The organism is Streptomyces coacervatus, from assembly GCF_029223485.1.
GTDB classification, from domain to species: Bacteria; Actinomycetota; Actinomycetes; order Streptomycetales; family Streptomycetaceae; genus Streptomyces; species Streptomyces coacervatus.
Window position 1 is genome coordinate 230,687 of sequence record NZ_JARHTP010000012.1, and the last position, 57,671, is coordinate 288,357.

11 protein-coding genes and 1 pseudogene (2 of these 12 running past the window's edge) are annotated in these 57,671 nt (G+C 72.4%); 3 read left to right on the forward strand and 9 right to left on the reverse strand.

Annotation, left to right across the window (positions count from 1 at the left end):
* The 5 genes from P2Q00_RS29000 to P2Q00_RS29020 all read right to left on the reverse strand — a co-directional run.
* Positions 1 to 377, reverse strand: partial view of a class I adenylate-forming enzyme family protein gene (locus P2Q00_RS29000; protein ID WP_275775987.1) — the start only. Its footprint begins 1,027 nt before the window's first position; 377 of the gene's 1,404 nt are visible here — the first part of the coding sequence; it begins with the start codon at positions 375 to 377; the stop codon falls past the left edge of the window.
* A gap of 15 nt (positions 378 to 392) precedes the next feature.
* Positions 393 to 1,130 (reverse strand): thioesterase II family protein, encoded by a 738-nt coding sequence (locus P2Q00_RS29005; RefSeq protein ID WP_275775990.1) that lies wholly within the window; start codon positions 1,128 to 1,130, stop codon positions 393 to 395.
* A complete protein-coding gene (locus P2Q00_RS29010; RefSeq protein ID WP_275775992.1) occupies positions 1,127 to 1,330 on the reverse strand; it encodes a hypothetical protein in 204 nt (67 codons plus the stop codon). Before P2Q00_RS29010 ends, P2Q00_RS29005 begins: the two co-directional genes overlap by 4 nt.
* Entirely contained in the window at positions 1,327 to 2,394 is a 1,068-nt protein-coding gene (locus P2Q00_RS29015) for a glucose-1-phosphate thymidylyltransferase (protein WP_275775994.1), read from the reverse strand. The genes P2Q00_RS29010 and P2Q00_RS29015 overlap by 4 nt, the downstream gene beginning before the upstream one ends.
* A 105-nt stretch (positions 2,395 to 2,499) precedes the next feature.
* Positions 2,500 to 3,069, reverse strand: a complete 570-nt coding sequence (locus tag P2Q00_RS29020; RefSeq protein WP_275775996.1) for a sugar nucleotide-binding protein — start codon at positions 3,067 to 3,069, stop codon at positions 2,500 to 2,502.
* 249 nt (positions 3,070 to 3,318) lie between these two features.
* On the opposite strand from P2Q00_RS29020, the gene P2Q00_RS29025 reads away from it, so the two are divergent.
* The 3 genes from P2Q00_RS29025 (at position 3,319) to P2Q00_RS29035 (ending at position 6,240) form a co-directional block, all read left to right on the forward strand.
* Positions 3,319 to 4,338, forward strand: coding sequence for an ABC transporter ATP-binding protein (locus tag P2Q00_RS29025; protein ID WP_275775999.1), 1,020 nt, complete (start codon positions 3,319 to 3,321; stop codon positions 4,336 to 4,338).
* On the forward strand, positions 4,335 to 5,228 hold the full coding sequence (locus P2Q00_RS29030) for an ABC transporter permease (RefSeq protein WP_275776001.1): 894 nt from the start codon (positions 4,335 to 4,337) through the stop codon (positions 5,226 to 5,228). Before P2Q00_RS29025 ends, P2Q00_RS29030 begins: the two co-directional genes overlap by 4 nt.
* Positions 5,229 to 5,298: 70 nt before the next feature.
* Positions 5,299 to 6,240 carry an ACP S-malonyltransferase gene (locus P2Q00_RS29035; protein ID WP_275776003.1) on the forward strand — a complete coding sequence of 314 codons (942 nt, stop codon included), beginning with the start codon at positions 5,299 to 5,301 and terminating at the stop codon, positions 6,238 to 6,240.
* Positions 6,241 to 6,384: 144 nt separating this feature from the next.
* Here P2Q00_RS29035 and P2Q00_RS29040 read toward each other — a convergent pair.
* The 4 genes and pseudogenes from P2Q00_RS29040 to P2Q00_RS29055 form a co-directional block, all read right to left on the reverse strand.
* Positions 6,385 to 17,796 (reverse strand): annotated as a pseudogene (locus P2Q00_RS29040) (SDR family NAD(P)-dependent oxidoreductase); the annotation flags it as partial.
* A 45-nt stretch (positions 17,797 to 17,841) separates the two neighbouring features.
* Positions 17,842 to 40,128, reverse strand: coding sequence for an SDR family NAD(P)-dependent oxidoreductase (locus P2Q00_RS29045; protein WP_439145905.1), 22,287 nt, complete (start codon positions 40,126 to 40,128; stop codon positions 17,842 to 17,844).
* A gap of 35 nt (positions 40,129 to 40,163) precedes the next feature.
* A complete protein-coding gene (locus P2Q00_RS29050; RefSeq protein WP_275776008.1) occupies positions 40,164 to 49,730 on the reverse strand; it encodes a type I polyketide synthase in 9,567 nt (3,188 codons plus the stop codon).
* Positions 49,731 to 49,746: 16 nt separating this feature from the next.
* Positions 49,747 to 57,671: the final stretch of a type I polyketide synthase gene (locus P2Q00_RS29055; RefSeq protein WP_275776010.1), read on the reverse strand. Its footprint extends 8,176 nt past the window's final position; only the last 7,925 of its 16,101 coding nucleotides appear in the window; the start codon falls outside the window, past its right edge; it ends in the stop codon at positions 49,747 to 49,749.

Here is a 57,671-nt window from a genome sequence, read left to right on the forward strand (position 1 = left end):
CAGGTCTCGAAGTCGAGGCTGTCCTCCGTGCCGGCGAGGCCGGCGGAGGGCACCAGCAGCTCGTAGAGATGCACCGGATCGGCCTCGCGGTCGACCGGCGCGTCGTCGTCCACGAAGACGACCTTCGCACCGGTCCGCAGGGCGATGCGGCGGGTTTCCTCGGCGCGCTCCTGCTGGTCGACCAGCACGATGGAGGCGCCGATGTGCATCAGGGCGAACAGCACCGACAGATAGGCGGCGGAGTTGCCCGCCTTGAGCATGACACGGTCTCCGGGACCGACTCCGCGGTCCCGGATCACGCTGGCGACGCGCAGGGCGTCCTGCTCGAAGGCGTCGAAGGTCTGCACCGAGTCGGCGCCAAATATTTTCGCTGTCATCGTAGGTTCCCTGTCCTACTCGGCGTCCATGGTCCTTGGGTTGCGCGGGTGGTGGGTCGGGGCGAACAGTCGCAGCTCTCCCCCGGGTCCCGGCGGATCCGGCGGGTCGAAGGGCGAGAGGGACATGAGCTGGTCGTGCACGATGTTGACGACCTCGCGTTTGTGCGATTCCAGGCAGCCGCGGGCCCCGGAGAGCGTCTCCAGGTCGAAGCGGCCGCTGGTGCAGCGCCGCCAGGCGCGGACCCCCGCCGGAGTGAGGCCCGGATCGCGGTCGGCGGCCAGTGCCACGATGCGGCAGCAGAGCGTCGGGGGGCCCAGCGGTGCATGCACGCACGGCGCGTTGCTGCCGGAGACGAACAGGGTCTGCAGCAGTGCGGCGCCCTCCCGCTCCAGCCGTTCGGCCACCCGGTAGGCGAGCCGGGCACCCGCGCGGTGCCCGAAGAACACGAGCCGGGAGCCGGTGAAGCCGGCGAGTGCCTCGAATATCTTGGAGGCCAGTTCCTCGGAGTCGCCGACGGGTTCGGGCCGGTAGGCGCCCAGGTCGCCCGAGTCGCCGGGGTACTGGATCAGCAGCACCTCGACGGTGGGCAGCAGCAGTTCCGCCAGTCCGAGGTAGCGCCCGGTGGCATGCATGTGGCCCGGAAAGCAGATGAGTCGGAAACTGCTCGGGGTCTCCGGTTGCAGAATCCTGATGAGCCCGATGTCGTCGGGTGTTTTGTCGTGGCTCATGGAGTGGGTCATGAAGTGGGTCATGAAGTCGGCCGCCCCTGCCGGAGCGGGGTCCACACCTTGTGGTTGTTGCGGTACCAGTCGACCGTCTCGGTGATCCCGAGGGCGAAGTCGACCATCGGCCGGTGGTACGTCAGTTGCGTGCCGCGCACGCCGTTCGCCCGGCGACCCGCGTAGGTGAGTCCGTCGAGGGCGGTGACGGCGCCGGTGATCAGAAGTCTCATGAACGGATCTGCACTTTGCTGTGGTCGCCGAGGATCAGGCGGTGGGCTTGGGGAACGCGCGGCGCGGGGGTGACCTGGACGTGCCGTCCGACCATGGACGCCTCGATACGGCGTACGCCGTCGATGGCGGCGCCGGTCAGCACGATGGAGTACTCGATCTCGCTGTCCGCGATGGTGCAGTGGTCGGCGATCGAGGTGAACGGGCCGATGTAGGAGTCCTCGACGCGGCTGCCCCGTCCGATGATCGCCGGTCCCACGATCCGGGACCGGGCCACTGTGGCACCGGCTTCCACGACCACCCTGCCAACGAGCTCACTGGCCTCGTCGACCGTGCCGTCGCAACGCGGGTCCAGTCGGTCCAGGACCGAGCGGTTGACCTCCAGCATGTCGGCCGCGTTGCCGGTGTCCTTCCAGTAGCCGGTGACCACCGAGGAGCGGACGTCGGTGCCGTGGTCGATCAGCCACTGGATGGCGTCGGTGATCTCCAGTTCGCCGCGCCCCGAGGGCCGGATCGCGGCGGCCGCGTCGTGGATGGCGGGGGTGAAGAAGTACACCCCGACCAGAGCCAGGTCGCTCTTGGGGAACCGCGGCTTCTCCTCGAGCCGGATGACGCGGCCGGCGTCGTCCAGTTCGGCCACGCCGAAGGCCGACGGGTCATCGACCCGGGTGAGCATGATCTGCGCGCCCGGTCCCGCCTGCCGGAAGTCGGCCAGTTGCGCGCGGATACCGCCGACCAGGAAGTTGTCTCCCAGGTACATCACGAAGTCGTCGTCGCCGAGCCAGTCGCGGGCGGTGCGCACGGCGTGCGCCAGGCCCAGCGGGCGGTCCTGCGGGAGGTAGGTGACGCGGATGCCGAAGGCCGTGCCGTCGCCGACCGCTGTGCGGATCTCCTGCGCGGTGTCGCCGACGATGATGCCGACGTCCTTGATGCCGGCCTCGGCAATGTCCTCCAGCACGTAGAAGAGGATCGGTTTGTTGGCGACCGGGACGAGTTGCTTCGCCGAGGTGTGGGTCAGGGGCCGCAGGCGGGTGCCGGACCCCCCGGCCAGGACGAGCGCCTTCACTCAGGCCTCCAGGACGGTCGTGGGCGCCGCGGGGCGCGGCGGGAGGGAGCGCGGGTGACGTATGTGGCCTGGCCGGGCGACTTCGATGGACAGGGGTTCCATGGTTCAGCCGACCCCCGTCGCCGCGGCGCCGGTGTGCTGTGCCGGGGTTCCGCCCCGTGTGATCGCCCCATGGAGCGCCACCCGCCAGGGGCGCGGGGCGGGCAGGCCGGCCGCCGTACAGCGCGCACCAGTTGGTCGTCGCCGATCGGCCGTATCCGCAGCGGGTCGGCGCCCGGCAGCCGGCTCGGTGCGCCCGTGGGCGGTACGGGGCTTCGATAGTGCGTCCTGGCCGTTCGGCGTGCCCCGGTGCTCGGGGTCGCCGCCGAACACATGGTCGGTGGAGACGTGCAGCAGCCGGGCGGCGGTACTCACGTCGCGCTCCGCGGCGTCGACGTCCGTCCACGCGGGGCAGTTGACGACCGTGCGCGGACGATGTGTGGCTACGGCTTGCGAGACGGCGCGCCGGTCCGTGATGTCCAGGTGACGGTGTCCCGGCGTCACCGTCTCGGCGCCCGCCGTCTCCAGCAGCGCCCGCACCACGCGTCCCGGCGTGCCGCCCGCGCCCACCAACAGCCACCCGAATCCGGCCGGCGACCGCACTGATATGTGCGAAGAATCCTTCGAGGCGATCACACGCCGATGCTACGGGTTATTCGGGTATTTCCATCCCCTCCTTTTCCCCCTACGCACCCCTAACCCAGCACGCCCACCCCTGACTTGGGACCCGTGCGGGCCACGGGAAAAGAAACCGTGCTACATATGGCGGGCACCTTTGTCACGTTCCTTTCCGTCGGCGCACACATCGCGCAGCCAGGCCGCACGCGACCCTCGCGGCAGAACGCCGGTGCGGCGGTGTCGCGTCCAGCTTGATTCACAGGTTTCATGAATACAACACGTGCCGCGGATTCCGCCGTCGTCGTCGACGGACTGGTCAAAAAATATCCCGACCGAGAACAATTCGCCGTCCAAGACCTCAGCTTCAGTGTGAACCACGGAGAGGTCTTCGGATTTCTCGGTCCGAACGGAGCGGGGAAGACCACCACGATCGGCATTCTCACCACCCGGGTGGCTCCCACCGCGGGGCGCGCCTTCGTGATGGGCGTCGACGTGGTGGCCAAGCCGGCGGTGGCGCGCCAGTCGTTCGCCGTCGTACCGCAACGCAACAACCTCGACCGCTCACTGACCATCCGGCAGAATCTCGTCTTCCACGCCGGATACCACGGGCTGCCCCGGTCCGAACGCAACCGGCTGGCGGACGAGAGCCTGGAGTTCGTCGGGCTGACCGACCACGGCCAGGCGCGCGCCGACGAAGTGTCCGGCGGCCAGGCCCAGCGCGTGATGATCGCCCGGGCGCTGATGCACCGGCCACGGGTGCTCTTCCTCGACGAGCCCGCCACCGGCCTGGACCCCCAGTCGCAGCTGTTCGTGCACGACCGGGTGGCCGAACTCAGCAGCCGGGGCGTCACCGTGGTCATCACCACCCACAACATGGACGAGGCCGAGAAGCTGTGCGACCGGGTGGGCATCGTCGACCACGGCAAGCTCCTCGCCCTCGACACCCCGCAGGCCCTGATGGAGTCGCTCAGCAACACCTCGGTCTCCGTCACGGTGGCACCGCCGCCGAACGGGGTCGCGGAGGTCCTGGCGCGTCTGAAGCGGATCGAGTCCGTGGCGGGCGTCGAGGTACTGCACCAGGACGGTGAGGACGAGCTCGAACTCGACCTCGACTTCCGTCCGAAGGACGTACGGCTGAAGGTCTACAGCGACGCCGCCTCCTCGACGATCCTCCCGACCGTGATCCGCGCCCTCGCCGAAGCCGGCTGCGAGGTCAAGGACATGAGCGTCGGAAACTCCACCCTCGAAGACGTCTTCGTCGAGCTGACCGGCAGGGAGCTGCGATGACCACCGCCGCCACATCCGCGCCCACCGACGACACCGCCCCCGAGGCGGACGACACACCGGCCGTCGCCCAGCAGCAGCCGTCCGCCCGCAGCGGCGGCCGTCACCGGCGCCGGGCCACCCGCTGGCGGACCTTCTGGTTCATCCTGTGGCGGGACATCTTCGTCACCGGCCGCGAGATCGCGCCGTTCCTGGGCCAGGTCCTCGTGGAGCCGTTCTTCATCCTCTTCGTCTTCGGCAAGGTGCTCGGCACCCTCGGCTACACCACACCGGGCTTCGAACAGGTGCTGCTGCCGGGCGTCGTCGCGCTCAACAGCTTCCTGGTGAGCCTGCAGAACACCGCCCTGCCGCTGGCCATCGACTTCTCCTACACCAAGGAGATCGAGGACCGGCTGCTGGCGCCGATCCCCGTGGTGCTGGTCGCGATCGAGAAGGTGATATTCGGTGCCATGCGTGGGCTGATCGGCTCGCTGGTGATGATTCCGATCGGCCTGCTCCTCCTCGACCACGTCTCCTGGCCGCTGCACACCCTGCCGGCCACCCTGGGCATCCTGACGCTGGGCGGTCTCGTCGGCGGCACGGTGGGCCTGACGCTGGGCACACTGGCCCCGGCGCGGCACATCAGCATCGTCTTCGCCATGACGCTCACGCCGATCATGTTCACCGGCGCCACCCAGTTCCCCTGGGGGAGCCTGTCCCACATCCGCTGGTTCCAGATCCTGTGCACCCTCAACCCGCTGACCTACGTCAGCGAGGCGATGCGCGGCCTGCTGCTGCCGCCCGGCGGACCGCACTCGATTCCGCTGCCCATCTGTATAGGCGCCATCGCCGCCGGATGCCTGGTCTACGGATTCATCGGAATCCGCGGTTTCCACAAGCGCGCACAGGACTAGGCCCCGTGCACCCGGCGGGAATCGACGTAATTCAGCACCACCCCGAGCAGCAAAGGGCGTTCACACGACCATGACGACGACATCCACGGCGTCCCGTACCGCGATCGTGTTTCCCGGAATGGGACCTTCCGCGTTCGCCGAAGTGGGGAAATTCCTGCTCCTGGACCCCTTCGCACGGGCCCGTCTCGCCGAGGCCGACCAGGCTCTGGGCACCTCGGTCTTCGACAACTTCAGGGAACAGACGGAGGACTACTCCGAATTCAGCCAGGTGGCCTTTCTGGTCAACTCCATGGCTCTGGCCGACCGCGCCGAGGAGACCCTCGGCGTCGTACCGGACATATGCGTGGGCCCGAGTTTCGGGCAGAAGGCGGCGGCGGCCTACGTCGGCTCGCTGCCGTTCGCGGAGGCGGTCCGGCTCACGGCGGAACTCGCCCGGCTCGAGGAGGACTTCTTCGGCCGGGAGTACACCGACGTGGTCACCCACTCCTTCGTCCGCACCCCCGAGGAGCGCCTCGCCGAGATCCTCGCCGACTTCGACGAGCGCGGCGTGTGGTACGAGTTCTCCGGCCACCTCGACCGCGGCTTCACGATGCTCTCGCTGCGGGAGAACGCGCTGGAGGAGTTGAAGGAGCGGATCAGCAAGGCGGGCGGCTACTCGATGTACAGCATGCGCCCGCCGGTGCACGCCCCGGCCTTCGCCGCCCTGCGCCGCCGGGCCGAGGAGGAGGTCTTCTCCCGTTACGCGTTCACCGATCCGAAGCTGCCCGTGGTGACCGACCAGGACGGCACGGTGATCAACTCGGCGGACGAGCTGCGCACCATGATGCTGGACACCTTCGACCGGCCCATCAACTGGCCGGCCGTCGTCACCGCGTTGAAGGACGCGGGTGTGTCCAGGGTGTGCGTGACCGGTCCGGACAACCTCTTCCACCGCCTGGACTGCACCAAGGACAACTTCGAGGTCGAGGCCGTGGGCCTGCCGAAGCGCTCGCGGCCCCGCAGGTCCGCCTGATCCGGCGGATCCATCTGATCCGCCTGATCCGACGCCCGGAACACCCCGGACCGAAACCAAAGGGCCGGCCCCGCCTCTCGGCGGGGCCGGCCCTTTGCCGTGCGGGGCGCGCCGCTACCGCAGTCGCGCGACCCAGTCGTCCACCGCTCCTGCCGTGGCGTCGGCGTGCTGCTCCATCATCGTGAAGTGGTTGCCCGGTGCGTCCACCGCGGTGTGCTCCAGCTCCCAGTAGGACCGCCAGTCCCCGTCCCTGGTCCAGTCGAAGAGCCGTTCCCCGGCCCGGACGAGCAGCGTGGGGGCGCCGATGGGCCGTGGCTTCCAGCCGCCGAACAGCCGGAAGTAGGCGCCCATGGCCAGCAGCCTGGTGTCGTCGACCGGCACATAACTCTCCTGCCGCTCGTTCATGCCCGAGGACAGCCCGGGCTGGATGCCGACGATGGCGTCGTCGTCGTGCGAGTAGATGTCGATCAGCACCACCGCATTCGGTGCGGTCCCGGCGCTCTCCAGCCGCTCGGCGACCGCGTGTGCGAGCATGCCGCCGGAGGAGTGGCCGAGCAGCACGAACGGCCTGCCGTCGGCCTGCCGCAACACCGCCTCGGCCTGCGCCTCGATCACCGCCTCGGGACCGGCCGGTACCTGCTCCCCGGTGAGGAAGCCGGGCGCGGCCAGCGCCCACACGTCGCGCCGGCCCCGGAAGGCGGCGGCGAACCGGGCGTACTGGTGCGGTCCGGAGATCGACAGGATGGAGGAGAAACACACCAGCGCGGGCTGCCGGTCGCCGGTGGCGAGCCGCACCAGCCGCGGCGGGGTGCGCAGTTCGGCGGCGGAGGCGAACGACGGCCGGAACCGCGAGGCCTCCATCAGCAGACCCATGAACTCGCCGGACGCGTCGAGTTCGGCTGCGCGCTGCAGCATCTGCCCGAACATTCCGCCGCTCGTGCCGCCGTCCGCACCGGTCGGCCCGCCTTCGCGGGGTGCCTCCGCACCGGCCGCCCCGGCGCCGGATGTCCGGGCGGCCAGTTCGGCACACAGATACCGGGCGACGAGTTGCGGTGTGGGGTGGTCGAACAGCAGGGTGGGCGCCAGCCGCAGCCCTGTCGCCGTGACCAGGTGATTGCGCAGTTCCACGGCGGTCAACGAATCGACGCCCAGTTCGAGGAACTCGCGTGTCTCGCCCACCTCCTCGGGATCGGCGAATCCCAGCACGGCGGCCGCCTGTGCGCGCACCACGTCGAGCAGCGTCCGCTCCTGCTCCCCCGCCGTCAGTGCGGCCAGCCGCCGGACGAGGTCCGCCGCACCCGCCCCCGCGGCCTGGGCAGTTTGCGCGGTGCGGCGTGGCACCGCCCGCACCAGGCCACGCAGCAGCGCGGGCAGCACTCCGGCCGCCGCCTGGGACCGGAGGGGCTCGGTGTCCAGTCGTACGGCCACCAGGGCGGCGGGTGCGGAGTCGGCGCCGACCCGGCAGGCGGTGTCGAACAGGGCCAGGCCCTGCGCGGAGGACAGCGGCAGCAGGCCGGACCTGGCCATCCGCCGCAGGTCCGCCTCTGCGAGCTCTCCGGTCATGGCACTGCGCTGCTCCCACAGCCCCCAGGCGATCGACACCGCCGGCAGGCCCTCGGCCCGGCGGTGCTCGGCGAGTGCGTCCAGGAAGGCGTTGGCGGCCGCGTAGTTGGCCTGGCCCGGCGTGCCGAAGGTACCGGCCGCCGAGGAGAACAGGACGAACGCGGACAGGCCGAGGTCCCGGGTCGCCTCGTGGAGGTTCAGTGCCGCGTCGGTCTTCGGCCGGAACACGGCGTCGATCCGGTCCGGGGTGAGCGACGGTACGAGCCCGTCGTCCAGCACGCCCGCGGTGTGGACGACGGCGGTCAGCGGATGGTCCTGGGGCACCTCGGCGAGCAGGGCCCGCAGCGCGTCCGGGTCGGCCACGTCGCAGGCGGCGACCCGCACACTCGCTCCGAGCCCGGTCAGCTCCGCGACCAGCTCGGCCGCGCCGTCGGCACGCATCCCGCGCCGGCTGGTCAGCAGCAACTGCCGGACGCCCCGCTCCGCCACCAGATGCCGGGCGACGAGGCCGCCGAGCGCCCCCGTTCCACCGGTGACGAGCACGGTCTTGTCCGGGTCGAGTGCGGCCGTGGCCTCACCCTCGGCCTCGGCCTCGGTCACCGGGACCCTGGCCAGCCGGGGGGCGTACAGGGTTCCTTCCCGGACGGCCAGTTGGTTCTCGCCGCCGGCCACCGCGCCGGGCAGCACCCGGTACGAGAGATCGTGCTCGTCGACGTCCAGCAGCAGGAAGCGGTCCGGGTTCTCCGTCTGGGCCGAACGCAGCAGGCCCCACAGCGACGCCTGCGTCAGGTCGCCGACCGTATCGCCCGCCGACGCGGCGACGGCGCCACGGGTGACGAACGCGAGCCGCGCACCGTCGAACGCCTCCTCGGAGAGCCAGTACTGCACCAGATCCAGGGCCTCGTGGGCCGCCTGCCGCACCGCGCCGGCGAGGTCGTCGGCGGCCTGCGGAGCCCGGGGCACCAGGACCAGGTCGGGCAGGGGCTTGCCGGCAGCCACGACACCCGCGAGCGCCGCGAGGTCGGCGTACGCGTCTACGGACACCCCCGCCGCCTCCAGCGCGGCACCCAGCTTGAGGTGGTCGGCGCCGACGACGGCCCACTGCCCGGCCGGAACCCGCTTGCCGTCGGATGCCGGTACCCGCGCCCATTCCACCTGGTAGAGGGAGTCGTGGAATCCGCCCCTGGCCGTGCCCAGCCGGGCCGGGTCGACCGGCCGCAGCGTCAGGGCGTCCACCGAGGCAACCGCGCCACCCGTCTCGTCGACCGCTCGCAGGGCGACCGAACCGTCACCGGCGGGGCTGATCCGCACCCGCAGCGCCGTGGCACCGGCCGCCTGCAGCCCGACCCCGCTCCACGAGAAGGGCAGGCGGAGCGCGCCCGGTGCGGCGCTCGCGGAACCGGTGAACTCGCCCAGCGCCAACCCGTGCAGTGCCGAGTCGAGCAGCGCGGGATGGAGCGCGAACCGCGCTGCCTCGTCGTGCTGGTCCCGTGGCAGCGCCAGCTCGGCGAAGATGTCGTCCCCGCGTCGCCAGGCGGCCTGCAGCCCTTGGAAGGCCGGGCCGTACCCGAAACCGCCCTCGGCGAACCGCTCGTAGAGTCCGGACACGTCCAGCGGCGTGGCGTCGGCGGGCGGCCAGACGGCGAAGCCGGGATCGGTCTGCGCCTCGTTTCCGCGCGCAGCCGGGTCATCCGCGTCCCCGGTGGCGAGCACACCGCCGGCGTGCCGCAGCCAGGTCCCGTCCTCGGCGTCCTCGGGCCGCGAGTACAGGGTCACCTCCCGGCGACCGGAACCGTCCGGCTCCCCCACCGACATGCGCAGCACCACACCACCCCGCGCGGGCAGCACCAGCGGCGCCTCGAGGGTCAGCTCCTCCAGCCGGTCGCAGCCGACCTGGTCCCCGGCCCGGATCGCCAGCTCGACGAACGCCGTACCCGGCAGGATCACGGTGCCGGCCACCGCATGGTCGGCCAGCCAGCGGTGGCTGTCCAGGGAGAGCCGCCCGGTGAACACGTAACCGCCCTGGCCCGGCAGTTCCACGGCCGCACCCAGCAGCGGATGGTCCGCCGAGCCGAGTCCGGCGGAGGTCACGTCGCCGACGGTCGCCGGTACGTCGATCCAGTAGCGCTGATGTTGGAAGGCGTAGGTGGGCAGGTCGACGCGTCGGGCGCCGGTGCCGGCGTAGTAGGCCTGCCAGTCCACGGCGATGCCCCGGGTGTGGGCGTGTGCGAGTGCCGTGGTGAGGGTCTCCGGCTCCGGGCGGCCGGTACGGAGGACCGGTACGAAGGCGTGGTCCTCGCCGGTGACGCAGTCCTGCGCCATCGCCGAGAGCACACCGTCCGGGCCGAGTTCGACGAACGTGGTCACGTTCTGCGCTTCGAGGGTGCGGATGCCGTCGTGGAAACGGACCGCCTCACGGGCATGACGGACCCAGAAGCCCGGGTCGGTGATCTCGTCCGCGGCCGCGAGAGCGCCGGAGAGGTTGGAGACCACCGGGATGCGCGGGGCCTCGTACGACAGACCCTCCACGACCTCCCGGAAGGCATCCAGCATCGGGGCCATGTGCGGGGAGTGGAAGGCGTGACTGACCGTCAGACGCTTCGACTTGCGGCCCTGCTCCTCGAAACGCGCCGCGATCTCCAGTACGGCGTCCTCGTCACCGGCGATGACGACGGAGGCCGGACCGTTGACGGCCGCGATGCTCACCGCGTCGGTCAGGTACGGGGCGACCTCGTCCTCGGTCGCCTGCACCGCCACCATCGCACCACCGGACGGCAGCTCCTGCATCAACCGACCACGCGCCGCCACCAGCGTGCACGCATCCTCCAGCGACAGCACACCCGCACAGTGCGCGGCCGCGATCTCACCGATGGAATGACCGGAGACGAAGTCCGGCCGCACGCCCCACGATTCGAGGAGACGGAACAGCGCCACCTCGACCGCGAACAACGCGGGCTGCGTGTACGCCGTCTGGTCCAGGATTTCCGGCTCGTCGCCGAACAGCGCGTCCCGCAGCGGCAGTTCGAACCGCGCAAGGACCTCGTCCAGCGCCTGGGCGAACACGGGGTAGGCGTCGTAGAGTTCCCGGCCCATCCCCAGCCGCTGACTGCCCTGACCGGTAAACAGGAAGGCGAGTCTGCCACCGGCTGGACCGCCCTCGGCCAGGCCGGCCGAGGGTTCGCCTGCGGCCAGCGCGTCGAGTGAGCGGAGGAATGCGTCCCTGTCTCCCGCCACCACGACCGCGCGATGGTCGAAGGTGCCACGATGGACGGCCAGCGAATAGCCGACGTCGGCCGGGCTGAGCCCGGGGTGGTCCGACACATGGGCGCGCAGGCGCGCGGCCTGCACACGCAGGGCCTCGACAGTCCTGCCCGACACCGGCCAAGGCAGCATCCTGGGCAGCTGCGGGGAGCTGTCGTCGGTCTCTGTTTCGAGCGCGGGGGCCTCTTCGACGATGGTGTGGGCGTTGGTGCCGCTGATGCCGAAGGAGGAGACCGCCGCCCGGCGGGGGCGGTCCGTCTCGGGCCACTGACGGGCCTCGGTCAGCAGTTCCACGGCGCCCGCGGACCAGTCCACGTGCGGGGACGGCTCGTCGACGTGCAGGGTCTGCGGCAGCACACCGTGCCGCATCGCCATCACCATCTTGATGATCCCGGCGACACCGGCCGCGGCCTGCGTGTGGCCGAAGTTGGACTTGATGGAGCCGAGCCACAGCGGTGTGTCCTCGGTTCGGCCCTTGCCGTAGGTGGCCAGTAGGGCCTGCGCCTCGATCGGGTCACCCAGCGTCGTACCCGTACCGTGCGCCTCCACCACGTCCACATCGGACGCCGAGAGCCCGGCGTTGGCCAGTGCCTGCCGGATCACCCGCTGCTGCGAGGGACCGTTCGGCGCGGTCAGGCCGTTGCTCGCGCCGTCCTGATTGACCGCCGAGCCGCGGACCACCGCCAGCACCGGGTGACCGTTCTTACGGGCGTCGGAGAGCCGCTCCACCAGGAGCATGCCCACACCCTCACCCCACGCCGTGCCGTCCGCCGCGGCGGCGAAGGGCTTGCAGCGGCCGTCGGCCGCGAGGCCGCGCTGACGGCTGAACGCCACGAATGTTCCCGGCGTGGCCATCACCGTCACACCGCCGGCGAGCGCCATCGAGCACTCGCCGCTGCGCAGCGCCTGGACGGCCAGGTGCAGCGTGACGAGGGACGACGAGCAGGCGGTGTCGACGGTGACCGCCGGGCCTTCCAGACCGAAGGTGTAGGCCACCCGGCCGGAAACGACGCTCCCGGAACTGGCCGTGCCCATGTAGCCCTCAAGGCCGTCGGGCGCGCGGTGCAGCAGCGTGCCGTAGTCGTTGTACATCACGCCGGCGAACACACCGGTACGGCTGCCACGGAGCGCCGCCGGGTCGATGCCCGCGCGTTCGAACGCTTCCCAGGTGGTCTCCAGGAGCAGCCGCTGTTGCGGGTCGGTGGCCAGTGCCTCGCGCGGGCTCATCCCGAAGAAGACCGGGTCGAAGTGGTGGGCGTCGTGCAGGAAGCCGCCCTCGCGCGTGTAGCTCGTACCGGGCCGGTCGGGGTCCGGGTCGAAGAGCCCTTCCACGTCCCAGCCCCGGTCCGTGGGCAGGTCCGAGATGGCGTCGCGGCCCTCGGTCACCAGCGTCCACAGGTCCTCGGGAGAACGGACGTCTCCGGGGTACCGGCAGGCCATGCCGATGATGGCGATCGGATCGTCGTCGGCCGCCACTCCAGCCGCGACGACCGGGTCGGCCGCCTCGGCCGAGGTGCCCAGGATTTCCGTCGTCAGGTATTCGGCCAGGGCGGTGGGCGTTGGGTAGTCGAAGATCAGGGTCGCGGGGAGGCGGACCTCGGTGGCCGCGGTCAGCCGGTTGCGCAGCTCCACCGCGGTCAGCGAGTCGAAGCCGACCTGGTTGAAGGCGCGCAGCGGATCGACCGCCTCGGGTCCGATGAGGCCCAGTACGGCGGCCACTTGCGTGCGGACCGATTCCAGGACGACCTTGACCCGTTCCGCCGGGGGGAGGGTGGCCAGGCGTTGGGCCAGGGCCCCGGCGGCCGCGGCATCGGCCGCCGCAGCACGCCGTACCGGCACCCGGACCAGGGACCGCAGCAGCGGCGGCAGCATGCCACTGCCCGCTGCCTGAGCCCGCAGACCCGCCAGATCCAGCCGCATCGGCACCAGCAACGCCCCATTGGAACGCTCCGCCGCATCGAACAGCGTCAGCCCCTCCACCGACGACAGGGCCGCAACCCCGCCCCGCTGCAGACGCCCCGCATCGGCCGCCGCACCCATACCCGCCTCACCGGCCGGGCCCGCCTCCCACAGACCCCACGCCAGCGACACCGCCGCCAGCCCCTCGGCCCTGCGCTGCTCCGCCAACGCGTCCAGGAACGTGTTCGCCGCCGCATAACTGCCCTGACCCGCCGCACCGAACACACCGGCAGCCGACGAGAACAACACAAACGCCGACAGATCCGCACCCCGGGTCAGCTCGTGCAGATTCCACGCCGCATCCACCTTCGGACGCAGCACCGCCTCCACACGCTCACCACTCAGCGAACCGATCACACCGTCATCCAGCACACCCGCCGCATGCACCACACCGGTCAGCGGACGCTCCGCCGGCACCGACGCCAGCACCCGCTCCAGCCCATCACGGTCGGACACATCACACGCCGCCCACCGGACATCGGCGCCCAACGCCTCCAACTCCGCCGTCAGTTCAGCGGACCCGGGTGCCTCAGCACCCCGGCGCCCGACCAGCAGCAGATGACGCACCCCCCGCTCGGCCACCAGATGCCGCGCGAACACCCCACCCAACTGACCACCGGCACCCGTCACCAACACCGTGCCCGCCGAAGACCAGGACAGGGCCGTGTCCTCATCCGTGACGGGCGACCGGACCAGCCGCGGCGCACACACACCCCGCGCACCGACCGACAGCTCGGCCTCCTCCACACACAGCCACGCCGGATCGAACCCGGACACCGACTCATCCACATCCACCAGAACAAACCGGCCCGGATGCTCCGACTGCGCCGACCGCACCAGACCACGCACCGCCGCACCCGCAAGACCACGCGTCACAACCACCAGACGCGACCCCGCAAACCGCTCACCGGCCAGCCAGCCCTGCACCAGACCCAGCGCCCGCCGCACCGCCGCACGCACCACCCCGGCAGACACCACACCACCCGACGGCGTCAACCCATCCACCACCACCGTCCCCGGCACCACATCAAGCACATCGAGGTTTTCGGATTCGAGGACGACCCAGTCCGCGGCAGACATCGAAACTGTCGTCGGCACCTCCACGGGAGTCCACTCCACGCGGAACAGCGAATCGGCCGCACCGTCACCGGAGACGCGCAGTTGCTCCGGCGACACCGGCCGGAGCACCAGGGAGTCCACTGACGCGACGGGCCGACCGGTGGTGTCGGCGAGTTGCAGTGACACGGCGTCCTGGCCGACACGGCTCAGCCGCACCCGCACAGTCGTGGCGCCGACGGCGTGCAGCGTCACCCCCGACCACGAGAACGGCAACCGCCCCTGACCGGTGTCCGCCACCAGACCACCCAGCCCGATCGCATGCAACACCGCATCCAGCACAGCAGGATGCACACCAAAACCATCGGACGCACCCCCACCGCCCTCCGGCAAACTCACCTCCGCAAACAGCTCATCACCACGCCGCCACACCGCCCGCAGCCCCCGGAACACCGGACCGTAGACAAACCCCGAAGCCGCCAGCGACTCATACAGACCCGCCACCTCAACCGACTCCGCACCCCGAGGCGGCCACACCCCCAGATCAACCGCAGACACACCAACCGCACTCTCAGCGAGCGCACCCGTGGCATGCCGCACCCACACCTCCTCCGCCGGCGCCTGGTCGGAACGCGAGTGGAAGGCGAGCGATCGGCGGCCCGAGCGGTCGGGCGCCCCGACGACGAGTTGCAGCTCGACGCCACCCTCTTCGGGCAGGACGAGCGGCGCCTCAAGGGTCAGCTCCTCCACCAGTTCGCAGCCGACCTGCTCACCGGCGCGCAGCGCCAGTTCGACGAACGCCGTGCCGGGCAGCAGCACCGCACCCATGACCGCGTGATCGGCCAGCCACGGCTGCGTCTCCACCGACAACCGGCCGGTGAACAGGAAGCCTTCGGCATCGGCGAGGGAGACGGCCGCACCCAGCAGCGGGTGATCGGCGGACCGCAACCCCATGGAGGTGATGTCACCGACCGCGGTGCCGGCGTCCAGCCAGTAGTGCTCGTGCTGGAAGGCGTAGGTGGGCAGGTCGACGCGTTCGGCTCCGGTCCCGGAGAAGTACGCGGTCCAGTCGACGGCGACCCCACGCACGTGCGCCTGGGCGAGGGCCGCGGTCAGGGTCCCGGGTTCGGGGCGGCCCGCGCGGAGGACCGGTACGAAGGCGTGGTCCTCGCCGGTGACGCAGTCCTGTGCCATCGCCGAGAGCACACCGTCCGGGCCCAGCTCGATGAACGTGGTTACGTTCTGCGCTTCGAGCGTGCGGATGCCGTCGCGGAAGCGGACCGCCTCGCGGGCATGACGCACCCAGAAGCCGGGGCTGGTGATCTCCTCGGCGGTCGCTAGAGCGCCGGTGAGGTTGGAGACCACCGGGATGCGCGGGGCCTCGTACGACAGACCCTCCACGACCTCCCGGAAGGCATCCAGCATCGGGTCCATGTGCGGGGAGTGGAAGGCGTGACTGACCGTCAGACGCTTCGACTTGCGGCCCTGCTCCTCGAAACGCGCCGCGATCTCCAGCACGGCGTCCTCGTCACCGGCGATGACGACGGAGGCCGGACCGTTGACGGCCGCGATGCTCACCGTGTCCGTCAGGTACGGGGTGACCTCGTCCTCCGTCGCCTGGACGGCCACCATCGCGCCGCCGGACGGCAGCTCCTGCATCAACCGGCCGCGCGCAGCCACCAAAGTGCAGGCGTCCTCCAGGGACAGCACACCCGCACAGTGCGCGGCCGCGATCTCACCGATGGAGTGACCGGAGACGAAGTCCGGCCGCACGCCCCACGATTCGAGGAGACGGAACAGCGCCACCTCGACCGCGAACAACGCGGGCTGCGTGTACGCCGTCTGGTCCAGGACCCCCGCCTCATCGCCGAACACCGCCTCCCGCAGCGGCAGTTCGAAGTGAGCGAAGATCTCATCCAGTGCCTGAGCGAACACGCGGTAGGCGTCGTACAGTTCACGGCCCATACCTGCACGCTGACTGCCCTGACCGGTGAACAAGAACGCCGTCTTGCCCCGGCCGTCCGCGTTTCCGCGCGCTACGTCGGCAGGGGTCTTGCCGGCGGCCACCTCGGCCAGACGGTCGAGGAAGGTGCGGCGGTCGCCCGCGATCACCACGGCGCGGGTCTCCAGAGCGGACCGCGTCGTCGCCAGGGAGTGAGCGATGTCGGTCGGGTGGAGGTCGGGTCGTTCCTGTACGTGGGTCAGCAACTGCTCTGCCTGGGCGCACAGCGCCTGCTCGCCTCGGGCCGACAGCAGCCAGGGCAGTACGGGCAGCGAGATTTTGGTGGGCGCGGCCGCCGCGCCGTCCTCGGGTGTGAGCTGTCCGTCGTCGGCCAGTGGCGGCTGTTCGACGATGACATGGGCGTTGGTGCCGCTGATGCCGAAGGAGGAGACCGCCGCCCGGCGGGGGCGGTCCGTCTCGGGCCACTGACGGGCCTCGGTCAGCAGCTCCACCGCACCCGCGGACCAGTCCACGTGCGGGGACGGCTCGTCGACGTGCAGCGTCTGCGGCAGCACACCGTGCCGCATCGCCATCACCATCTTGATGATCCCGGCGACACCGGCCGCGGCCTGCGTGTGGCCAAGGTTCGACTTGATGGAGCCGAGCCACAGTGGTGTGTCCTCGGCCCGGCCCTTGCCGTATGTGGCCAGCAGGGCCTGCGCCTCGATCGGGTCACCCAGCGTCGTACCGGTACCGTGCGCCTCCACCACGTCGACGTCCGTCGTGGTCAGCCGGGCGTCGGCCAGTGCCTGGCGGATGACGCGCTGCTGCGAGGGGCCGTTCGGCGCGGTCAGGCCGTTGCTCGCGCCGTCCTGATTGACCGCGGAGCCGCGGACGACCGCCAGCACGGTGTGGCCGTTGCGGCGGGCGTCGGAGAGCCGCTCGACCAGGAGCATGCCCACGCCCTCGCCCCAGCCCGTGCCGTCCGCCGCGGCGGCGAACGACTTGCAGCGGCCGTCGAAGGACAGACCGCGCTGGCGGCTGAACTCCGTGAAGGTGCCCGGTGTCGGCATGACGGTGACACCGCCGGCCAGCGCCATCGAGCACTCGCCGTTGCGCAGTGCCTGGACGGCCAGGTGCAGGGTGACCAACGAGGACGAGCAGGCCGTGTCGACGGTGACCGCCGGGCCTTCCAGGCCGAACGAATAGGCCACGCGGCCGGAGGCGATGCTGCTGGATCCGCCGGTGCCGAGGTAGCCCTCGACGCCTTCGGGTACGGCGCGCAGGCGGGAGGTGTAGTCGTGGTACATCACGCCGGCGAAGACACCCGTCCGGCTGCCGCGCACCGACGCCGGGTCGATCCCCGCGCGTTCGAACACCTCCCAGGTGGTCTCCAGCAGCAGCCGCTGCTGCGGGTCCATCGCCAGCGCCTCACGCGGGCTGATCCCGAAGAACGCCGGGTCGAAGTAGTTGGCGTCGTGCAGGAACCCGCCTTCGCTGACGTAACTCGTGCCCTGTTGTTCGGGATCGGCGTCGAAGAGACGCTCAATGTCCCAGCCACGGTCGGTGGGGAAGCCGGAGACCGCGTCCCGGCCGTCCAGGACCAGCTGCCACAGGTCCTCGGGCGATCCGACGCCACCGGGGTAGCGGCAGCTCATCCCGACGATCGCGATCGGCTCCTGCTCCCCGGACTCGACTTCCTGCAGGCGGCGGCGGGTTTCATGAAGGTCCGCCGTCACCCGCTTGAGAAAGTAGCGGAGCTTTTCCTCGTTCATACGTGCATCCCTCTCGCGGCAGCCAGAAAGGCCGAGCCGTTCACGTCAGGAGATCCCGAACTCTTTACCGATGAAGTCGAACAGGTCGTCGTCCGTCGCCGATTCGAGTTCCTCGGCGACCTCGGCCGCAGCCGCGTCGTCCTCCGGCCCCTTCCGGCCGTCACCCCACTTGGCCAGCAGGTCCTGGAGGCGTGCGGTGATCTGCGCATGCCCGTCGTCATCAGGGAGGACCACCGACAGAGATGCCTCCAGCTTGTCGAGCTCCGCAAGGAGCGGGGGCACCGCCGCCGGCCCGTCCGGGGCGGTCTCCTCCCGAAGGAAGGCCGCCAGGGCGGTGGGCGTGGGGTAGTCGAAGATCAGGGTCGCGGGGAGGCGGACCTCGGTGGCCGCGGTCAGCCGGTTGCGCAGCTCCACCGCGGTCAGCGAGTCGAAGCCGACCTCGTTGAAGGACCGCTCCGGGTCCACCGCCGCCGGTCCCGCATACCCGAGTACGGCCGCCACGTGCGTGCAGACCAGGTCGAGCAGCACCTTCTCCTGCTCGGCCGGGGGGAGGGTGGCCAGGCGTTGGGCCAGGGCCCCGGCGGCCGCGGCATCGGCCGCCGCAGCACGCCGTACCGGCACCCGGACCAGGGACCGCAGCAGCGGCGGCAGCATGCCACTGCCCGCTGCCTGAGCCCGCAGACCCGCCAGATCCAGCCGCATCGGCACCAGCAACGCCCCATTGGAACGCTCCGCCGCATCGAACAGCGTCAGCCCCTCCACCGACGACAGGGCCGCAACCCCGCCCCGCTGCAGACGCCCCGCATCGGCCGCCGCACCCATACCCGCCTCACCGGCCGGGCCCGCCTCCCACAGACCCCACGCCAGCGACACCGCCGCCAGCCCCTCGGCCCTGCGCTGCTCCGCCAACGCGTCCAGGAACGTGTTCGCCGCCGCATAACTGCCCTGACCCGCCGCACCGAACACACCGGCAGCCGACGAGAACAACACAAACGCCGACAGATCCGCACCCCGGGTCAGCTCGTGCAGATTCCACGCCGCATCCACCTTCGGACGCAGCACCGCCTCCACACGCTCACCACTCAGCGAACCGATCACACCGTCATCCAGCACACCCGCCGCATGCACCACACCGGTCAGCGGACGCTCCGCCGGCACCGACGCCAGCACCCGCTCCAGCCCATCACGGTCGGACACATCACACGCCGCCCAGACGACCTCGGCGCCCAACGCCTCCAGCTCCGCCGTCAGTTCGGCGGACCCGGGTGCCTCAGCACCCCGGCGCCCGACCAGCAGCAGATGACGCACACCCCGCTCGGCCACCAGATGCCGCGCGAACACCCCACCCAACTGACCACCGGCACCCGTCACCAACACCGTGCCCGTCGAAGACCACTCGGCAGCAGACGCCTCGGCCGGCGCCTCCGCCCGCACCAGCCGCGGCGCGCGCAGACCCTGCGCACCGACCGACAGCTCGGCCTCCTCCACACACAGCCACGCCGGATCGAACCCGGACACCGACTCATCCACATCCACCAGCACCAACCGGCCCGGATGCTCCGACTGCGCCGACCGCACCAGACCACGCACCGCCGCACCCGCAAGACCACGCGTCACAACCACCAGACGCGACCCCGCAAACCGCTCACCGGCCAGCCAGCCCTGCACCAGACCCAGCGCCCGCCGCACCGCCGCACGCACCACCCCGGCAGACACCACCCCACCCGACGGCGTCAACCCATCCACCACCACCGTCCCCGGCACCACATCAAGCACATCCAGGTCCTGGTGGTCGATCAGGGTCCAACCGCCGTCCGGCTCGGCACCCGAGGGCACCGTGACGGGCGTCCACTCGACGCGGAAGAGGGACTCTGCCGCGCCACCTCCGGAGGCACGCAGTTGTTCCGGGGACACCGCGCGGAGGGCGAGGGAGTCGACCGAGGCCACCGGTGTCCCGGTGGTGTCGGCGAGTTGCAGGGACACGGCGTCCTGGCCGGCACGGCCGAGCCGCACCCGCACAGTCGTGGCGCCGACGGCGTGCAGCGTCACCCCCGACCACGAGAACGGCAACCGCCCCTGACCGGTGTCCGCCACCAGACCACCCAGCCCGATCGCATGCAACACCGCATCCAGCACAGCAGGATGCACACCAAAACCATCGGACGCACCCCCACCGCCCTCCGGCAAACTCACCTCCGCAAACAGCTCATCACCACGCCGCCACACCGCCCGCAGCCCCCGGAACACCGGACCGTAGACAAACCCCGAAGCCGCCAGCGACTCATACAGACCCGCCACCTCAACCGACTCCGCACCCCGAGGCGGCCACACCCCCAGATCAACCGCAGACACACCAACCGCACTCTCAGCGAGCGCACCCGTGGCATGCCGCACCCACACCTCCTCCGCCGCGGTGTTCTCCGCTCGTGAATGGAGCGTCAGCGGGCGGCGGCCGTCGCCGTCGTCGGCACCGACGGAGAGACGCAGTTGCACTCCGCCCTGTTCGGGCAGGACGAGCGGCGCCTCCAGGGTCAGCTCCTCCACGTGCCCGCAGCCGACCTGCTCGCCGGCGTGCAGCGCCATTTCGACGAACGCCGTGCCGGGCAGCAGCACCGCACCCATGACCGCGTGATCGGCCAGCCACGGCTGCGTCTCCACCGACAACCGGCCGGTGAACAGGAAGCCGTCCGTGTCGGGCAGTTCCACAGCGGCACCCAGCAGCGGGTGATCGGCGGTCTTGAGGCCCAGCCCGGCCGCGTCGGCGGGACCGCCCGTCGGGGCGGCCGAGTCCAGCCAGTACCACTGCCGCTGGAACGGATAGGTGGGCAGTTCCACACGGCGGGCGTCAGTGGCGGCGAAGAAGGCCCGCCAGTCCAGTGGCACACCGCGTACGAACGCCGTGGCCAGCGCGGACACCGGCGTCTCCGTCTCGGGACGTCCCTTGCGCAGCACGGGTGCGAACGCGCGGTCCTCGCCCGTGACGGACTCCTGGGCCATCGCCGACAGCACCCCGTCGGGCCCGAGTTCGAGGAACGTGGTGACGCCCTCGGCCTCCAGGACCCGTACGCCGTCGTGGAAGCGGACCGCCTCACGCACGTGCCGTACCCAGAACTCCGGCTCGGTGATGTCCTCGGCGGTCTCCACGGCGCCGGTCAGGTTCGACACGACCGCGATGCGCGCAGGGGCGTAGGACAGTCCCTCGGCGACCTTCCTGAAGTCGGCCAGCATGCCGTCCATATGCGGGGAGTGGAACGCGTGACTCACCGTCAGGCGCTTGGTCTTGCGGCCCTGCTCCTCGAAGCGGGCCGCAATCTCCAGTACGACGTCCTCGTCACCCGAGACCACCACCGAGGTGGGACCGTTGACGGCCGCGATGCTCACCGCGTCCGTCAGGTACGGGGTGACCTCGTCCTCGGTCGCCTGGACTGCCACCATCGCGCCACCGGACGGCAGTTCCTGCATCAGCCGGGCGCGCGCGGCGACCAGCGTGCACGCATCCTCCAGGGACAGCACACCCGCACAATGGGCGGCCGCGATCTCACCGATGGAATGGCCGGAGACGAAGTCCGGCTTGACGCCCCACGATTCGAGGAGCCGGAACAGCGCCACCTCGACCGCGAACAACGCAGGCTGCGTGTACGCCGTCTCGTCCAGCAGTCCGGCCGCCTCGTCCTCGAACAGCGCCTCACGCAGCGGCAGTTCGAACCGTGCAAGAACCTCGTCCAGCGCCTGGGCGAACACGGGATAGGCGTCGTACAGCTCACGGCCCATGCCCGCACGCTGGCTGCCCTGGCCGGTGAAGAGGAAGGCCAGCTTGCCCGTGGTGGCCGTGGCGCGCACCAGGCCCGCGGCCGTGCCGTTCTCGGCGAGAGCCGTCAGGCCCGCGAGGAGGGTGGCCCGGTCGGCGCCGAGGACCGCCGCGCGGTGGTCGAAGGACCCCCGTCCGGTGGCCAGCGAGTAGCCGACGTCGACGGGCGAGAGGTCCGGGTCGGCCGCCATACGGTCCCTCAGGCGCTGAGCCTGGGCGGGCAGCGCCTCGGCGGTCTTGGCGGTGAGCACCAGGGGTGTGGTCCGCGGTGCGGGCTCCGTCCGGACCGCAGGTGCCGGCTCGTCGGAGGGCGCCTGTTCGAGGATGGTGTGGGCGTTGGTGCCGCTGATGCCGAAGGAGGAGACCGCCGCCCGGCGGGGGCGGTCCGTCTCGGGCCACTGACGGGCCTCGGTCAGCAGTTCCACCGCACCCGCGGACCAGTCCACGTGCGAGGTCGGCTCGTCCACGTGCAGGGTCTGCGGCAGCACACCGTGCCGCATCGCCATCACCATCTTGATGATCCCGGCCACGCCCGCGGCGGCCTGCGTGTGACCGATGTTCGACTTGATGGAGCCGAGCCACAGCGGCGTGTCCTCGGCCCGGCCCTTGCCGTAGGCGGCCAGCAGCGCCTGAGCCTCGATCGGGTCACCCAGCGTCGTACCCGTACCGTGCGCCTCCACCACGTCGATCTGGTCGGCGGCCAGGCCCGCGCCCGCCAGGGCCTGGCGGATGACGCGCTGCTGCGAGGGGCCGTTCGGCGCGGTCAGGCCGTTGCTCGCGCCGTCCTGATTGATGGCGCTGCCGCGTACGACGGCGAGGACCGGGTGGCCGTTCCTGCGGGCGTCGGAGAGCCGCTCCACGAGCAGCATGCCTGCGCCTTCCGACCAGCTGGTTCCGTCGGCGGCCGCCGCGAACGACTTGATGCGTCCGTCGGCCGCGAGCCCGCGCTGGCGGCTGAACTCGGTGAAGGTACCGGGAGTGGACATGACCGTCACACCGCCCGCGAGCGCCATGGAGCACTCGCCGCTGCGCAGCGCCTGGATCGCCCAGTGCAGCGCGACGAGCGACGACGAGCAGGCCGTGTCGACGGTGACCGCCGGGCCCTCCAGGCCGAAGGCGTAGGCGACACGGCCGGAGGCGATGCTGCCGGAGTTGCCGGTGCCGAGGTAGCCCTCGACGCCGTCGGGCACGGAGGTGATCCGGGTGGCGTAGTCGTGGTACATGATGCCCGCGAAGACGCCCGTCCGGCTGCCGCGCATCGTGGCCGGATCGATCCCGGCGCGTTCGAACGCCTCCCAGGTGGTCTCCAGGAGCAGCCGCTGCTGCGGGTCCATCGCCACTGCCTCACGCGGGCTGATGCCGAAGAACGCCGGGTCGAACTCGCCCGCGTCGTGCAGGAATCCGCCTTCGCGGGTGTAGCTGGTGCCCTTGCCGTCCGGGTCCGGGTCGTACAGCGCCGCCAGGTCCCAGCCGCGTCCCTGCGGGAACTCGCTGATGGCGTCGACGCCGCCCAGGACCAGGTTCCACAGGTCCTCCGGGGTCTGCACGCCGCCGGGGTATCGGCAGCTCATGCCGACGATGGCTATCGGGTCGTCGTCGGTGAACGGGCCGGTGATGCCGGTCTCGGCCTGCTCGGCGCCGGTTGCGCCGCCCAGGAGCTCGGAGCGCAGGTACTCGGCCAGGGCGAGCGGAGTCGGGTGGTCGAAGACAAGGGTGGCGGGCAGCCGCTGCCCGATGGCCGTGCCGAGCCGGTTGCGCAGCTCGACGGAGGTCAGCGAGTCGAAGCCGAGTTCCTTGAAGGCCCGGCCGGCCTCGATCGTGTCCGGTGAGGGGTGTCCGAGGACCGCCGCCACCTGGCCGCGCACCAGTTCCAGCAGGGCCGCCTGCTGCTCCTCTGCGGGGCGTCCGGTGAGCCGCTGCGCCAGTTCGCCCGCGGCGGCTGTGTCCGCGGCCGCGGCCGTACGGCGGACCGGTACCCGCACCAGGCCGCGCAGCAGCGTCGGCAGCATCCCGGTGCTCGCCTGCGCCCGCAGCGCCGCCGGGTCCAGCGGGACGGGCACCAGCAGGGCGTCGGCGGACGGTTCGGCGGACCGGCCGACCGCGCGGTCGAAGAGGGCGAGGCCCGTGTCGACGGTGAGCGCGGTGACGCCGCCCCGCTGGATGCGTTCGCGGTCGGTGCGGGCGAGTGCGCCGCCCATGCCGTCGGCGGTGTCCCACAGACCCCACGCCAGCGACACCGCCGCCAGCCCCTCGGCCCTGCGCTGCTCGGCAAGAGCGTCCAGGAAGGTGTTGGCCGCCGCATAGCTGCCCTGACCCGCCGCACCGAACACACCGGCAGCCGACGAGAACAACACGAACGCCGACAGATCCGCGTCCCGGGTCAGCTCGTGCAGATTCCACGCCGCATCCACCTTCGGACGCAGCACCGCCTCCACACGCTCACCACTCAGCGAACCGATCACACCGTCATCCAGCACACCCGCCGCATGCACCACACCGGTCAGCGGACGCTCCACCGGCACCGACGCCAGCACCGCCTCCAGCGCACCACGGTCGGACACATCACACGCCGCCCAGACGACCTCCGCGCCCAACGCCTCCAACTCCGCCGCCAGTTCGGCAGACCCAGGTGCCTCGGCACCCCGGCGCCCGACCAGCAGCAGATGACGCACCCCACGCTCAGCCACCAGATGCCGCGCAAACACGCCACCCAACTGACCACCGGCACCCGTCACCAACACCGTGCCCGTCGAAGACCACTCGGCAGCAGACGCCTCGGCCGGCACCTCGGTCCGGGCCAGTCGCGGCACCCGTACCGCACCGTCGCGGATCAGCAGTTGGGGTTCCCCAGTGGCCAGTGCGCCGGTCAGCGCGTGCCAGGAGGTCTCGGTGCCGTCGAGGTCGGCGAGGACGAGTCGGCCGGGGTTCTCGGACTGGGCGGAGCGCACCAGACCCCACAGCGGGGTGTGTGCCAGGTCCCGCAGGCCCGTGTCCGCCACGGGGCCGATCGCTCCGTGGGTGACGAGGACCAGACGCGCGTCGGCGAAGCGGTCGTCGGCGAGCCAGGTCTGGAGGGTGTGCAGCGCGCGGACGGTGGCAGCCCGTGCCGTCGCGGGGAGGTCCCCGGTCAGGCCCGCGGGCAGGTCGAGCAGGACGGTGCGGGGTGTGGGTGCACCCGCTTCCACGGCCCTGATCAGCGCGGACAGATCGGTGTGGCGCTCTGCCCGTTCCGGACCGGCCGGACCGTCGCCGAGTACGGCCCACGGGCCGTCGTCCGGCGTGCCGGCGGCGGCCGGTGTCAGCGGTGCCCAGTCGACGCGGAACAGCACGTCGTGGTGGGGGTCGCGAGCGGTGCCGAGCTGCTCCGGAGAGACCGTGCGCAGGGCGAGGCCCTCCACGACGGCGGCCGGGGCGCCGACCGTGTCGGCGATCTCCAGCATCACCTCGCCGCTGCTCGTGGGCCGCAGCCGTACCCGGAGCGCGTCCGCGCCCGCGGCCGTGGCGGTGACGCCGCGGAAGGAGAACGGCAGCCGTCCGGGCTCGCCGCTGCCGGCGGCGTTCAGCCCGAGGGCGTGCAGCGCGGCGTCGAGCAGGGCGGGGTGGAGGACGAACCGGGCGCCATCGGTGGCGGCATCCTCGGGGAGGCGCACCTCTGCGAAGACGTCCTCACCGCGGCGCCATGCGGCGGTCAGCCCGCGGAAGACGGGGCCGTAGCCGAATCCGGCTGCGGCCAGGCCGTCGTACAGGCCCGTCACCTCGACCGGCCGGGCGCCCTCGGGGGGCCAGACGGAGAGGTCGAACGACGGGGCGGGGCCGCCCTGGGCCAGTACGCCGGTGGCGTGGCGGGACCAGGATTCGCCCGTCGCGTCCTCGGGGCGTGAGTGGAGGGTGAGCGTGCGGTGACCCGAGCCGTCGGGTTCGGCGAGTGTCAGGCGCAGCTGCACTCCGCCGTGTTCCGGTACGACCAGCGGTGCTTCCAGGGTGAGTTCCTCGACGCGGTCGTATCCGACCTGGTCGCCGGCGCGCAGTGCCAGTTCGACGAAGGCGGTGCCGGGCAGCAGGACCGTGCCCTGGACGGCGTGGTCGGCGAGCCAGGGGTGGGTGCGCAGCGACAGCCGGCCGGTGAGCACCACTGCCCCCGATTCGGGCAGTTCCACCGCGGCGCCCAGCAGCGGGTGGTCGGCGGGGCCCAGGCCTGCGGCCGAGACGTCGCCCCGGGCGGAACCGGCGTCCAGCCAGAACAGCTGCCGCTGGAAGGGGTAGGTAGGCAGGTCGGTGCGGTGCGCGCCGCTGCCGTCGAAGAGCGCCGCCCAGTCGGTGTCCGCCCCGCGGGTGAACGCCTGGGCCACGGCCGTGGTCAGCGTCGACGCCTCGGCGCGTCCCTCCCGCAGTGCGGGAACGAACACGGCGTCGTCGTGGGTGAGGCAGTCCTGGGCCAGTGCGCACAGCACACCGTCCGGGCCGAGTTCGAGGTAGGTGGTGACGCCCTGCGCGTCCAGGGTGCGGACGCTGTCGTGGAAGCGGACCGTCTCGCGAGCGTGCCGTACCCAGAAGTCGGGGCCGGCGATTTCCTCGGCGGAGGCGAGGGCGCCGGTGAGGCCGGGGACGAGCGGGATCTGCGGCGCGCGGTACGTCAGCCCCTCGGCAACCTCGCGGAAGGCCTCCAGCATCGGGTCCATGTGCGGGGAGTGGAAGGCGTGGCTGACGGTGAGGCGCTTGGTGCGGCGGCCCTGCCGGGCGAAGTCCGCGGCGATGTCCGTGACGGCGTCCTCGTCACCGGCGATGACGACGGAGGTGGGGCCGTTGACGGCCGCGATGTTCACGGTGTCGGTCAGGTACGGGGTGATCTCGTCCTCGGTGGCCTGGACGGCCACCATCGCACCGCCGGACGGCAGTTCCTGCATCAGCCGGCCGCGCGCGGCGACCAGCGTGCACGCGTCCGTCAGCGACAGCACGCCTGCGCAGTGCGCCGCCGCCAGGTCGCCGATGGAGTGCCCGGCCAGCATGTCGGGCTCCAGGCCCCACGACCGGACCAGCCGGAACAGTGCCACCTCGACCGCGAACAGCGCGGGCTGGGTGTACGCCGTCTCGTCCAGCAGAGCCTGGTCGCCGGCGAACAGGGCGTCCTTCAGCGGCAGTTCGAAGTGGGCGCAGATCTCGTCCAGTGCCTGCCGGAAGACCGGGTGGGCCGCGTAGAGCTCCCGGCCCATGCCGAGTCGCTGGCTGCCCTGGCCGGTGAACAGGAAGGCCATCTTGCCGTCGCCGGCGGCGCCGTGCACCACATGGGTGGTGGTGCCGTCCTCAGCCAGAGCGGTCAGGCCGCGCAGGGCCTCGTCCCGGTCCGCCGCGACGACCACCGCGCGGTGCTCGAAGAGGGCGCGGCCGGTGGCCAGGGAGTAGCCGACGTCGGCGGGTGAGAGGTCCGGGCCGGCCGCCATGCGGTCCCTGAGCAGTTCGGCCTGGGCGCGCAGTGCGGCAGGGGACTTCGCGGACAGTGGCAGGGGCACCGCCGGCAGCGGTTCGGCGTCGTGCGCCGTGCTGTCGTCCGCGGGCTGCGGGGGCTGCTCGACGATGACGTGGGCGTTGGTGCCGCTCATGCCGAACGAGGAGACACCGGCGCGGCGCACCCGCCCGGTCTCCGGCCACGGCCTGGCCTCGGTGAGCAGTTCCACGGCGCCCGCCGACCAGTCGACGTGCGGGGTGGGGGCGTCCACGTGCAGCGTCTGCGGGAGGACACCGTGCCGCATCCCCATCACCATCTTGATGATCCCGGCCACACCCGCGGCGGCCTGCGTGTGGCCGAAGTTGGACTTCACGGAGCCCAGCCACAGCGGCCGGTCCGCGGGGCGCTCCCTGCCGTAGGTGGCCAGCAGCGCCTGGGCCTCGATCGGGTCGCCCAGTGTCGTACCGGTGCCATGGGCCTCGACCGCGTCGACGTCTGCGGCGGACAGCCCGGCGTTGGCCAGGGCCTGCCGGATGACGCGCTGCTGGGACGGGCCGTTGGGGGCGGTCAGACCGTTGCTGGCGCCGTCCTGGTTCACGGCCGTGCCGCGGACGACCGCCAGCACCCGGTGGCCGTTGCGCTCGGCGTCCGAGAGCCGTTCGACGAGGAGCATGCCGACGCCCTCGCCCCAGGCGGTGCCGTCGGCCGCGGCGGCGAAGGGCTTGCAGCGGCCGTCGGCGGCCAGGCCGCGCTGGCGGCTGAACTCGGTGAACACGTCCGGCGTGGTGATGATGGTGACACCGCCCGCCAGGGCCAGGGTGCATTCGCCGTTGCGCAGCGCCTGAACGGCCAGGTGCAGGGCGACCAGCGACGAGGAGCACGCCGTGTCGACGGTGACCGCCGGTCCCTCGAAGCCGAGGGTGTAGGAGACACGGCCGGAGGCGATGCTGCTGGAGCCGCCCGTGCCCAGGTAGCCCTCGACGCCCTCGGGCACCGTGTTCAGCCGGGACACGTAGTCGTTGTGCATCTGGCCGACGAACACGCCGACCTGGCCGCCGCGCAGCGCGGTCGGGTCGATGCCCGCCCGCTCGAACGCCTCCCAGGAGGTTTCGAGCAGCAGCCGCTGCTGCGGGTCCATTGCCAGCGCCTCACGCGGATTGATCCCGAAGAAGGCGGGGTCGAAGTGGTGGGCGTCGTAGAAGAAGCCGCCTTCGCGGGCGTACGACGTCCCGGCACTGTCCGGGTCGGGGTCGTAGAGGCCCTCCAGGTCCCAGCCGCGGTCCACGGGCAGGTGGGAGATGCCGTCCCGGCCCTCGGCGAGCAGGGTCCACAGGTCTTCGGGGCTGCGTACGTCGCCGGGGAACCGGCAGCTCATCGCGACGATGGCGATCGGGTCGTCCTGCGCGACGGCGGTGGCGGCCCGGGTGGGCAGGGCGCTCACGGCCTCGGCACCGAGGAGTTCACCGCGCAGCCAGGCAGCCAGCGCGGTGGGCGTCGGGTAGTCGAAGACCAGCGTGGCCGGCAGCCGCAGCCCGGCGGCCGCGCCGAGGCGGTTGCGGAATTCCACGCCGGTCAGCGAGTCGAACCCGAGGTCCTTGAACGCCCGGGTGGGCTCGACCGCTTCGGGTGAGGCATGGCCGAGCACGGCGGCCACCTGGCTGCGCACCAGGTCGAGCAGAGTCTGCTCCCGCTCCGCCTCGGGCAGCCGCAGCAGCCGGTCCTTGAGCGAGGAACCGGCCGTGGTACCGCCGGCCTCGACCGCCCGGCGTGCCGGACCGCGCACGAGGCCCCGCAGCAGCGCGGGCACGCTGCTCGCGTCGGCGTGCCGCAGCGGCGCGAGATCGAGCCGCATGGGGACCAGCAGGGCGTCACCGGCCCGGTGGGCGGCGTCGAGAAGCGCGAGGCCCTCGTCGTTCGCCAGGCCGAGCACGCCGGAGCGGGTCATACGGGACTTGTCGGTCTCGTCCAGCTCGCCGGTCATGCCGCTCGACTCGGCCCACAGGCCCCAGGCGAGAGAGGTGGCGGGCAGTCCCCGGGCCTGGCGGTGCTGGGCGAGCGCGTCCAGGAAGACGTTGGCGGCCGCGTAGTTGGCCTGCCCGGCCCCGCCGAAGGTGCCGGCGGCCGAGGAGAACAGCACGAAGTCCGCAGGTTCCAGCTCACGGGTGAGCTCGTGCAGGTTGACCGCCGCGTCGACCTTGGGCCGCAGAACGCGGTCGAGCCGCTCGGGGGTCAGCGATCCGACGACGCCGTCGTCGAGCACACCCGCGGTGTGCACCACGGCGGTGAGCGGGTGCGCGGCCGGGATGCCGGCCAGCAGCGCGGCCAGCGCGTCGCGGTCGGCCGCGTCGCAGGCGGCGACGGTGACCTCCGCGCCCAGTTCCGACAGTTCGGCGGCGAGTTCCGCGGCGCCCGGCGCATCCATGCCGCGCCGGCTGGTCAGCAGCAGGTGACGGGCACCGCGTGCGGTGACCGCGTGCCGGGCGACGAGACCGCCCAGGGTCCCGGTGCCTCCGGTGATCAGCACGGTGCCGTCCGGGTCCCACTCGGCGGGAACGGTCAGGACGACCTTGCCGACGTGCCGCGCCTGACTCAGGTGGCGGAAGGCGTCGGGGGCCCGGCGCAGGTCCCAGGCGGTGATCGGCGGCGGGGTGAGCGCGCCGGCGGCGAACAGCTCCAGCAGCTCGGTGAGCATCTCCTGAATGCGGTCGAGGCCCGCCTCGACGAGGTCGAAGGCCTGGTAGGACACCCCGGGATGGGCGGCGGCCACCTCCTCGGGCGTCCGTACGTCGGTCTTGCCCATCTCGACGAAGCGGCCGCCGCGCGGCAGCAGCCGCAGTGACGCGTCGACGAACTCCCGGGCCAGCGAGTCCAGGACGACGTCGACGCCGCGGCCGTCGGTGGCCTCGCGGAACGTCTCCTCGAAGTCCAGGGTGCGGGACGAGGCGATCCGGTCCTCGGTCAGTCCGAGGCCGCGCAGCGTCTCCCACTTGCCCTCGCTCGCCGTCGCGTACACCTCGACACCCCAGTGCCGGGCCAGCTGTACGGCGGCCATGCCGACACCGCCCGCGGCGGCGTGCACCAGCAGCGACTCCCCCGGCTGAAGGCCGGCGAGGTCACGCAGGGCGTAGTAGGCCGTCATGAAGACGATCGGCACGGCCGCCGCCTCCGCGAACGTCCAGCCCTCGGGCATGGGCGCGATCATCCGCCGGTCGGCCACCACGAGAGGACCGAAGCCACCGGGCAGCATGCCCATGACCCGGTCGCCGGGGGCGAGATCGGTGACTCCGGGGCCGGTCTCCACGACGACACCGGAGCCCTCGCTGCCCATCAGGCCTGCGTCGCCCGGGTACATGCCGAGGGCGTTGAGCACATCGCGGAAGTTCAGGCCGGCCGCCCGGACCGCGACCCGGACCTCGCCCGGCCGCAGCGGCTCGGACGCCTCCGGGCACGGGACGAACGTCAGGTTCTCCAGGGTGCCCTTGTCCCGGATGTCCATCCGCCAGGCGGACTCCCCGGCGGGGGGCACCAGGTTTCCGCCGGACGCCACCCGCCCCAGTCGTGGTGCATGGACGGTGCCGCGCCGTACCGCGAACTGCGGCTCGCCGGAGGCGAGGGCGCCGGGCAGCGCCTCGTACGATCCCGCCTCGGTGTCGAGGTCCGCCAGGACGAAGCGGTCGGGATTCTCCGACTGCGCCGAGCGGACCAGACCCCACACCGGGGCGTGCGCCATGTCCCGCACGCCGGCGTCGGACTGCGTCGCGACGGCCCCGTGGGTCACGAACACCAGGCGGGACGAGGCGAACCGCTCGTCGTCGAGCCATGCCTGGACCAGACTCAGCGCCTCATGGGTGGTCCGGCGCGCGGCACGGGCCGTGTCGTCGTCGGCGGACCCGCCCATGGGCACCAGGACGTACTCGGGAACGGCGGTGCCCGCGTCGGCCGCCGCCCGCAGTGCGGTCAGGTCCGGGTAAGCGGCGTACGGCAGTGGCAGCGCGGAGTCGCCCAGCACGGCACAGTGCTCCGTGGCTTCGGGCGCCGTCTCAGGCACCGGCACCGTGGCCCAGTCCAGGCGGAAGAGCGACTCGTGGTGCCCGGAGCGGGCACCCGCGAGCTGGTCGGCGGAGACGGGGCGCAGGGTCAGGCCGGCGACGGAGGCCACCGGCTCGCCGTTCAGGTCCGCCAGTTCCAGGGTCACCGCGTCGGCGCCCGCCGGAGCCAGCCGGACCCGCAGCGCGCCCGCGCCGACCGCATGGAGGGACACATCCCGCCAGGAGAACGGGAGGCGGCCCTGTCCGTCGCCGCCGTCCTGCACGAACGTGGCGTGCAGCGCGGCGTCGAGCAGTGCCGGGTGCAGACCGAACAGTCCGGCGTCGGACTGCCGGTCCTCCGGCAGCCGGACCTCGGCGAAGACCTCGTCCCCGCGCCGCCAGGCCGCCCGCAGCCCCTGGAAGACCGGCCCGTAGCCGAATCCGCCCGCGGCGAGGTGCTCGTACAGGCCGGTGACGTCGACGGCTTCGGCGTCCGCCGGAGGCCATGCGGACAGATCGACGGAGGACCGCCGGACGCCGGAGACGGCCAGCAGGCCGGTGGCATGCCGGGTCCACGGTTGGTCCGCGGGCGCATCCTGCGGCCGCGCGTACAGGTCCACCGACCGCCGTCCGTCGTCGTCCGGCGCGCCGACCACCAACTGCAGCTGTACGCCACCCCGCTCGGGCAGCACCAGCGGCGCCTCCAGCGTCAGCTCGTCCAGCCGGTCACAACCGACCTGGTCACCGGCCCGGATCGCCAGCTCCACAAACGCCGTACCCGGCAGCAGCACCGCACCCATCACCGTGTGATCCGCCAGCCACGGCTGCGTCTCCAACGACAACCGCCCCGTGAACAACAACCCGTCGGAGTCGGCCAGCGCCACCGCCGCACCCAGCAACGGATGCCCGGCCGCCTCCAGCCCCGCCGACACCACATCACCCACCCAACCCACGGGCGCCTCGAGCCAGAAACGCTGGCGCTGGAAGGCGTAGGTGGGCAGGTCGACGCGTTCGGCTCCGGTGCCGGAGAAGTACGCCGTCCAGTCGACGGCGACCCCACGCACCTGGGCCACGCCCAGGGCGGCGGTGAGCGACTCGGCCTCCGCCCGTCCCTGGCGCAGCACGGGAACGAAGGCGTGGTCCTCGCCGGTGAGGCAGTCCTGCGCCATCGCCGAGAGGACACCGTCGGGGCCCAGCTCGATGAACGTGGTCACGTTCTGGGCTTCGAGGGTGCCGATGCCGTCGCGGAAGCGCACCGCTTCTCGGGCATGACGGACCCAGAAGCCGGGGTCGGTGAGCTCCTCGGCGGTCGCGAGAGCGCCGGTGAGGTTGGAGACCACCGGGATACGGGGAGCCTCGTAGGTCAGGCCTTCGGCGACCTCGCGGAAGGCCTCCAGCATCGGGTTCATGTGCGGGGAGTGGAAGGCATGACTGACCGTCAGACGCTTCGACTTGCGGCCCTGCTCCTCGAAGCCCGCGGCGATCCGCAGTACGGCGTCCTCGTCGCCCGCAATGACCACGGAGGTGGGGCCGTTGACCGCGGCGATGCTCACCACGTCGGTCAGATACGGGGCGACCTCGTCCTCGGCCGCCTGCACCGCCACCATCGCCCCACCGGCGGGCAGCTCCTGCATCAGCCGGCCACGCGCCGCGACCAGAGTGCAGGCGTCCGCAAGTGAGAGCACACCCGCACAATGCGCAGCCGCGATCTCACCGATCGAGTGGCCGGAGACGAAGTCCGGCTTGACGCCCCACGATTCGAGGAGTCGGAACAGCGCCACCTCGACCGCGAACAACGCGGGCTGCGTATACGCCGTCTGATCCAGGATCCCCGGCTCGTCACCGAACACCGCCTCGCGCAGCGGCAGTTCGAACCGCGTAAGGGCCTCGTCCAGCGCCTGGGCGAACACGGGATACGCGTCGTAGAGTTCCCGGCCCATCCCCAGCCGCTGACTGCCCTGACCGGTGAACAGGAACGCCGTCTTGCCCGCCGCCACCGCCCCGGTCACCAGACCGGCCGCCGCACCGCGCCCCTCGGCCAGCGCCTCAAGCCCCGCCAGCAGACCGTCACGGCCACCCGCCACGACCACCGCACGCCGCTCCAGAGCAGCACGCGTCGTCGCCAACGAATACGCCACATCGACCGGTTCGCAACCGGCGTCCCCGGCGACACGGTCAAGCAGGCGCCGGGCCTGAGCCCGCAGGGCGTCCTCGGTCCGGCCCGACAGCACCCACGGCACCACGGGCAGTGCCGTCGCAGTCACCGGTGTGTCATCGACCGTGGGCGCCTGCTCGATGATCGCGTGGGCGTTGGTGCCGCTGACGCCGAAGGAGGAGACCGCGGCCCGGCGGGCCCGGTCGTTCTCCGGCCATTCCCGGCTCTCGGTCAGCAGCTCCACGGCGCCCGCCGACCACTCCACGTGTGTCGAAGGGGTGGCCACGTGCAGGGTCCGCGGCAGGACGCCGTGCCGCATCGCCATGACCATCTTGATGATGCCGGCGACACCCGCGGCGGCCTGGGTGTGGCCCAGGTTGGACTTGATGGAGCCGAGCCAGAGCGGCCGGTCCTCGGCGTGTTCCTGGCCGTAGGTGGCCAGCAGCGCCTGAGCCTCGATCGGGTCGCCCAGGGTCGTACCGGTGCCGTGCGCCTCCACCGCGTCGACCTCCGCCCCCGACAGCCGGGCGTTGGCCAGCGCCTGCCGGATGACGCGCTGCTGGGAGGGGCCGTTGGGCGCGGTCAGGCCGTTGCTCGCGCCGTCCTGGTTGACCGCCGTACCGCGCACGATCGCGAGCACGGGGTGGCCGTTGCGGCGGGCGTCGGACAGCCGCTCGACGAGGAGCATGCCGGCGCCCTCGGACCAGCCGGTGCCGTCGGCGTCGTCGGAGAAGGACTTGCAGCGGCCGTCGGACGCGAGGCCGCGCTGGCGGCTGAAGTCGACGAACGTGTCGGGCGCGGCCATGACAGTGACGCCGCCGGCCAGGGCCAGCGTGCACTCGCCCGAGCGCAGCGCCTGCGCGGCCAGGTGCAGGGCGACCAGCGACGAGGAGCAGGCCGTGTCGATGGTGACCGCGGGACCCTCCAGGCCGAGGGTGTAGGCGACCCGCCCGGAGGCGACGCTGCCCGCGGTGCCGGTGCCCAGATAGCCCTCCAGCCCCGCCGGAAGGGCGGGCAGGCGGGTGAGGTAGTCGTGGTACATCACGCCGGCGAAGACGCCGGTACGGCTGCCGCGCACCGAGGCCGGGTCGATCCCGGCCCGCTCGAAGGCCTCCCAGGAGGTTTCGAGGAGCAGCCGCTGCTGCGGGTCCATGGCGAGGGCTTCCCGCGGGTTGATGCCGAAGAAGTCCGGGTCGAAGTCGGCGGCATTGTGCAGGAAGCCGCCCTCAAGGGTGGAGCTGGTCCCCGCGCGTTCCGGGTCGTCGCTGTAGAGCGCGTCGAGGTCCCAGCCACGGTCGGTGGGGAACGCGGAGACGGCGTCACCGCCGTCCAGGACCAGTCGCCACAGGTCCTCGGGTGTGCTGACGCCGCCGGGGTAACGGCAGCTCATGCCGACGATCACTATCGGGTCGTCGTCAGCCGCGGCGGTGGTCACCGCCGCACCGCGGGCCGCGCTGTCGGCGTCCGGGCCGAGGATCTCGGTGCGCAGGAAGGAGGCGAGGGCGGCGGGCGTCGGGTAGTCGAAGACCAGGGTGGCCGGCAGGCGGACGCCGGTGGCCGTGCCGAGCCGGTTGCGCAGCTCCACCGCCGTCAGCGAGTCGAAGCCGAGCTCCTTGAACGCCCGGCTCGCATCGACCGCTTCCGGCCCCGGGTATCCCAGAACGGCGGCGACCTGGGCGCACACCAGATCAGTCAGCAGGCGGTCGCGTTCTGCGGGGGCGAGGGCGAGCAGCCGCTCCGTGAGTCCGCCGACGGCGGTGGCGCCCGTGGCGCTCACGACGCGACGCGCCGGGGTGCGGACCAGGCCGCGCAGCATGGCGGGCACGGCCGCGGGGTCGGCGTCGCGCAGGGAGGCCAGGTCCAGATGCATCGGTACGAGCGCCGCTTCGCCCACCGCGAGGGCGGTGTCGAGCAGTGCCAGGCCCTGGTCGGAGGAGAGTGCGGCGACTCCGGCGCGGGTGATGCGCTGCAGGTCGGTGTCGTCGAGGCCGCTGGTCATGCCGCTGCGTTCGGCCCACAGGCCCCAGGCGAGGGCGGTCGCCGGGCGTCCGTCGGCGCGGCGGCGCTGGGCCAGGGCGTCGAGGAAGGCGTTGGCGGCCGCGTAGTTGCTCTGGCCCGGGCCGCCGAGGGTGCCCGCGGCGGCGGAGAACAGCACGAACGCCGACAGGTCCAGGTCGCGGGTGAGGTCGTGCAGGTTGAGCGCCGCGTCGACCTTGGCGGGCAGGACGCGGTCGACGCGGTCCGGGGTGAGGGAGTCGATGACGCCGTCGTCGAGGACGCCGGCGGTGTGCACGACGGCCGTCAGCGGGTGGTCGGCGGGGACGCCGGCCAGCAGCTCCGCCAGGGCGGTGCGGTCGGCCGCGTCGCAGGCGGCCAGCGTGACCTCGGCGCCCAGTTCCCGCAGTCCGGCCACGAGGTCCGCGGCGCCCTCGGCGTCGGGGCCACGGCGGCTGGTCAGCAGCAGGTGCCGTACGCCGTGTCCGGTGACGAGGTGTCGGGCGACCAGGGCGCCGAGGGTGCCGGTGGCGCCGGTCACCAGCGCGGTGCCGTCCGGGTCCAGGGCGGGGGCGGTGTGCGCGGGGTCGGCGGCGACCCGGGTGAGCCGCGGCACCGTCACGGCCCCGTCCCTCAGGGCCAGTTGGGGTTCTCCCATGGCCAGGGCGGAGGGCAGGGCCAGTCGGGACGCCTCCGTGTCGTCGAGGTCGACGAGTACGAAGCGGTCCGGGTGCTCGGACTGGGCCGAGCGCAGCAGGCCCCACAGCGGTGCGTGCGCGAGGTCGGGCACATCGCTGCCGGGCTGGGCGGCGATCGCGCCGCGGGTGACGAAGACCAGTCGGGAGTCGGTGAAGCGGTCGTCGGCGAGCCACGTCTGCACCAGGTCGAGGGCGCGGTGCAGCGCGGAGCGGACCGCGGCCGGCAGCGACTCGGGGGCGGCGGGGACCGGGTCGGTGGTGCCGGTCGAGAAGGGTGCCACGACGGCCTCGGGCAGCGGCGCCCCGGCGTCCAGGGCCTGGCCGAGCGCGGTCAGGTCCGGGTGAGCGACGGCGGTCGGCAGCGCCTCGGCGAGCCCGGCGAGGAGTCCGCTGCCGGTGTGCGCGTCGGCGGCGGAGCCGTCGGTGTGGAGCAGTGCCCACTGGCCGGCCGCGACGGTGGTCGCGGTGGGCAGCCGCGCGTCGCTCCACTCTGTGCGGAACAGCGCGTCGTGGAAGGTGCCGCGCGCGGCGTGGGAGCGGACCTGGTCGGGCGAGACGGGGCGCAGCAGCAGCGAGTCGATGGAGGCCACCGGAGTGCCGCTGTCGTCGGCGAGGGTGACGGCGACGCTGTCGCGACCGGCCGGCGACAGACGGACGCGCAGGGACGAGGCTCCCACCGCATGGAGGCGGATGCCGCCCCAGGAGAAGGGCAGTCGGCCGTGTTCGGTCTCCGTCAGCAGGCTGCCGATGCCGACCGCGTGCAGGGCGGCGTCCAGCAGGGCCGGGTGGATGCCGAACAGTTCGGCGTCCTGCCGGGCCTGCTCGGGGAGGCGGACCTCGGCGAAGACCTCGTCGCCGCTCTGCCAGGCGGCCACGAGGCCCTGGAAGACCGGCCCGTAGGCGAATCCGGAGTCGGTGAGGTGGTCGTAGAGTCCGTCGATCTGGACCTCGGTGGCGCCGCTCGGGGGCCACTGGGCGAGGTCGTCGGGGGCGGCCGCGGTGTCCTGGGTGAGCACACCGGTGGCGTGCCGGGTCCAGGTGGTCTCGGCCCAGGGGTCGTCGCCCTCCTCCGGCCGCGAGTGCAGGGTCAGCCGGCGGCGGCCGGTCTCGTCCGGCGCCCCGACCGCGAGCTGCAGCTGGACGCCGCCGTGTGGCGGCAGCACCAGGGGGGCTTCGAGGGTGAGTTCCTCCAGCAGGTCGCAGCTCACGTGATCGCCGGCGCGCAGCGCGAGCTCCACGAAGGCGGTTCCCGGGAGCAGCACGGTGTCCATGACGGCGTGGTCGGCCAGCCAGGGGTGGGTGCGCAGCGAGAGCCGGCCGGTGAACAGCAGTCCGTCGCCGTCGGCGAGGGCCACCGTGGCGCCGAGCAGCGGATGGTCGGCGGCGCCGAGTCCGGCGGAGGTGACGTCGCCCGCCCAGGAGGTCGGCGGTTCCGGCCAGTACAGCTCGCGCTGGAAGGCGTACGTGGGCAGTTCGACGCGGCGGGCGCCGCGGCCGGCGAAGACCGCGGCCCAGTCCACCCGCGTGCCCCGGACGTGTGCCTCGGCCACGGCGGTCGCCAGCGCCTGCGGCTCGGGGCGGTCCTTGCGCAGGGCGGGGGCGAAGGCGGCACCCTCGCGCGTCACGCAGTCCTGTGCCATGGCGGTCAGCACACCGCCCGGCCCGAGCTCCAGGTAGACGGTGACGTCCTGCTCCTCCAGGTACAGCACACCGTCGAGGAAGCGCACCGCCTCGCGCGCGTGCCGCACCCAGTACTCGGGCGCGCACATCTCGTCGGCGGACACCGAGGCACCGATGAGGTTGGAGACGACCGGGATGACCGGGGGACGGAAGGTGACGCGCTCCGCGACCTCGCGGAAGGCGTCCAGCATCGGGTCCGTGTGCGGGGAGTGGAACGCGTGACTCACCGTCAGACGCTTCGACTTGCGACCCTGCTCCTCGAAGCGGGCCGCAATCTCCAGTACGGCGCCCTCGTCGCCGGAGACGACTACGGACGCGGGGCCGTTGACGGCCGCGATGCTCACCGCGTCGGTCAGGTAGGGGGTGACCTCGTCCTCGGTCGCCTGCACCGCCACCATCGCGCCGCCGGACGGCAGTTCCTGCATCAGCCGGCCGCGCGCGGCGACCAGCGTGCACGCGTCCTCCAGGGACAGCACACCCGCACAATGGGCGGCCGCGATCTCACCGATGGAGTGACCGGCGACGAAGTCCGGCTTGACGCCCCACGATTCGAGCAGCCGGAACAGCGCCACCTCGACCGCGAACAACGCGGGCTGCGTATACGCCGTCTGATCCAGGACCCCCGGCTCATCGCCGAACATCGCCTCGCGCAGCGGCAGTTCGAACCGCGCGAAGATCTCGTCCAGGGCCTCGGCGAACGCCGGATACGTCTCGTACAGCTCCCGGCCCATGCCCGCACGCTGGCTGCCCTGACCCGAGAACAGGAACGCCACCTTGCCCTCGTCGGTGACGCCCTGGACGGCAGCTGGCGGCGCGTCACCGGCGGCCAGGGTGCTCAGGTCGCGCAGGAGGGCCTCGCGGTTCTCGCTGAAGAGGACCGTGCGATGGTCGAGGGCGGCGCGGGTGGTCGCGAGCGAGTGGCCGAGGTCCAGCAGGTCCAGTCCGGTGTCGTCCGCCGCGCGCCGGTGGAGCCGTTCGGCCTGGGCGGGCAGCGCCTCGGCGCTGCGGGCGGACAGCAGCAGCGGCAGGGGCTGCTGCCGCGGGGCGCCGGGCGCGGTCGGTGCACCGGCCGTGGCGGTGTCGTCGGCCTTGGCAGTGTCCTCGGCGGGTGCCTGCTCGATGACGGTGTGCGCGTTGGTGCCGCTGACGCCGAAGGAGGAGACGCCCGCGCGGCGCGGCTGGCCGGTCTGCGGCCACGGCTGTGCCTCGGTCAGCAGCGCGACCTGTCCGGCCGTCCAGTCGATGTTGGCGGACGGCTGGTCGACGTGCAGGGTCGGCGGGAGCACTCCGTGCTCGATCGCCTTCACCATCTTGATGATTCCGGCGACGCCGGCGGCGGCCTGGGTGTGGCCGATGTTGGACTTGATCGAGCCGAGCCACAGCGGCCGGCCCTCGGGCCGGTTCTGTCCGTAGGTGGCGATCAGGGCCTGGGCCTCGATCGGGTCGCCCAGGGTGGTGCCCGTGCCGTGTGCCTCGACCGCGTCGACCTGGGCGGGGGTCAGCCCGGCGCTGGTCAGCGCCTGGCGGATGACGCGCTGCTGGGACGGACCGTTGGGTGCGGTCAGTCCGTTGCTCGCGCCATCCTGGTTGATCGCCGATCCGCTGACCACCGCCAGCACGGGGTGGCCGTTCTTCCGGGCGTCCGAGAGCCGCTCCACCAGGAGTACGCCGACGCCCTCGCCCCAGCCGGTGCCGTCGGCGCCCTCGGCGAACGGCTTGCAGCGTCCGTCGGGGGCGAGGCCGCGCTGCCGGCTGAACTGGACGAACGAACGGGGGCTGGCCATGACGGTCACACCACCGGTCACGGCAAGCGTGCACTCGCCGTTGCGCAGCGCCTGGACGGCCAGATGCAGGGCGACCAGCGAGGCGGAGCAGGCGGTGTCGACGGTGACCGCCGGGCCTTCCAGGCCGAAGGTGTACGACAGCCGGCCGGAGACGACGCTGGCCGCGTTGCCGGTCATGAGGTAGCCCTCGACGCCCTTGGGCACCTGCTGCAGGATCTCCGGGTACGTCTGGCCGTTGGTGCCGATGAACACGCCGGCCCGGCTGCCGCGCAGGGTCCCCGGGTCGATTCCGGCCCGCTCGAACGCCTCCCAGGCGGTTTCAAGGAGCAGCCGCTGCTGCGGGTCCATGCCCAGGGTCTCGCGCGGGCTGATGCCGAAGAACGCCGCGTCGAAACGTCCGGCGTCGGTGAGGAAACCGCCCTCGCGGGTGTAGCTGGTGCCCTGCTGGTCGGGGTCCTCGTCGTAGAGCGACTCGATGTCCCAGCCGCGGTCGGTCGGGAATCCGGATATCGCGTCGCCGCCGGAGGCCACGAGCTGCCACAGGTCCTCCGGAGACTCGACGCCTCCGGGGAACCTGCAGCTCATCGCAACGATCGCAATCGGCTCGGGTTCCCGCGACTCGACCTCGCGAAGGCGTTGCCGTGTCTGGTGCAGATCGGCCGTTACCCGCTTGAGGTAGTCGAGGATCTTGTCCTGATCCGCATCCGCCATTGGAAAAACCTCACCCATGCTTCTCGTCACGAACGACGCGCTGCCAGTGCGCGCACGCTGTAGTGCTAAATTCCGAGCTCGTTCTCGATGAAGGCGAAGACCTCGTCGGGCGTCGCCTCTTGGAGCCGGCCCGCCACCGCCTCGCCGTCCGGTGCGGACCCGGGCTCGGTCTCCTCCCACTTCGCCAGCAGGGCCCGCAGCCGCGCCGTGATGTCGGTCCTTGTCTCCGCGTCCGGGTCCAGCACCGACAGGGCGGACTCCAGTCGTTCCAGTTCAGTGATGCCGGGAGCCGCGGCCGCGCCGTCGTCCTGTGTGATCTCGGATCGCAGGACGTCGGCGAGCGCCGCCGGGGTCGGGTGGTCGAAGACCAGGGTGGCCGGCAGGCGCAGTCCGGTCGCCGCGTTCAGCCGGTTGCGCAGTTCGAGCGCGATCAGGGAGTCGAAGCCGAGTTCCTTGAAGGCACGTGACGCACCGACCTCGGCGGTCGAGGGGTGGCCGAGCGCCGCGGCGGCCTGCGTCCGGACCAGTTCGAGGACCACGAGGGACTGCTCCGCCCGGGACATTCCGGCGAGCCGCTGCCGCAGTGCCTCGGCCGCCGACGGCGCGCTTCCCGCGGCCTCGTCGGAGGCGCCGGCCCGCTCGAGCCGCCGTACCTCGGGCAGTTCACCGATGAACGGGCTGCGGCGTACGGCGGTGTAGCCGGGCGCGAAGCGGTCCCACTGGATGTCGGCCACGGCGACCGTGGTCTCGTCGTGGTCCAGCGCCTGCTGCAGCGCGCGGATCGCCAGCTGCGGCGTCATGGCCGGCACTCCGCCCCGGTCGAGGCGGTCGCCGATGGCGCCGTCGGCGGCCAGGCCGCCGTCGCCCCAACGTCCCCAGGCGATCGAGGTGGCGGGCAGACCCATGGCGCTGCGGTGTTCGGCAAGGGCGTCCAAGTAGGCGTTGGCCGCAGCGTAGTTGGCCTGCCCGGCGTCGCCGAGGGTGCCGGCCACACCGGAGAACAGCACGAACGCGGAGAGCTCGAGATCACGGGTGAGCTCGTGCAGATTGCGTGCGGCGTCCGCCTTGGGTCCGAGGACGGTGGCGAAGCGGTCCGGTGTGAGCGCGTCGAGGACGCCGTCGTCGAGGACGCCGGCGGCATGGACGACGGCGGTGAGCGGCCGGTCGGCGGGGACTGCGGCGAGGAGTCCGGTGAGGGCGGTGCGGTCGGCGACGTCGCAGGCCGCGACCGTCACCTCGGCGCCCAGGGCGGTGAGTTCCTCGCGCAGTGCGCCGGCGCCGGGGGCGTCGGGGCCGCTGCGGCTGGTGAGCAGCAGGTGCCCGGCACCATTGCGGGCCAGCCAGCGGGCCACATGCGCGCCCAGCGCGCCGGTACCGCCGGTGACCAGCACCGTGCCGTGCGGCCGCCAGTCACGGGTCGGCACGGTGTCGGCCAGGGAGGCACGGGTCAGTCGGCGGGCGAACGCTCCGGTGGCGCGGATCGCCAGCTGGTCCTCGCCGTGGTTGCCGGCCAGCACGGCCGTGAGCCGCGTCAGCGACCGCTCGTCGGGGGTTTCCGGCAGGTCGACCAGACCGCCCCAGCGCTCGGGGTGCTCCAGGGCCGCGGTGCGGCCGAATCCCCACAGCAGGGCCTGTTCCGGGTCCGTCACCGTGTCGGTGCCGTCCACGCCGACCGCGCCGTGCGTGGCGCACCACAGCGGTGCTGTCACGCCGGTGTCGCCCAGCGCCTGCAGCAAGGCGAGGGAGCCGTGCAGAGCCTGTGGGTGGGGAGCTGAGGCCAGCAGGGAGAGGACGCCCGAGACACCGTCGACGGCATCTTCGCCGAGCCGGTCGGCGAGCACCTTGCGTTCGGTGTGGGACTCGGTCAGGACCAAGGTGCGTACGCTCGCTCCGCGTTCGGTGAGCATGCGGTTCGCCGCCTCGGCCCACTGGCCGTCGGCCTCGGTCTCGGGCACCACCAGCAGCCAGGTGCCGGTCAGTCGCGCCGGGCGTTCGTCGGCGAGCGGTTTCCAGGTGATCCGGTAGCGCCATCCGTCGACCGTCGACCGGTCGCGGCTCTGCCGTCGCCAGGACGAGAGCGCGGGCAGCACCGAGCCGAGGGGCTCTCCGTCGGCGAGTTCCAGCGTCTCGGCCAGCGCCCGCAGGTCCTCGCGTTCGACCGCCTCCCAGAAGAGGGCGTCGGCCGGGTCGGCCGAGACCACCGGGACCGTCTCTAGAGGGGACGCCTCGGGCCAGTAGTTCTGGTGTTGGAAGGCGTAGGTGGGCAGGTCGACCCGGCGGGCACCCGTTCCGGCGAACACCGCCTTCCAGTCCACCGCCACCCCGTGCACGAACGCCTCACCCAACGACGCCAGGAACCGGTCCGCTCCCCCGTCATCCCGGCGCAGCGTGCCCACCACGGCCGCCTGCCGGCCGGTGTCCTCGACGCTCTCCTGCACGCCCATCGCCAGCACCGGATGCGCACTGCACTCGATGAACGCACCGAAGCCCTGCACCAGCAGCGTGCGCACCGCAGCGTCGAGTTCGACCGTGCGCCGCAGATTCTCAAACCAGTACCCGGCCGAAAGCTCCGGTCCCTGCACCCACCGGCCGGTCACCGTCGACAGGAACGGCACCCGTGCAGGCTGGGGCTGGATGCCCTCCAGGAGCTGCAGCAACTCCTCACGCAGCAAATCCACTTGGGCGGAGTGGGAGGCGTAGTCCACCGGCACCCGGCGCGCCCGCACTCCGTCGCTCTCACAGGCGGCCAGCAGCTCGTCCAGGGCCTGCGGCTCGCCGGAGACCACCACCGACGACGGCCCGTTCACCGCCGCCACCGAAATCCGCTCCTCGCCCCAGACGGCGATCCTCTCCCGCACCGCCGCCACCGGCAGCGCGAGCGAGACCATGCCGCCCAGCCCGGCCAGCACCCGGCCGATCGCCTGACTGCGCAGCGCCACCACGCGCGCCGCGTCCTCCAGGCTCAGGATGCCCGCGACGCAGGCCGCGGCGATCTCCCCCTGGGAATGGCCCAGCACCGCGGCGGGCTCCACACCCGCCGAGCGCCACACCTCGGCCAGGGAGACCATCACCGCGAACAGGGCGGGCTGGACCACATCCACCCGCTCCAGCGACGGCGCACCCGGCACCTGCCGCAGCACATCCACCAACGACCAGTCCGTGAAGGGGTCCAGCGCCGCCGCGCACTCATCGATCCGGGCAGCGAACACGGGTGAAGCGTCCAACAACGCGGAGGCCATGCCTACCCATTGCGACCCCTGTCCGGGGAAGAGGAACACCCCCTTGCTCCCCGTGCCCGACCCCTGCACGAGCCCGGGCAGTGCTCGCTCCTGGGTCAGTGCCTGCAGTCCGCCGACGAAGTCGGCTCGGTCACGGCCGATCACCACGGCCCTGTGGTCGAGCACGGAACGGGTGAGCGCCAGGGAGGAACCGACGTCGGCCGGCTCCAGGTCGGCGTGCTCCTCCAGGTGGTCCAGGAGTCGCTGCGCCTGGTCGCGCAGCGCCGTCTCGGTCCTGCCCGACAGCACCCACGGCAGCACCGTGCCGTCCGTGAGGGGCAGGGTGGTGTCGCCGTGCGGGTCGTCGGGGTGCTCCTCCTGGTCCTGAGGGACTTCTTCGAGAACCGTGTGGGCGTTGGTGCCGCTGAAGCCGAAGGAGGAGACGGCGGCGCGGCGCGGCCGGTCGGTCTGCGGCCACTCGGTGGTCCGAGTGAGCAGTTCGACGGCTCCGGTGGACCAGTCGACGTGCGGGGTCGGCTCGTTGATGTGCAGGCTCTGCGGGAGCACACCGTGCCGCATCGCCAGCACCATCTTCATCACACCCGCCACACCCGCGGCCGCCTGAGCGTGTCCAATGTTGGACTTCACCGAGCCGAGCAGCAGCGGACGGTCTTCGGGACGGTCCTGCCCATAGGTGGCCAGGAGCGCCTGCGCCTCGATCGGGTCGCCCAGGCTCGTACCGGTGCCGTGCGCCTCGACCGCGTCGACATCCGCGGACGACAGCCGGGCATTGGCCAGCGCCTGCCGGATCACCCGCTGCTGGGAAGGGCCGTTCGGCGCCGTCAGACCGTTGCTCGCACCGTCCTGGTTGATCGCCGAGCCACGGACCACCGCCAGCACGGGGTGGCCGTTCTTCCGGGCGTCCGACAGCCGCTCCACCACCAGCAGACCGACGCCCTCGGCCGGGCTGAAGCCGTCGGCGTCGGCGGAGAAGGCCTTGCAGCGGCCGTCCGCGGACAGCCCGCGCTGCCGGCTGAACTCGATGAAGGTGCCGGGCGTCGACATCACCGTGACACCGCCGGCGAGCGCGAGCGAGCACTCGCCGTTGCGCAGCGCCTGCACCGCCAGGTGGAGGGCGACGAGCGAGGCCGAGCACGCGGTGTCCACGGTCACCGCCGGACCCTCCAGCCCGAACGTGTAGGCGACACGGCCGGAAACGACACTGCCCGCCGTGCCCGTGGCCAGATGGCCCTCGTATCCGGTGTCGGAGACCTGCATGACCATGGAGTAGTCGGAGCCGTTGGTGCCGACGAAGACACCGGCCTGGGTGCCACGCAGCGTCACCGGGTCGATCCCCGCCCGCTCGAACGCCTCCCACGACGTCTCCAACAGCAACCGCTGCTGCGGATCCATCGCCAACGCCTCACGCGGACTGATCCCGAAGAACCCCGGATCAAAACGCGTCGCCTCCCGCAGGAAACCACCCTCCCGCGTATACGACGTCCCCTGCGCATCCGGATCAGGGTCGTACAACCCCGCCACATCCCAACCCCGGTCCACCGGGAACCCCGACAACGCATCCCCACCCGAAACCAACAACCGCCACAGATCCTCCGGCGACCGCACATCACCCGGGAAACGACAACTCATCCCCACAATGGCGATGGGCTCGTCGTCCGCGACGGCGACCACGGTCGGCAGCGGGGCGGCGACCGTGCCGGACGTACCGGAAAGCTCGCCGCGCAGATACCCCGCCAGCACGGTGGGGGTGGGGTAGTCGAAGATGAGGGTGGGCGGGAGCTTCAGCGCGGTGGCGGCGCCGAGCCGGTTGCGCAGTTCGACGGCGGTGAGCGAGTCGAAGCCGAGCTCCTTGAAGGCCCGGCCCGCCTCGACCGCCTCCGCACCGGCGTAGCCGAGGACGGACGCCACGGCGGTACGCACCAACTCCAGGATCAGACGCTCCTGTTCGGCCTCCGGCCGACCCGCGAGCTGCTGGAGCAGCGCGCTGCCACCGGCCGCGTCGGCCTCGGCGTCCGCACGCATGCCGTCCATCACGGCGCGTGCCTCGGGCAGGTCGGCGAGCAGGGGACGCGGTCGGCCGGAAGTGAAGGCGAGGACGAAGCGCTTCCACTCCATGTCGGCGACGGTCAGTGCCGTCTCGTCCCGGTCGAGGGCGTGGCCCAGGGCCGTGACCGCGAGTTCGGGTGCCATCTCGAGCACACCGTGCCGGCGCATACGGTCGCCCACCGCGCCTTCGGCCATGCCGCCGTCGCCCCACGGCCCCCAGGCCACGGACGTCGCCGTCAGCCCGGCGTCGCGCCGGTACTGGGCGAAGGCGTCGAGGAAGGCGTTGCCGGGCGCGTAGTTGCCCTGGCCGGGGGCGCCGAAGGTGGCGGCGAAGGAGGAGAACAGCACGAACGCCGACAGGTCCAGGTCCCTGGTGAGTTCGTGCAGGTGCCGGGTCGCCTCGACCTTGACCCGCAGGACCCGGTCCAGCTGATCGGGTGTCAGCGCCTCGATGACGCCGTCGTCCAGGACGGCCGCAGTGTGCACCACCGCCGTCAGCGGCCGCTCCTGCGGTATCGCAGCCAGCAGTCGGGCAAGGGCGGTGCGGTCGGCGACGTCGCAGGCCGCGACCGTCACCTCGGCACCCAGGGCGGTGAGTTCCTCGAGCAGTGCGCCCGCGCCGGGGGCGTCGGGGCCGCTGCGGCTGGTCAGCAGCAGGTGCCCGGCACCGTTGCCGGCCAGCCACCGGGCCACATGCGCGCCCAGCGCGCCGGTACCGCCGGTGACCAGCACCGTCCCACCGGGCCGCCAGTCACGCACCGCCGGGGTGCGATCCAGCGGGGCCCGCACCAGACGCCGTACGAACACGCCCGTGGACCGCAGCGCGAGCTGATCCTCGTCACCGCCCGCCGCAAGCGCGTCTGCAAGTCGGTTCAGCGCCCGCTCGTCGGGCTCCTCCCCGGACGGCAGGTCGAGCAGGCCGCCCCACCGCTCACCGTGCTCCAGGGCGGCCACCCTGCCCAGGCCCCAGACCAGCGCCTGCTCGGGATCGTCGAGTGTGTCGCCCTTGTTGACGGAGACCGCGCCACGGGTGGCGCACCACAGCGGTGCCGTGACTTCCGCGTCGCCGAGGGCCTGCACCAGAGCGAGAGAGCTGTGCAGCGGCTGCCCGGCATCCAGGGCGAGCAGCGACAGCACCCCGCTGACCGGCTCCCCCTCGCCGAGCTCCTCGCGGAGCAGGTCCGTCAGTGCCGCCCGATCCGTCGTGGTCGGCGTCAGCACCCGCACCTCGGCGCCGCGTGCGGTGAGAGTACGAGTGACGCCCGCCGTCCATGTGCCGTCCGCGTCCGGGGCGACGACCAGCCAGGTTCCGGAGAGCCGTGGGGCTGTCGAACTGCCCGACAGCGGCTTCCAGTTGACCCGGTACCGCCACCCGTCGAGGGTCGACGTCTCACGGCTCTGCCGCCGCCAGGACGACAGCGCGGGCAGCACCTCACTCAGCCGCTGATCCCCGTCGACCGCCAGCTCCGCAGCCAGCGTCTCCCAGTCCTCCCGCTCCACCGCCTCCCAGAAGCGGGCTTCGCCGGAGTCGGTGGGGATGGTGTCTTGGGCGGCCGGGGCGGATCCGGATTCCAGCCAGTAGTTCTGGTGTTGGAAGGCGTAGGTGGGCAGGTCGACCCGGCGGGCACCGCTCCCGGCGAACACCGCCCTCCAGTCCACCGACACCCCGTGCACGAACGCCTCACCCAGCGAGGCCAGGAATCGGTCCGCTCCCCCGTCGTCACGGCGCAGCGTCCCGACCACAGCGGCCTGCCGGCCCGTGTCCTCGACACTCTCCTGCACCCCCATCGCCAGCACCGGATGCGCACTGCACTCGATGAACGCACCGAAGCCCTGCTCCAGCAGTGTGCGCACCGCAGCGTCGAGTTCGACCGTGCGCCGCAGATTCTCAAACCAGTACCCGGCCGAAAGCTCCGGTCCCTGCACCCACCGGCCGGTCACCGTCGACAGGAACGGCACCCGTGCAGGCTGGGGCTGGATGCCGTCCAGGAGCTGCAGCAACTCCTCACGCAGCAAATCCACTTGGGCGGAGTGGGAGGCGTAGTCCACCGGCACCCGGCGCGCCCGGACCCCCTCCGCCTCACAGGCCGCCAGCAGCTCGTCCAGGGCCTGCGGCTCACCGGAGACCACCACCGACGACGGCCCGTTCACCGCCGCCACCGAAATCCGCTCCTCACCCCAGACCGCGATCCTCTCCCGCACCGCCGCCACCGGCAGGGCGAGCGAGACCATGCCGCCCAGCCCGGCCAGCACCCGGCCGATCGCCTGACTGCGCAGCGCCACCACGCGCGCCGCGTCCTCCAGGCTCAGGATGCCCGCGACGCAGGCCGCGGCGATCTCCCCCTGGGAATGGCCCAGCACCGCGGCCGGCTCCACACCCGCCGCCCGCCACACCTCGGCCAGCGAGACCATCACCGCGAACAGCACGGGCTGGACCACATCCACCCGCTCCAACGACGGCGCACCCTCCACCTGCCGCAGCACATCCACCAACGACCAGTCCGTCAACGACTCCAGCGCCGCCGCGCACTCATCGATCCGGGCAGCAAACACGGGCGAAGCGTCCAGCAGCTGCGCGGCCATGCCCGCCCACTGCGAGCCCTGACCCGGGAAGACGAACACCGTCTTACCCCCCGCACTCACCCCCTGCACCACACCCGGCGCCACCGAACCCGCCGCCACCGCACCAAGCCCCGCACACAACCCCGAAGCCTCACCACCCACCACCACCGCACGATGCTCCAGACCCGCACGCCCCACCGCCAGCGACACACCCACATCCACCGCACGCACACCCCCATGCGCGTCCACCCACCCCAGCAACCGCCCCGCCTGCTCCCGCAACGCCGCCGCACTCCCACCCGACAGCACCCACGGCACACACCCACCAACCACCAGACCCGACCCCTGCACACCCACCGGCACGTGCCCCGACCCCGACTCCGGCTCCAGCCCCTCCTCCACCGGCGCCTGCTCCACCACCACATGCGCATTCGTCCCACTGAAACCGAAGGAGGAGACGGCCGCTCGGCGTGGCTCGCCGGTCTCCGGCCAGGGAACGGTGTCGGACAGCAGTGAGACGGCGCCGGCCGACCAGTCGACATGCGGTGTCGGCTCGTCGATGTGCAGCGTCCTGGGGAGGACGCCGTGGTGCATCGCCTGGATCATCTTGATGATTCCGGCGACACCCGCGGCGGCCTGCGTGTGGCCGATGTTCGACTTGATGGAGCCGAGCAGGAGCGGCCGGTCCGCAGGGCGGTCCTGGCCGTAGGCGGCCAGCAGCGCCTGCGCCTCGATCGGGTCACCCAGCGTCGTACCGGTGCCGTGCGCCTCGACCGCGTCGACCTGGTCGGCCGACAGCCGGGCGTTGGTGAGTGCCTGGTGGATGACGCGCTGCTGGGAAGGGCCGTTCGGTGCGGTCAGGCCGTTGCTCGCACCGTCCTGGTTGACCGCCGATCCACGGACCACCGCCAGCACCGGATGGCCGTTCTTCCGGGCGTCCGACAGCCGCTCCACAAGCAGCATGCCCACGCCCTCGCCCCAGCCGGTGCCGTCGGCGGCGGCCGCGAACGGCTTGCAGCGGCCGTCGGCGGCGAGGCCGCGCTGCCGGCTGAACTCGGTGAAGGTGGCCGGGCTCGCCATCACCGTGACGCCGCCGGCGAGCGCCAGTTCGCACTCGCCGGCGCGCAGCGCCTGCACCGCCATGTGCAGGGTGACCAGCGAGGACGAGCATGCGGTGTCCACCGTCACCGCCGGACCCTCCAGCCCGAACGTGTAGGCGACACGGCCGGAGGCGATGCTGCCGGAGCTGCCGGTGCCGAGGAAGCCCTCGACGCCTTCGGGGATCTCGTCCAGGCGAGTCGTGTAGTCGTGGTACATGACTCCGGCGAACACCGCCGTACGGCTGCCGCGCAGCGATGTGGGGTCGACGCCCGCCCGCTCGAACGCCTCCCACGACGTCTCCAGCAGCAACCGCTGCTGCGGATCCATCGCCAGCGCCTCACGCGGCGAGATCCCGAAGAGAGCGGGGTCGAAGTGGCCGGCGTCGTAGAGGAATCCACCTTCGCCTACGTAGCTGGAGCCCGCCTTGTCGGGGTCGGCGTCGTAGAGGGAGTCGACGTCCCAGCCCCGGTCGGTGGGGAACGGTCCGATGGCATCGGTGCCGTTCAGGACCAGCTGCCACAGGTCCTCCGGGGTGCGGACGCCGCCCGGGTAGCGGCAGCTCATCGCCACGACGGCGATCGGTTCCTGGTTCCGCTCCTCGACCTCGCGCAGCCGCCGGCGGGCCTGGCGCAGGTCGGCGGTGGTCCGCTTGAGGTAGTCGCGGAGCTTGTCCTCGTTCGCCATCGCGTCAGGTCCTTTCTCAGGCCGAGCCGAGCTCGTCGTCGAGCAGGTCGAAAAGCTCGTCATCTGTGGCTGTTTCAAGATCGTTGTCTGGGTCGGTGGCGTCGGCTGTCGGCCCCTGGGCGTCGTTCCACCTGGTCATCAGGGCTTGCAGACGCATGGTGATCCGCGCGCGGGTGACGCTGTCCGGTGTCGTCTCGCCGGAGCCCAGTCCGGCCAGTGCGGCTTCGAGGCGTTCGAGGTCGCCGAACACGGACGGCGCGCCGTCCGGCTGCGGGAGCTGCGTGCGGAGGTGACCGGCCAGGGCGCCGGGCGTGGGGTAGTCGAAGACCAGGGTGGCGGCGAGCCGCAGTCCGGTGGCCCCGCTCAGGCGGTTGCGCAGTTCGACGGCGGTCAGCGAGTCGAAGCCGAGTTCCTTGAAGGCGGCATCCGGCTCGACCGAGGCCGCCTGCTGATGTCCGAGCACGGCGGCCACCTGGGTGCGTACCAGATCGAGGAGGATCCGGTCCCGTTCGGCCGCGGACAGCCCGGCGAGACGTTCGACGAAGGTCGGCGTGTCGGCGTCGCCCGAGCCCGCGGCCGTACGGCGCCGGGGGGCGCGGACCAGTCCGCGCATCAGCGGGGGCACTGTCTCGGCGCCCCCGCCGTCCGCGGCCCGCGGACGGCCGAGGTCGAGGCGGGTGGCCACCAGCAGCCCCTCCTCCAGCGCACCGGCCAGGTCGAAGAGGGCCAGGCCTTCGTCGGTGCCGAGGGCGGACATGCTGCCCCTGCTGATCCGCTGCCGGCCGACCTCGTCCAGCGTGGCCGCCATGCCGTCGCCCTCGTCCCACAGCCCCCAGGCGACGGACACCGCCGGAAGACCCTGGGCACGGCGGTGCAGGGCGAGTGCATCGAGGAACGTGTTCGCCGCCGCGTAGTTGGCCTGCCCGGGGTTGCCGAAGACGCCCGCGGCGGAGGAGAACAGCACGAATGCCGACAGGTCGTGGCCGCGGGTCAGGTCGTGCAGGTTCCAGGCGGCGTCCACCTTGGGCCGCATGACGCGCTCGACGCGCTCGGCGGTGAGCGCTTCGACTACGCCGTCGTCCAGTACGCCGGCGGAGTGCACGACAGCGGTGAGCGGATGCCCGTCCGGGATCGCGTCCAGGACGGCGGCCAGGGCCTCGCGGTCCGCCGTGTCACAGGCCGCCCAGGTCACCTTGGCTCCCATCTCGCCCAGCTCTGCGGCCAGTTCAGGGGCGCCGTCGGCCATCGCGCCGCGCCGGCTGACCAGCAGCAGGTGCCGCATGCCGTGCGCAATGACGAGGTGCCGGGCCAGCAGGCGGCCGAGCGTTCCGGTGGCGCCGGTGATCAGCACCGTGCCCTCGGGGTCGAGGTCCGGTCGTGACCGGTCCGCGGTGGACGGGACCCGGGCGAGCCGCGGCACGTGGACCGAACCGGCGCGCACGGCGAGCTGTGTCTCGTCGGACGCCCCGGTCAGGACGCCGGCCAGCTCCTGGAGCGGGCCGTCCTCGCCGTCGAGGTCGAGCAGCAGGAAGCGGTCCGGGTGTTCCGCCTGAGCCGACCTCACCAGTCCCCACAGGGCCGAGTGGGCCAGGTCGTCGACGTCCTCGTCCGGGCCTGCGGCGACCGCGCCGCGCGTCACCAGGGCGAGCCGCGTGGCCGCCAACGGGCCGGAGGAGAAGCGGTCGTCGGCGAGCCACTCATGGACCAGCTCCAGCGCCGCGCCGGTCGCCTCGCGGGCCGCGGCGGCGACACCGGCGGTGCGGGCCAGATCGGGTATGCGGGAGGAGAACACGATCTCCGGTGCCGGATCCCCGTCGGCGACCGCGTCGGCGAGCGCCCGCAGGTCGTCGTAGGCCGCGACCTGTCCGCCGGCCTGCTGCAGGGCGGCGCGCAGCTTCAGCTCGTCACTGCCTACGACGGCCCACCTCGGCCGGTCGTCCGCAGCGGGCGCGTACGCCGCACCGGCCGCGGGCAGCGGCGTCCAGTCGAGGCGCCACAGCGCGTCATGGTGGCCCTGGCCGGCCTGCTCGGCGGCGAGCGGGCGCAGCACGAGCGAGTCCACCGAGGCGACCGGTGCTCCGGTCTCGTCGACCAAGGTCAGGGAGACGGCGTCCGTACCGGCCGCCGACACCCGCACGCGCACCGCTGTCGCACCCTCGGCGTGCAGCCGTACGCCTTCCCAGGCGAACGGCAGCCGTGCCGCGCGAGGTTCGGCCAGGTCCTCGTCCGCCGGGAAGAAGTCACCCAGCCCGATGGCGTGCAGTGCGGCGTCGAACAGCGCCGGGTGGAGCCCATAGGCACCGGCCTCGTCCCGCTGTTCCCCGGCGAGCGCCACCTCGGCGAAGACTTCGCCGTCGGCCCGCCATGCGGCGTGCAGCCCCTGGAAGGCGGGGCCGTAGCCGAGCCCCAGGGCGGCGAGATCGTCGTACAGCCCGTTGACGTCAACCGGTTCGGCACCGGGTGGCGGCCACTCGGTCACCGTCGGCGCGATGGCAGGCTCCGGCGCGGCACCGGCCAGGACACCAGCGGCGTGCCGGGTCCACGGCTCGTCGGCGGACGCGTCCTGCGGGCGCGAATACAGCCCGAGGGAGCGGTGTTCGGACTGGTCCGGCTCCCCTACGGTCAACCGCAGCTGGAGCGCGCCCCGTTCGGGCAGCACCAGAGGAGTTTCGAGGACGAGCTGTTCGACCAGGTCGCAGCCCACTTGGTCCCCGGCGCGTACCGCCAGCTCGACCATCGCGGCACCCGGCAGCAGCACGGCACCCGACACCATGTGCTCCGCGAGCCAGGGGTGCGTGTCGAGGGACAGCCGCCCGGTGAACACGAACCCCCCTTCGCGGTCCGGCAGTTCCACCGCGGCGCCGAGCAACGGATGCCCGGCCGCCTCCAGCCCGGCCGACACCACATCACCCACCCAGCCCGCGGGCGCCTCCAGCCAGAACCGCTGGCGCTGGAAGGCGTAGGTGGGCAGGTCGACGCGGCGGGCACCGGTCCCGGCGTAGTACACCGGCCAGTCCACCGCGATACCCCGGACGTGGGCGTGCGCGAGAGCCGTGGTGAGGGTTTCGGGCTCCGGACGGCCTTCACGGAGCAGCGGTACGAAGGCGTGGTTCTGGGCGGTGACGCAGTCCTGCGCCATCGCCGAGAGGACGCCGTCCGGGCCGAGCTCGATGAAGGTCGTGACGTTCTGGGCTTCGAGGGTGCCGATGCCGTCGTGGAAGCGGACGGCTTCGCGGGCATGGCGGACCCAGAAGCCGGGGTCGGTGAGCTCGTCCGCGGTCGCGAGGGCGCCGGTGAGGTTGGAGACCACCGGGATGCGCGGGGCCTCGTACGACAGACCCTCCACGACCTCGCGGAACGCCCCCAGCATCCCGTCCATGTACGGGGAGTGGAAGGCATGACTGACCGTCAGACGCTTCGTCTTACGGCCCTGCTCCTCGAAGCGGACTGCGATCTCCAGTACGGCGTCCTCGTCACCGGAGACCACTACCGAGGTCGGACCATTGACGGCCGCGATGCTCACTGCATCGGTCAGATACGGGGTGACCTCGTCCTCGGCCGCCTGCACCGCCACCATCGCGCCACCGGACGGCAGTTCCTGCATCAGCCGGCCGCGCGCGGCGACCAGCGTGCAGGCGTCCTCCAGGGACAGCACACCCGCACAGTGCACGGCTGCGATCTCACCGATCGAGTGACCGGACACGAAGTCCGGCCGGATACCCCACGATTCGAGGAGACGGAACAGCGCCACCTCCACCGCGAACAACGCGGGCTGCGTGTACGCCGTCTGATCCAGGACCCCCGGCTCGTCACCGAACACCGCCTCCCGCAGCGGCAGTTCGAACCGCGCGAAGACCTCGTCCAGGGCCTCGGCGAAGACGGGATAGGCGTCGTACAACTCCCGGCCCATGCCGAGCCGCTGACTGCCCTGCCCGGTGAACAAGAACGCCGTCTTGCCCGCCGCCACCGCCCCGGTCACCAGGCCGGCCGCCGCGCCGCGTCCCTCGGCCAGCGCCTCAAGCCCCGCCAGCAACCCGTCACGGCCGTCCGCCACGACCACCGCACGCCGGTCGAACGCGGCCCTGTGGGCCGCGAGCGAGTAGCCGACGTCCACGGGGGCACACTCCTCGCCGGCGTCGAGCAGGTGGGCGCGCAGTCGTTCCGCCTGGGCCCCTAGCGCGTCCTCGGTCCGGCCTGAGAGCACCCACGGCACCATCGGCTGCGCCACCTCGGAGGCGGGCTCGTCCGCGGCCGTGGGGGGCTGCTCGATGATCGTGTGGGCGTTGGTGCCGCTGAAGCCGAACGAGGAGATGGCGGCCCGCCGGGGACGGCCGGTCTCCGGCCACTCCCGCGCCTCGGTCAGCAGCGACACTTCGCCCGCCGACCAATCGACATGCGGCGTCGGCTCGTCCACGTGCAGGGTCTGCGGCAGCACACCATGCCGCATCGCCAGGACCATCTTGATGATGCCCGCGACACCGGCCGCGGCCTGTGTGTGACCGATGTTCGACTTGATCGAGCCGAGCCACAACGGCCGGTCCTCGCCGCGCTCCTGACCGTAGGTGGCCAGCAGCGCCTGCGCCTCGATCGGATCACCCAGCGTCGTACCCGTACCGTGCGCCTCCACCGCATCCACATCGGCGGCCGACAGCCCGGCACTCGCCAGCGCCTGCCGGATCACCCGCTGCTGCGACGGACCATTCGGCGCCGTCAGACCATTGCTCGCACCATCCTGGTTCACCGCCGAGCCGCGGACCACCGCCAGCACGGGGTGACCGTTGCGGCGGGCGTCCGACAGCCGCTCCACCAGGAGCACCCCCGCGCCTTCGGACCAGCCGGTGCCGTCCGCGTCCGCGCCGAACGCCTTGCAGCGGCCGTCCGCGGCGAGGCCGCGCTGTCGGCTGAACTCCACGAAGGGCGCCGGTGTCGCCATCACCGTGACGCCGCCCGCCAGCGCGAGCGAGCATTCACCGTTGCGCAGCGCCTGGACCGCCAGGTGCAGGGCGACCAGCGACGAGGAGCAGGCCGTGTCGACCGTGACGGCCGGACCTTCCAGGCCGAAGGTGTAGGCGAGCCGTCCGGAGACCACGCTGGCGGCGTTGCCCGTGCCCAGGAAGCCCTCGACTCCCTCGGGCAGGACGGACAGCCGGGACGCGTAGTCGTGGTACATCACACCGGCGAACACACCGGTCCGGCTGCCGCGCAGCGTGGCCGGGTCGATCCCGGCCCGCTCGAAGGCCTCCCAGGAGGTTTCGAGGAGCAGCCGCTGCTGCGGGTCCATCGCCACGGCCTCGCGCGGGCTGATCCCGAAGAACGCGGCGTCGAAGTGCGCGGCGTCGTCGACGAAGCCGCCGCGGAGGGTGTAGCTGGTGCCGGTGCGGTCGGGATCGGTGTGGTGGAGCGCGTCGAGGTCCCAGCCGCGGTCGTCCGGGAACTCCGCGATGGCGTCGTGGCCTTCCGTCACCAGGCGCCACAGATCCTCGGGGGTGCGCACGCCGCCCGGGTACCGGCAGGCGAGGCCGACGATGGCGATGGGGTCGCCGTCGCCGGACGCGGTCGTCGCGGTGTCCGGTGTGGCTGTCGCGCGGGGGCCGGTGCCGAGCAGTTCGCCGTGCAGGAACTCGGCGAGGACCGCGGGCGTCGGATGGTCGAAGACCAGGGTGGCGGGCAGGCGCAGATCGGTGGCGGTGCCGATGCGGTTGCGCAGTTCGACCGCCGTCAGCGAGTCGAAGCCCAGCTCGCGGAAGGAGCGGTCCGCCTCGATCAGGTGTGCGGAGTCGTAGGCCAGCACGGCGGCCACCTGGGCTCGGACGAGGTCCAGCAGCACGTCGTGCCGTCCCTCGTCGGGCAGTGCGGTGAGCCGCTGGGCGAGCGAGCCGCTGCCCTGCTGTCCGGTGCTCTGCGTGCTGCGCCGGGGACGGGCCGGCACCAGGCCGCGCAGCAGCGGCGGTACGTCGTCCGCGTCCGCGCGTGCGCCCAGTGCGGCGGTGTCCAGCCGTATCGGAACGAGCAGCGGCTGCTCGCCCGGTGCGAGCGCGGCGTCGAGGAGGTCGAGCCCTTCCTCGGTGGTGAGGGCGGTGACACCGCCGCGGCTCATCCGGTCCAGGTCGGCCCGGTCCAACTCGCCGGTCATCGCGCCGGGTTCGGCCCACAGCCCCCAGGCGAGGGAGACGGCCGGGAGGCCCTGGGCGCGGCGGTGGTGGGCGAGGGCGTCGAGGAACGTGTTGGCGGCGGCGTAGTTCGCCTGGCCCGGGTTGCCGAACAGGCCGGCGGCCGAGGAGAACAGGACGAACGCCGACAGGTCCAGGTCGCGGGTGAGTTCATGCAGGTTGAGGGCGGCGTCGACCTTGGGACGCAGGAGCCGCTCGACGCGTTCCGGGGTCAGCGATCCGATGGTCCCGTCGTCGAGCACTCCCGCGGAGTGGATCACCGCGGTGAGCGGATGCGCCGCCGGGACGGTGTCCAGCAGGGCGCCCAGCGCGTCCCGGTCGGCGGCGTCGCAGGCGACGAGCCGGACGCTGGCGGCACCCGAGTCGCGCAGGTCGGCCAGGAGTTCTGTCGCCCCCTCGGCGTCGGTGCCGCGGCGGCTGGTCAGCAGCAGGTGCCGTACGCCGTGCTCGGCCACCAGGTGCCGGGCCACCAGGCGGCCCAGGGTGCCGGTGGCCCCGGTGAGCAGGACCGTGCCGTCCGGGTCCAGTCGGGAGGTGTCGGACGGCGTGGTGGCGCGGGCCAGCCGGGGGGCCAGCAACCGGCCCTTGCGCAGGGCGAGTTGCGGTTCTTCCGTGGTGAGGGCGGCGGGCAGCGCGGGGTGGGCGGGGCCGTCGGAGTCGATCAGCAGGAAGCGGCCGGGGTGCTCCGACTGGGCCGATCGCACCAGGCCCCAGACGGCGGCGTGCGTCAGGTCGGTGACGTCCTCGTCGGGTCCGGCGGCCACCGCGCCCCGGGTGACGAAGGCGAGGCGGGACGCGGCGAACCGCTCGTCCGCCAGCCAGAGGTGGACGGCGGCGAGGGCCTCGACGGCTGCGCCGCGCACGGCCTCGGCGCGGTCGCTGCCGGCGGGGGCGGGCGGGGTCAGGGGCAGGATCACGGTCTCCGGCGCGGGTGCGCCGGAGGCGATGTCAGCCGCCAGGGACGCGAGATCGGCGTGTACGGAGGCGTGGATGCCGAGGCTCATCAGGTCGTCGTCGGTACCGACGACAGCCCGGTCCCCGGTGGACGAGGCCGCCGGTACGGCGACGGGTGTCCAGTCCAGGCGGAACAGCGACCGGCGGTGACCGGCGCGGATGCCCTCGGCCGGGAGCGTCCGGAGCACCAGGGAGGCGACCGACGCGACCGGCTGTCCGGTGCCGTCGGCCACTTCCAGGGCGACGGCGTCCGGGCCGGCCTCCGTCAGCCGCACCCGCAGCGTGGCGGCGCCCCCCGCGTGCAGGGTCACACCGCTCCAGGAGAACGGCAGCCGTGCCGTGCCGTCCGCCGAATCAGCCGCGAAGGAGCCGCCCAGTCCGACGGCGTGCAGCACCGCGTCCAGCAGCGCCGGGTGGACGCCGTACTCCCCCGCCTGTGGCCGTTCGTCCTGCCCCAGTTCGACCTCGACGAAGACCTCTTCACCCCGTACCCAGGCGGCCCGCAGCCCCTGGAACGCCGGGCCGTAGTGCAGCCCGGCGTCGGCCAGGTCCGCGTACCGTCCCTCCAGCGCGACGGGGGTGGCGTGCGGCGGGGGCCACGCCGCCAGGTCGAAGGAGGCCGGGTGGGCACCGGTGGCCAGGGTGCCGTCGGCGTGCCGGGTCCACGGCTCCTCGCCGGTCGCGCTCTCCGGGCGCGCGTGAACGGTGACCCGGCGCCGGCCGGTGTCGTCCGGGGCGCCCAGTTCGAGCTGCAGGTGCACCGCGCCGTGCTCCGGCAGGATCAGCGGTGCTTCGAGGACGAGTTCCTCCAGCCGGT

What these genes read in the sequence shown, in the direction of transcription:
- P2Q00_RS29030 (WP_275776001.1), top strand. Translation starts at nt 4,335, where the DNA reads ATGACCACCGCCGCCACATCCGCGCCCACCGACGACACCGCCCCCGAG.
- P2Q00_RS29035 (WP_275776003.1), top strand. Translation starts at nt 5,299, where the DNA reads ATGACGACGACATCCACGGCGTCCCGTACCGCGATCGTGTTTCCCGGA.
- P2Q00_RS29010 (WP_275775992.1), bottom strand. Translation starts at nt 1,330, where the DNA reads ATGAGACTTCTGATCACCGGCGCCGTCACCGCCCTCGACGGACTCACC.
- P2Q00_RS29025 (WP_275775999.1), top strand. Translation starts at nt 3,319, where the DNA reads ATGAATACAACACGTGCCGCGGATTCCGCCGTCGTCGTCGACGGACTG.
- P2Q00_RS29050 (WP_275776008.1), bottom strand. Translation starts at nt 49,730, where the DNA reads ATGGCGAACGAGGACAAGCTCCGCGACTACCTCAAGCGGACCACCGCC.
- P2Q00_RS29005 (WP_275775990.1), bottom strand. Translation starts at nt 1,130, where the DNA reads ATGACCCACTTCATGACCCACTCCATGAGCCACGACAAAACACCCGAC.